Source organism: Metabacillus crassostreae (genome assembly GCF_016908395.1).
In the GTDB taxonomy this organism is placed as follows: domain Bacteria; phylum Bacillota; class Bacilli; order Bacillales; family Bacillaceae; genus Metabacillus; species Metabacillus crassostreae.
Map to the genome: position 1 here is coordinate 1 of NZ_JAFBDU010000012.1, position 57,671 is coordinate 57,671.

Consider the following 57,671-nt stretch of genomic DNA (forward strand, 5'->3'; position numbering starts at 1 on the left):
AATCTAAAAAAGATGACCCCTGTTCAATACAGAGATCATCTTCTGAATGCAGCCTAGTCTTTTTTAAAATGTCCTTTACAAAGGGTACACTTTAATATCCACTCGGTCTTTTAGTAATTGTTATTATTCAGCAAAAGCGATAATTCCTTCATTTTCATCAAGAACGAGCTCTAAAGCTGCTGAATAAGGATCAATATTTAATTGTGTTTCAAGATAGAAGCGAAGTGCTTCGATCATATTAGCTGTTATTAATACTTGCTTACGATCATTCACATATGCTTCAGCAGAAAAGCCATAATCATCGTCATACATAAGCTCAACTTCCACTTCTTGAGGTTTAATCTCTCGTTTGTGTGCGATGTGTAAGCATAAAGCATTTATAATTTCCTGCTCAGTTATTTTTATTTTCCCCATGCTGTATCTTCCTCAGATTTACGCTTGTTTTTATAATAAGTAAAGATTTTACGAATAATAAAAATAACAGCAAAAATAGCTAAAACATTAACAAAAAGACCGATAATAGAACCTAGAATTCCTAAGTTACTAAGAAGTCCACCAAGTAATAGACCAGCTAGTCCTCCTAAAAATAAACCCTTCATAAGACTACCTGTTTTTGGCTTTGTTGTTGCACTGTTTTGATTAGTTTTAGATGAATCTTGTTTTTTAAATAATGACGGACTGTTTGTATTATTATTTGTATTAGAGTTAAATGATTTTTTACCAGATTTATAGCCTTTCGCACTAACAGTAGTTATTTGATCTCCAAGTAGAAATCCTCCAACTGGTGTGAATAGTAATGTTGTTACGAGCATTGCTGAAAATAATTTCTTTAACATGATGTGAGTTCCTCCTAAATAAATGCGATAATGTTTACTGAACAATAGTAATACGAAAATACTATGAAAAAGTTTCATTTATCTTGCTTAATAGTAAGTTATTTATTTTATTTAGACAAGAACATTATTTAATATTTCATTTACGATTTGTTTACTAACAAGAATGAGATCCGATGATGTGAACAAACAATCAGGAATAAGCCATAAAAATAGATCATTTTGATTCAGTTGAAGACGGTAACTGATTCAAAATGATCCATTATCTATTTTTACCCGTTACTAACCCATTTGATTTCACCTGATTGATCTTCATAATCTACATCAACATTGAAATTGTGTTTTTCATAAAAATGGACAAGTCTTTCTACATGGTCCCAATCTCTTTTAGCTATATCTCCTGTAATTTTTGGTATGTTTTGCTGAGTAGCTAATTCCTTTAAATAATCCATACAAATTGATCCATAGCCCTTGTTAGCAGGACCTTTTATATCCCCAATATGAATGGTTTTTTTATCAGTAAAAGTAGCGTGAATGGAAAAGTCCCAATTTCCTCTATATGGACTTTCACAATCACATAACATGATTTTACAGGATTGGTTGTCTTCAGGTGTATAGACAATGACTAATTTATCATCTTTTGTTTGGTCAACGCCTAGAACCTTGCTTTTCTTAGCGATTTCTTTTAAGTTATCTTGCAATCGAAATACCTGAAATTCTAAATCCTCTAATTCTTCCTTTAGTTCTTCAGGGTCGTTTGTGCGTTTATCATCTTCAAGTAATTTACTAATCATGTATTCCTTCTCCTTCCCTAATTATTACATATAAAGTTAGTTTAAATTATTTTATTCAATTTCTTTTATGTTTGTTAAAGCATGATAAATTTTTGATAAAAAAGATTGTCACAAACAGTATAGAATTATAAAGAATTTTACTAAGAAAATCAATATTATAATTCACGAAATGTGGATTAAATATAATTAGTAATAATGATTGGTACACAAATAACAAGTTTATCTATTATTAATAATGGGAATTAGACTACTAACTAAGAGGTAGGAGGAAGATTATATATGAGACAAGCTACATTAGACAAGAATAAGAAAAACAATAGCAAACTATTAAAAGGTATGATCGTTGGAGGTGCTATTGGTGGTTGTATTTCTTTACTTGATAAAAATACTAGAAAAAATGTATCAGAGAACGCAACGAACTTGAAAGACACTTCTAAAAATGTGATCACACATGTTAAAGAAAATCCTGGTGAGGTGAAGGACCAGCTTCTTGATCAGACAAAACAGGTAACAGACACGTTAAAGAACACAATTCAGGAAGCAAAGGAATTAGTGAACAAGATAAATTCTGAGGTTGTTGAGGACGCAAAAGAATTGACAGATGAAGCTACTTCATTTGCTGAGGAAGCGAAAGAAGATCTTCAGGGGATTAAATCTGATTTAAAAACGACAGGAACTCATTTAACTGAATCGAATGATCTTAAGCCAAAAACTCAAGCTGAGTTAAATGCTAATCTAAATCACTATTAATAAATTTAGGTTGTTTCGTTTACTTTGTTTGCTTTTAGTCATATGAAGAAAACATCACTTTATAAAGTCTAGTGGCATCGCATCTATTCTTCTTAGAATAGTACTTTTCTAAGATAAGAAACATTGTTACTAACAGGAAATTAAGGTAATTAGCAACAATCATTCAATAAAGAGCCTAAATGTAAAAGGAGAGGTAATAATGGAACATAAAAGCACTGAAGAAAAATCATCAAAAATAAGTCAAGTAGAGCAAGCGGTAGATAATCTTGGAGAAGATAAGTTAGATGAAATTTTAACAAATTTTGACTCATTTAAAGACTTTTTAGGTGATAAAGTCGTTATGGGAAAGAAAATGGGATTAACAGAAGAACAACTAGCAATCGCTGCACAAAAAGTAGGGAATTTCTTATCAAAGCATGAACAAGCAAGGAATAGAGAAGAAAAATTATTACAAGAATTGTGGTTAGTGGGTTCTGAAGAAGAACAACATATGTTATCACATATGTTAGTAAAATTAGTGAGGGATTAAAAATAATTAAGATCAAAGAGTTGGGGATCTCATGGTTAATGGTGAGTTCCCTACTTTTTTGTTTCAAAGCATTCATTTAGATGTATTACGATTGAAGCTTTATGCTATGGATTTATTAAACATTTTAGCAAAGATGTTAATTTTCTTTACTTATAGTGGAGGTAGTGGCGGGAAATGAAGAAAATTAGAGCTTTATTAAATCGAAAATGGATATGGTTGTATCATTTTTGTTATTATAGTCACGACTGTGAGTATATACCATACATATAAAACTTTACCAAGAGGTATCTCATATGAAAGTCCAACATATAAAGTTGATGATGTTGAATTTATATATGACCTTACGTATAAAGATAAAAATAATGACCAAGTGATCGAACATTCAATTTTTAGTAAAATTAATGAAACGATAAGAGGAGCAAATGATTTTATCGTGATTGACATGTTTCTATTAAATAACTATGTTGATGGAGGTCAGGATTTTCCAAATCTAAGTGAAAATCTTATAGAGGAGCTTGTTAACCATAAGAGAAAAAATCCAGATATAGAGATTGTGATTATAACAGATAAAATTAATACAAGTTATAGCTCACATACTGTAGAGCAACATGAATGGCTTGAAGAAAATAATATTAGTGTTATCTATACAGATTTAAATAAACTAAGAGATCCCAATCCGATTTATTCAGGAATATGGAGAAGTTTTTTTCAGTGGTTTGGACAAGAAGGAGAAGGATGGCTTTCTAATCCATTAGCAGAGGAAGCTCCTAATGTTACTTTAAGATCTTATTTGAAATTATTGAATATAAAAGCAAATCATAGAAAAGTAATTGCTACAGAAGATTCAGCTATTATTACTTCAGCGAATGCACATAATGCAAGCGGCTTTCATTCTAACATAGCTTTTAAGGTTAAGGGACCAATAGTTAATGAGATTATTCAATCGGAACAGGCAATTGCTAATTTTTCAGGTAATGATAAAAAATTTCCACAACAGGCATATGAAGATAAGGAGGAAGGACGTTTATCTGTACAACTGTTAACTGAAGGGAAAATTCAAAAACACCTTATTAAAGAAATTAATGGTACAAAAGAAAAAGATACCATTTGGATGGCGATGTTTTATTTGGCAGACACAGAAGTGCTAGAGGCATTAAAATCTGCAGCTTCACGTGGAGTGAATATTAATCTTATTCTCGACCCGAATCAAAATGCATTTGGTTCAGAAAAGATGGGACTACCTAATTTGCCTGTGGCAGCAGAGCTAACTGAATTATCAAATGGGAAAATAAATATTCGTTGGTATAATACAGGTAAAGAACAATTTCACTCTAAATTTATTTTTATGGAAAAAGGTAACGAAAACATTATAATCGGTGGCTCTGCAAATTTCACTGAACGAAATTTAGATAATTACAACTTAGAAACTAGTTTGAAAATTACATCAACAACTAATAATGAAGAAGTAATAGAAGAAGTAAAAAGATATTTTAATAAACTATGGCATAACTCTAACGGAACATATACATTAGATTATGAAGAATATCAAGAAAAGCTACCACTATTTAAATATGTGTTATACCTAACTCAGAAACTATTTGCTTTCACAACATATTAACTAAGGTGAGGCTGAGATATAATTCAAGAAATTATCAATAAAGACGAATGAATCTAAATCATTCTAAAATATTCAATATAATACTACTGTTTCTATTAATCAATTAAGCTGGAAAAACAAGTTCGATCCATTGTGCTGCATACACACATTTCGCGGGGGAGATAGCTTCGCCTGCTTAAGTCTCAGCTTTCCTTTATTACCGTAGAAGTCGAGTGCCTTTTTCGTCATTCCACTAGTTCTTAAAAAATAGTATGCAATATCAAAAAATCTATTGAAAACAGCAAAATTAAGACCCGAACTATTAGGAGAAAGAATAATTGAAGGATCACCTAATAATTCGGGTATATCAGTAAGCTTAAATAATTATGCCACAGCCTCAATTCTAAATTACTCAGCTACATTATATATTCATGTCTTAATAAATCACTACTGCTCTATTTTTGGCTTCTTTATTAATTCAGCTTCAATAATATATCTTTGTGGCGCCGGTCCGATATAAGTAAAAGGATAACAAGTTATAAGAGTTAAGGTGCTTCTAGGACGCGGAACAATGACTGTATTGTCATCTTTATCAACAATTCGAATCTTCTTGATCTTATAAATGAAATAAATATCACTTCGTTCAATAAGAAGTTTGTCGCCAATTTCTAACTTTTCAAGATTACGAAAAAAAGTATCACGATGACCTGCTAAAACAGAATTATTTTCCTCCCCTGGTAAAGGAGTTGATATAACATGACCAATTCCCTTTTTTAATACCTCTTTACTATCTCCCTCAAATATAGCGATTGTTTGGTCAAGTTTAGGAATTGTTAATGAACCAAGTTTTTCTCCTTCTTGAAAAACTTGAGCAGTTACAGCAACTGATGGAGCTTGTTTTGTATTTTCTATCTTATTGTTAACGATTTTTATATTGTTATTTTCTTCAGATTTTAAACCATATAAAATCCAATAAAGCTGATAAGAGAAAAAGGCAATTCCGATAACAATTAGAAGAATAGACAGACGTTTACTCATTTACTGTTCCTTTATTGATCGTTTAGGATAGAAGAATCCAATTAATCCAACAGCTATAATTAAAAGTCCGAACAACATATTTAACCATAAAGAGGATGCAGTGTCTGGTAAACGGTTATGGTGTAATGCAATTAATTCTCCAGCTATATCCCCAAGTTCAGCAAATTCAATACCAGATTCAATAAGGAACTCAGAGCTTAACATTTCTTCAGAAAATTGCATGTCTAATAATAACTCACCACTTGTGTCGTAGAAATTGATAACAAGCTGATTTCCATACAATTCATCCATATTAATTAATTCTTTAAAAGTAACAGCTGTTTCTACACCGTTATTATCTTTTAAATAAAATTGTGGTTTAAGCTGTAAAGTGCTCATCATATCTTGAAGTATTGTAACTAACTCATCTTCTTGTGCTTGTGTTAATTCTTCCTGTGCATCCATTGTTAAATATGGATCAAGTCTAGCTACAATTTCCTCCATTTGTTGCTCTAGTGTTTCTTGATTAAGCTCCATAAAATGTGTAAATAATGTTTCAACTTCTGCATCTGTTAACCCTATGAGTGCTAGAAAATCTTCAATTTCTGATATTTCACTATCATGATCACTGTAAAAACTAATTGCAAGATCAAGGTCTTCAATAAATACGTAATCTTCGACAGTTTCACCAAATTCAGATAATAAAACATCTAGCTCGGGTCGGGTTATTTCATAGTCAGTTAAAAGTTGTTCTAAATTCTCAGGCGTAATTGGTGTTCCTAACAGTAATTTTAAATCTTCTGTTGTTTCAATTTCTTCTAATGTCAAATCGTATGTTTCTTTTAAGTAAGTAGTTAATTCTTCCTTTGTCCATCCTAGATCTTCTAAGAGTGTAATAACTTCTGATTCTGGCGGAGCTGCATGTACTGTTTGGAAGCCAAATAGTAATAATAAACCTGTTACAAGTAATAATTTCTTCATGGTAAGAACCTCCGATTTAAATTATGTACTCTTGGTATTATTTGATAGGGATAAGTAAATTATTCTTGATATTGAGGTATGAATATTTATGTAGCAGTTAAATATAGGTAAAAGACGTATAGGGTGGAGAGGTTTTTTTATGAGTGATTATAGCGTGGATATAAAGGAATCTATTCAAAGAAAGTTTATGAATTCAGCAGATTTAGTGTTTCAAAAACTTGAATCTAACACTTCATTCTGTGAATTTTGTTATTTAAGCAGCATTTGCGATAAACAAAAAATTCATCAAGATATATTTACACCTTTTTTTGAAGAAGAAGATATAAAAGAGTATAGAAGCTATATCAAATCATTAGCAGGGATAAAGGTTTTAAAGGAAAAGGACGATCCAACGGAGTTATTAATAAGAGGTTCAATGCTACTATTTTTCCAATCTGAAATCTTAACTCTAGAAGTAAAGCAATTTGTAAATAAAACAATACCAGATACTACAATTGAAACAACAATTCAGGGACCGCAAACAGGTTTAAGCGAGGATTTAGAAACAAATATAAATATCTTGAGAAATCGTTATCACCAAGTAACATTAGCTTTTGAGGATGCGATCATTGGAGAGAAATCGCAAACAGGGATAAAAATCATTTATGATTCTAATGAGGTTGATCAAAGCGTATTAAAAGAAGTCAAAAAAAAGCTAGACTCTTCAAAGGTTGATGTCATTCAGTCTGCTGGTCAATTATCCAGATTAATGAGTGCTAGAAAAACCACATTATTTCCAACAATCGTGATTACCGAACGCCCTGATCGAATTGCTTATAATTTATCTAAAGGGAAAATCATTATCATGCTTGAAGGAACGAGGTTTGCGCTTGTTATTCCCTCCGTATTTTTTGACTTTATGAGCTCGATGGATGATATTTACCAGCCTTATTGGATTACGAAATTTCTGCTTGTTTTACGTTATTTCGGTTTAGGTGTTGCCATATTATTACCTGCAATTTATGTAGGAATGACTGCTTATAATCCTGAGCTGTTTCGGGTACAACTTGCATTATCAATTGCTGGTAGCAGAGCCGGTGTTCCCTTTCCAGCTTATATTGAAGTGTTATTTATGCTAATTATGATGGAATTATTAACAGAAGCGAGTTTACGATTACCAAAAGCGATTGGACCAACTGCTACTACAGTAGGTGGACTTATTTTAGGACAAGCTGCTACTGAAGCAGGACTTGTTAGTAATATTATGATTATCATTGTATCGGCGGTAGCCATTTCGAATTTTGTTATACCAATTAATGAAATGAGCTTTGCGATGCGTGTTATTAAATATTTGTTATTATTTTTAGCTACTATTCTTGGATTAGTAGGTGTACTTATTGGGTTACTAGCAATTATTTATTACCTAGTTAACTTGAATAGCTTTGGAAAACCGTATTTACAAATATTTCTTCGCGAAGAAATGAAAGAATCAAAAATAGGAAGTTGATTATGTCAAAAAGATATATATATATGATGCTTATCTTAAATATGCTAACAAATATCGTAGCGTATGTTCCTAAAATGTTGCTTGAACAGAGAACAAGTGGATCAATTTTAGCAATTCTTTTAGCGGTACCAGTTGGAATGATAATTATCTACCTTTATACAAAATACTTAAGTGAATTTCCGTATATGGGTTTACCCGAAATATTAGAAAAATACACATCAAAATGGTTTCGAATTACTTACTTAGCTGCACAAGGAATTTTATGGTTTATAGCTGGACTAATTACTTTGCTAGCGTTTACTAGTATTTCAAAACAATTTATTAACCCTGATATGAATGAGCTATTAATTATATCGTCTTTTTTAGCTCTTATTATATTTGGTGCTGTGATGGATTCGAAAAAAGTCCTCTTTGCAACAGAAATTATCTTATTAGTAAATTTACCATTAATAGCTTTTGTGATTTATAAGTCTTATACAAATGAATATATGATGTGGGAATCAATCCAAATAGCAGTATCCTATTTCTCAGAGATACCAAATATACAAACATTATCTACTGCATTATTTGTGTACAGTGGTTATGCAAATTTAGTGATTTTTAATCGGTATTTTAAAGATGTTAAATTAAAATACTTATGGTTAGTAGGACTTCTTGGACTTATAACATTAGCTACAACTTATTTCATTCCAATCGGCTTGCATGGCTTCGATGGAGTAGCATCCTTTACCTATCCATGGATCGCAACGACAGATGCAATAAGAATAGAATTGTGGATAATTGAACGGGTAAGTATTTTATTTTTAGGATTATATATAAATGTATCTATTGCAAGTGTTATTCTACACTGGCATGTTGCTCTTGAACAAATCAAATCAGTTGTTCCGAAGTTTGAAATAAAGAAAAAAAATATAATGCCTTTGCTTATTGCGAGTATATTTTCAATTATTGCTATCTTTTTTCAGCTATTTGTAGAAGAGATATTTGTTAGTAACCTTGCGAAACTATGGCTCCTTCTTCTTTTACCCGCACAAATAATAGGCTTACTTTTGTTAAAGTGGATTTTAAAAAGAAAGGAGAGTCAAAGCTAAAATGATAAAAAGATTGCTTTTAATGACCATTATCCTGTTTTTGTTTCTCACTGCTGGCTGTGGTTATAAAGATATTGATAAACGTTTTTTTGTCGTATCAATTGGTGTGGATAAATCTAAAGAGGAAAATAAGTATGATGTTACATTAAAGCTTGCAGTTCCTTCTAATGAATCGAAATCAGGAAGTGATGAAGCAAAAATTATTACAGAATCGGCCCAATCAATTTCAGAAGCAGTACGATTAATGAAGTCAAAGGTTGATAAAGAGTTTGATTTTAGTCATGCAAAAGTAATTATTTTTGGTGAAGAGCTTGCAAAGGGAGAAGACCTTGAGCATATATTTGATTGGTTCGAAAGACGTCGTGATATAAAGGATATAGCATGGGCCGCAATTGGAAGTCCAACAGCTTTAGCGATTTTAGAAGCGAAACCAGTGGGGGAACGAATTCCATCAAATTCACTTTTTCTAACTTTTAGTCGTGCCGGAACGGAAACGCCTTATTTACATACTGTTTATTTATTTGATTTTACAAGAAAACAGGTAGAACGTGGTGTTAGTCCTATTTTACCAATAATAAAAACAGAAGAAAATGAACTAGCTATTAATACAATCAGTATATTTTCAAATATGAAGGAAGCTTTGGTGTTAGAAAAGGAACAGACGAAATTTCTTAATATGTTATTGGTGCATGCATCGAAATTTGATATTAGAGTAGATAATGAAGATAAAAGACCATATTTTATTTTCTCAACAGATAATGTGAAAGCAAACTACGATCTAATTGTGAATGAAAAATCTCCAAGTAAAATTTCCTATAGAATAAAAGTTACTGGAGTTGTTGAGGAAGCATTTGATAATTTAGAGGAGACAAAAATAACAGAATATGAAAACCTACTAGAAAAACAATTAGAAAGTAAAATTCATAGTTTATTTAAGTTACTACAAAAGGAAAAAGTTGATCCAATTGGATTTGGGTTAAAATATCGTGCTCTGAATAAAGGTAAAGAGTCAGAAAAGATAGAAGCATGGAATAGCATTTATTCAAATTTAGAATTTGAAATTAATGTAACCGCTGAAATGGATCATGTTGGAGTGATACATGATCAAGAAGAACTACCAGAATAATCTTTTTGTACAACTAACAAATTTCCAACTGCTATCATAAAAAGAAAGTAGAATGTAGTTGGAGGAAAATAATGAATATGAGAATAGGACAGATAAAACCACATCATGCACATCGTTATTTTACAAGAACAACAATAGACAATGGGCATTATCATTTTGTTGAAGGTTTTACTAGAACAGTAAATGGGAATGCGCTTGATCAACATTTTCATTTGTTTAGAGGTATTACCTCTTATGAAAATAACCATTATCATCGATATTATGGTAAAACAGGTCCTGCTATTCCTATGGAAAATGGTGATCATTACCACATTATTGAAGATCGAACTTATTATAATTATGATCAACCATTAGATGTGGAGTTTGGTGGGGTTCTATATTCTGAGGAAGAACGACCTAAACATGATCATAATTTTAAAGGTAATACATTTGAAACAGTTGGGTATGACCCATTTCTATTTCAAAATTAGAAGTAGAGGGAGGAAGTGAATTCCATCCCTCAAAGTACTTTTATTTGTAGATTTTTGATCCAGCCTCAACAAATTCTAAGGCTTTTTCCTGCATTCCCTTTTCAATTAAATCTTCCTCTGTAACACCATCTTCTTTTGCTGTTTTTCTGATATCATGTGATATTCTCATAGAACAAAATTTAGGGCCACACATTGAACAAAAATGTGCGGTTTTTGCTCCTTCTGCAGGTAATGTTTCATCATGGTATTCTCTTGCTCTTTCAGGATCGAGTGACAAGTTAAATTGATCGTGCCATCTGAATTCAAAGCGAGCCTTTGATAGAGCATCATCACGATTTTGCGCACCTGGATGACCTTTTGCAAGATCTGCAGCATGTGCCGCAATTTTATAAGCGATAACTCCTTCACGCACATCCTCTTTATTAGGTAATCCAAGATGCTCTTTAGGTGTAACATAGCAAAGCATAGCTGTTCCGAACCAACCAATCATTGCAGCTCCAATAGCAGAGGTGATGTGATCATATCCTGGAGCAATATCTGTTGTTAACGGTCCTAATGTGTAAAATGGTGCTTCCTTACAAATTTCTTGCTGTTTATCAACATTTTCTTTTATTAAATGCATTGGTACATGTCCAGGACCTTCAATCATTACTTGAACATCATATTTCCATGCAATCTCAGTTAATTCTCCTAATGTTTCTAATTCTGCAAACTGTGCTTCATCATTGGCGTCTGCAATAGATCCGGGACGTAACCCGTCACCAAGAGAGATTGTAATATCATATTTTGCTAGGATTTCACAAATTTCATGAAAGTGAGTGTATAGAAAGCTTTCTTGATGATGTGCTAAGCACCATTGAGCCATAATAGATCCACCCCGAGATACAATCCCTGTCATCCGATTAACTGTTAGTGGAATGTATCTTAGAAGAACACCAGCATGAATGGTGAAATAATCGACACCTTGCTCAGCTTGTTCTATTAATGTATCTCGGTATATTTCCCAAGTTAAATTTTCGGCTATTCCATTAACTTTTTCTAATGCTTGATAAATGGGTACAGTTCCAACAGGTACAGGGGAATTACGAATAATCCATTCTCTTGTTGTATGAATATCTTTTCCTGTTGATAAATCCATTATATTGTCAGCGCCCCATCTAGTTGCCCAAGTCATTTTCTCTACTTCTTCTTCAATGGAAGATGAAACAGCAGAATTTCCAATATTGGCGTTTATTTTCACATGAAAGTTTTTTCCGATTATCATAGGTTCACTTTCTGGATGATTAATATTTGCAGGTATTATTGCACGACCAGCAGCTACTTCTTTACGAACAAATTCTGGATCCATTTGTTCCCTAATAGCGATAAATTCCATCTCAGGAGTAATAACTCCTTTTCGTGCATAGTGAAGCTGTGTTACTCTGTTTCCTTCTTTTGCAATTAAAGGCTTTATATGATGTGAGGGAAAAACTTCTAAGTTAGATTGATTTCTTTCTGTTTTGTACCCATTATCTTCAGGTTTAATGGATCGACCTTCATATTGTTCAACATCATTACGACTTACTATCCATTTTTCTCTGACTCTAGGTAAACCCTTCCTTATATCAATCTCTGCTGTAACATCTGTATAAGGACCGCTTGTGTCATAAACGCGTACATTAGGGTTTACTTCCTCACTATATGTATTTTTTGTAACTTCTTGTGAGATTTCTCTTACAGGCACTTGAATGTCAGGGTTGCTACCTTGAAGATAAACTTTTTTACTTCCTGGAAATGGTTGTTTAATTTTAATGTTCATCCTTACTCCTCCTTATTAATAAGTACTAAAAATCTTTTTGATTCAGCGAAATATCAGGGGAAGGCAAAATAAAAACGGGTTCTGATTTTCAGAACCCGTTTAAAGGATGTAGGTAAAAATTGTAAATAAGGAACAGTAGAGGACGTCCTTACTACAACTGTTACTACTTCCCTACGCTGGTATCATCCAGATCAGGTTCAAAGGGTCAAAGAACTTCTAACGCGTTCTTCTCTCAGTCCAGGCTAATGGACTCCCCTAGTAGAAATTGGTAATTTCTATTTAATTCAGTTTTATCATAACACATATCATTTACAAGTCAACGGAATATTTTAATGATTCAAACTTAATCTATTTAGTTTAATAAAAGATCTTATAAAGAGGTTAGGAGTTAAAAGATGGGGATCTAGTAGGTTTTATAATTGGGTTTTATTCGCAATCAAAGCCTGGTGAAGCCTATATTCATGTTGTAGGAGTTCACCCTAATTGTAGGAACAGAAATGTAGGGGAAAAGCTATATGAAGTTTTTCTCAATTCAGTTAAAAATAGAAAAATACAAAAGGTCACGTGTATAGCATCACCTATAAATAAGCTTCAATCTCATTTCATAAAAAAATAGGGTTTATGATTATAGAAGGAGATTAAAATGATAAAGATGGAGTATCATTTCACTCCAATTATGAGGGTGAAGGAAAGGATCGAGTGTTATTTGAGAAGATATTATTTAAAAGAGGACGGTAGGTAGATTTTTCGAAAGAATAGCATTATCTTATCTATTTTATGTTTTTACTTCCGTTCGATAATTAATTACTTAAATATGAACGAAAGTAAAACATGTTATTTTTTTGTTTGTTGAAGATGCAATTTTTCGAATCTTTCTTTCCATTCAAGTGATAATTCCTCAAGTGAAAGTATTTTTTCAATTTGTTTCATATCCTTTTTATTATGGAAATAGGTATGATGGATACTTGCAACAGATATTTTTTTGTGGTGCTTTTCAATGATATTGATTTTTGAGTTACTTTCTATTTTACCTTCTTGAAGAACTCTGAAAAAATAACCAGTGTATCCGTGTTCGACAATTTTATTAAGAAGCGTATTGATATTTGTATATTTATTGATAGTTGAGCAAGGAAAACGCCCCTGTGATACCTGTAAAATTGTATCTCCGATTTCTATAATATCTCCAATATGTATGTCAGTTTCTTTCATACCAGTTAATGTTAGATTTTCACCAAATGCAGCCTGAGTAAGTGGGGTTTGGTACATGTTTTTCCAAAATGCATAATGCTCATATGGATAAACACAAATAACACGTTCAGATCCACCATGGAATTCATGATTTTGTACGTCATCACCAATAATCCCATTATTTGTTACCTCGAGATAATCCACTTGATTTTTACTTATTCCAGATCGAAATTCCTTTCCTTTAAAAGTAAGAGTTGTAGGTTTACCTTTACTAAGCCATACCAATTGAAAGGCCATATAATCACTTCCTTTTTTTCTTAAAAAACTAAAAGAGAGACATCCTCAAAAATTTACGAATCTCTATTATTATAAACAGGATTTCGTATTTTATTGAGTTGGTCTCTTAAGTTTGTTCATATTTTTATTTTTCAATTAGTTTATTTTATTTTTCTTCAGGTAATGAATGTTGATTTTCAAACATTTTCATGTTTAATAATTCATCTAAATGTTGGCTGGCAATCAATGTTCGATGCGAGTCGATGCCGTCTTCTTTTGCTATTATAAATAATCTGTTGCGGTATTCTTCGATAACTGTATCTATTGATTTCATATATATTGAACACCTCGCATGTAAGCATTACTAGTAAAATAACCCTAGTAACTCTATTATCGTATATTTTTCCCTATTGTAAAGGGTTTAAGAGGTTTTTTATTATATTTTTATGAAAAAAATGTAAATTAATAATGGGTTTATATTTTTTTGGAGAATATGTATATTTATTAAAGGAGAAAAGTTCATAGAAGTTGGTGGTTAATGTTATTGATAAATTTAATTTTTAGCAAATAAAACTTTAATAAAGCAAAATTAGTAACCGCTACAGAACCGTTTTGGCTATCTGTAGCGGTTAGAGTGATTAATTTCTTCCACGTCCTATATTGAACTGCGCATTAAGCTGACCTCTTAACATTTTTTTTCGAACATCTGCATCACTTTCTCTTTGTTTCTCCTTCAACTTCATTTCTTTAAGAATTTCAGTTGTTTGCACACCGTCCTCTCGTTTATCTGCAATATCCATTAGCGTTTCAATATCAATAAAAGAATATTTTCGAGTTCCTCGTTCATTTCGGTATGGAGCAATCAATTTTCTTTCTTCATAATATCGAATTTGTCTTAAAGTCAATCCTGTTAATTCACTAACTGTTCCAATTGAGATGACCTTCTTATCCTTGTAAGAGCGGTCTTGATGATTCATTTAATTCCACCCCTTTTACGTGAACTCTTTATACAAGTATATCTTGTATTTTTAAAAATGACATATTTATTGTCAGAAAATCTCACGTATAAAGTTTAAATTAAATATACAGTGTTAGTATTTGTAACAAAAGAAAGGTGTTTTATAACTAGGTGTTATAAAATGAAGTTGTAAATATTCAGGAAGGATCTTCATAAACTGATTTAAGTCAAAGTAGAATAAAGGCATATATGGGGGGATGAAAAGGGATTTATAGAGCTTGTGCATTTGACTGATATGGATGAATTTGTGCGGTTAATTGTTTCATAAGATGATCTAAATACCTTTTAGAAAATAATAAAGTCACTTCTTCAAAACGGTCTTCCTCCGTATTATAGATTGCGAGAATTTCTATTTTTTGTTGAGTGAGCTTAACCATATTTAACTGAAATGCCTTTGGTTCAGTCAAATTAAGGAAATAAACAGTCATATTTGATGTTGTCTCTTTCATAGCTATTACTTTTATCAATTTCTTTTCAACTCCTATTAAAGTTGAAATTAGTTTTGACAATATTACAATAGCTTAATCAAATTTAAATAAATTTAATAACATGAAAGAGAATCTTAACATTCTGTTAATCGTTCTATAACAATTATGAAGTAAATTGTAGATAACAAAAAAAATAATTGGAGTTGAACGCCATGAGTAAAATGTTGCAAAATGCACTTGAAGAACAAAGAAAATATTATTCTCAGAAGTTATTGGCTATAGGAGTTTATAATAAGCAAGTGATGACTAAAATGACACTCACAGAATTAAAGAATGAATACAATTATTTTTATCACAATGTACCAAAGCTCGAACGTAAAAGTTCAGCTAATTAGAAAGTGGAGAGAAACGTTTTTTAAAAGCTTTTGACTGTACTTATGAAAAGCTTAGTGAGCTGTTCCGTTAAATGAGGTGAATTATTTTTAATTGGTTTTGTTAAACAATTCTCAATCCTTTCTAAAGTAATGCTTATGTAGGTATCTAATAGGTAAGAAGAAAATTGTTTTACTCCAGCTTGCTTCTGTTTTAATAATAACTCTATTTGTTCCTCTATAAGATTATCCTCAATATAATGAAAAAAAAGCATCCTGTCTCCAAAAGGCGGGATGTTTCTATGTTGAAGTATCCATTGGCAACAAATAATTGGTTTTAAGGTTGCTAAATATCCTTTTGTTGTTGGATTCTTCTTTAGGAGCTTGTTATTTTGCTTTGCGATATTAAGATAATGATATAAAGCCGTGTCAGGTGAAAATGCTTTAGATGAAAGATCAATTAGTTGATTTAAAAAAACTCCATCTATACAGTATGTAATGGGTGATTGAAGCCATTCAAAAAGAGAGGGATTTGATTTATTTAGCAATTTTAGCGCCTTTTTTAAGTCCCACCCATTTAATTCAATTTTATTTTCTTCACAGATGTATTCAATCACATCTTTTCCTTCATAAAGTTGTAGATACCAATTTTCTTGATGCATATAAACAAACCTTACATCATAATCACTATTAGGAGATGAAATCCCCCATGCTCTACTACCAGCTTCACATGCATATAAAATCCTTATATTATGATTTTTTACGAGCTGCTGTAATTTTAGGCGAATTCTTGATTCCACTCGATTTTCCTCCGAATATATTAAGTATTTTTAATTATTCCACTTTTTCTTACTTATATCCTTTAAATATTGATAAAAGAATAGTAAAATTAACAATGTGTGGAAAATTTCTTTTTAAAAGACGTAGTTAAGAGGGCGATGGTATGAGATCTTATAATGAGGAAGAGTTACAGAGTGCATTGGATTTGTTTCGTGTTTTTGCTAGAGCATTTAAAAGCATTTCAGAGCATTCGATACGTGATAGCAAGGAACATGGCTTTAATCCAACAGAATTCGCGGTATTAGAATTATTATTCACAAGGGGACCGCAAAAACTACAGCAAATTGGATCAAGATTGCTATTAGTAAGTGGAAATGTCACATATGTTATTGATAAGCTTGAAAAAAATGGCTTCATTTATCGTGAACAGGATCCTAAAGATAAACGATCCATTTACGCAAAATTAACAGAAAAAGGCCAAGAATATCTAGATCAGGTATATCCAATTCATGCAATACGAATTGCTCGTGCATTTTCTGGATTATCCTCTAAAGAGCAGGAAGAATTGAAAGCGCTTTTAAAGAAGGCGGGCATACATTCACAACACCTATTATTCAGGTAATAAACAGCTAAAACGCATAAACATAGATTTCGTATTTTATGAGCTTCAGAGGTTGAAAAAAACCTTGTTTACCTCGATACTCAACTAGGTAACACCTTTCATCACTGGACTTTGAACAATATATGTTAAGCGTTTTCAATTGTCAGAAGGGCTTGTAAATATACGTTGTCTACTAACTGAGACTCATATTTTATGAGTCTATTTGTGTTTCTATGAATATTAGTTATCTTTTTTTATAAAGATTAAATCTTGATTTGAACTTTTATTATTGCCTTTCTTAATTAATGAGCAATTTAATTGAATTCAAAAACCCTTGTAGATATGCTAGTTATGCATAGTTTATCAAACTTGGAATGAATGAAGAAAAACATGTTAAAACTTGTAAATGGTATATATAAACTTTATTATCTGAGTATCACTAACTGAGTAAGTTAAAAAAACAAATAACCTACACTTTATAATTAAAATTGTTTATGTACTTATCATCAATTTGTTCTTCAGTTATTAGACATACATATTTGAGAGGGGTAACTAAATGAAAATAAGTAATTTTTCAATAAGGAGACCGGTATTTACAATTGTCACGATGTTACTTGTGTTTATATTAGGAGCTGTTTCAGTATTAAATATCCCATTAAAATTAATTCCGGAAATTAACCCTCCAATTGGAGTGGTTGTTACAAACTATCAAGGAGCAGGCCCAAATGAAGTTGTAGAGAAAGTTTCTAAACCTCTAGAAGAAGCTCTGTCAACTGTTCAAGGAATTGACACGATTACCTCGACTTCTCAGGAAAATGCTAGTTTAGTGTTAATGCAATTTTCGTGGACAACAAAAATAGATGATGTTCAAGACGAAATTAGAACCAAAATGGAGGATGCTCCTTTACCTGATGATGCTGGAGATCCTCGTTTTTTGAAATTTGATCCTTCTCAGTTCCCGATCATTCAACTTTCTTTTACATCTGCTGAAAGTGCTGAACAACTTCAGACACTAGCAGAAGAGTTAGAACAAGAGTTAACGAAAACAGAGGGAGTTGCAAGCGTAAATCTTTCTGGATTAACGACTGATGAGATCAGTGTCACTCTCGATCAAGAGAAGCTAAGAGACTACAAAATTAGCCAATCTGAGATAGTTGATGTAATAAGAGCAAATTCCGTAACTACTCCTGGAGATACTGTTGTTACAGAAGGAAAGCAATTAACAACAAGAGTCATGAGTACAATTGATTCTCTTGATGTGCTAAAAAATATTGTGGTGAAAAAAGATCCTGCAGATGGAGAAAATATTTCCTTACAAGAAGTTGCAGAGGTGAAAATTACACCTCAAAAGTCTAATACCATTACTCGTGCAAACCAAGAAGCTTCCTTACTAGTAAGTGTATTACAGCAGTCTGATGCAAATACAGCTGCTGTATCAGATGCCTTTCAGAAAAAGCTATCTGAAATGCTCGAAGAAGATAGATATGATTCAATAAGTGCAGATATCATCTTTGATCAAGGTGAATATGTTGATCAAGCAATAGGTAATATGGTTAATACGTTAATTGTTGGTGGGCTACTCGCAATGCTTATTCTTTTTGTTTTCTTGAGAAGTGTAAAAAGTCCATTGATTATTGGTGTAGCAATTCCTTATTCAGTTATTGTGACTTTTGTATTGATGTATTTCTCTAACTTCACATTAAATATCATGACATTAGGTGGTCTAGCACTCGGAATTGGAATGCTTGTAGATAATGCAATTGTAGTTATTGAAAATATATATCGACATCTATCAATGGGGAAAAATCCGAAGGAAGCTGCATATGAAGGGGCAAAGGAAATGGGTCCTGCGATTATTGCTTCAACCTTAACAACGGTAGCTGTGTTTATTCCAGTAGTATTTATATCAGGTATTATTGGAGATCTCTTTAAAGAATTTGCTTTAACCATTGCATTTAGTTTATTTGCCTCATTATTTGTAGCATTAACTATTGTCCCAATGCTAGCAAGTCAGCTGTTGAGAAAACCACGTGAAAATAAAGAGGAGATTCGTCGTGAATCTTCATTTATGAAATCTTTAGATCAATCAATAAGCTGGGCTTTACGAAATAGAGCGTTAGTTTTGATTTTAACACTTCTATTATTTGTGGGAAGTATCTACGGTTTATCCCGAGTTGGATCAGTATTTTTACCAAATACAGATGAAGGTTTCTTCACTATTGATGTTGAGTTGGAAAATGGAACAGCACTTTCTGAAACAAGTAAGGTTGTTGAAGCACTTGAAAATGAACTGGAGAATGAGGAGAACATTGATCTATATGTAAGCTTAATAGGATCCACACAAGAGGAATCTTTTCGTGGAACAGGTAGTACGAATATAGCAGAGATTTATGTCAAACTAAAAGAGCTTGATAACAGGGATGTTTCTACTTTTGACTTTATTGATGATATTAAAAAGTCTCTCGAGCAGGAAGCTAATTCTATTAACAAAACATCAGAATTATCATTTAACACTCAATCTTCTACAGGCTCAACCCCCAACACATTAACATTTAATGTGAAGGACACGAATAAAGACAGATTAAAAGAATCTATAAGTAAAATAGATAAAGCCTTATTAGAATTGGATGATGTAGAGGAATTAAGTAATGATCTTCAAGAAACGATTGAAGAAATCCAAATTATCATTGATCGGGAGGAAGCACTTAATAATGGTTTGAGTCCCGCTCAAATAGGAATGGTTGTTAATGATGTAACACGTGGTACTGATGCTATTCAAATCACAAATGCAGATAATAATGAAATTTATAGTGTTAATGTTCGCTATGATGATTCTGTAAGAGAAAACATAGATTCACTTAGAAAACTGCTTATAAAAAAACCTGATAATAGCTTTGTTGAATTAGGCGAAGTAGCAGCTATTGAAGTTGGAGAAGGACCAGTATCCATTCAGCGTATTGATAAACAAGTTGCTGTTCAGTATGATCTAAGATTTAATAACTCAACAAATTTGGGTGAAATCTCCAATTTAGTTGATGAAAAAATTGAAGAATTAGATCTTTCAGATGATACAGAAATAACATTTGGAGGAGACAGAGATCTACTTGAATCTTCGTTAGATGATATGCTGTTAGCATTTGTGTTAGCGATAGTCTTTATATATATTGTTATGGCTGCTCAATTTGAGTCATTTAAATATCCATTAGTTATTATGTTTACAGTTCCACTGATGATAATTGGTGTAGGAATTGCGCTAGTATTAACTAATTCACCAATTAGCTTAACAGTAGTTATAGGTATTATCGTTTTAGCAGGGATAGTTGTAAACAATGCAATTGTTATAGTGGATTATATAAATCAAAAGAAAGCACAAGGCTTTAAAACCCATGATGCTTTAACTGAGGCAGTTAAGGTAAGGTTTAGACCGATATTAATGACAGCTTTAACAACAATTTTAGGGCTAGTGCCGTTAGCATTAGGCTTGGGTGAGGGAACAGAAATTAACAGGCCAATGGGAATAACCGTTATTGGCGGGTTAATCTCAAGTACTTTTCTAACACTATTTGTCATTCCGATCGTCTACAGCTTATTTGATAAAGAGACGAGAAGAATGAACAAGAAATATGTAACACCAGATGGACAGCTTATTCCAGCATATTTATTGGATGACAGACTAATAAAAGACGAGGAAGACGTACGTATAGAGAAAGAAGAGAAAGAACAATTACCTGCACCACCAGAATCAACCTCTAAGTACGAAAAACAAGACATGGTTACTATGCTTGAACAGATTATTGATATTGTAAAAGATAAAAAATAACAAAATGAGAGGCTAGGACATAAGGGCGATCGTTCAATTAAACTATTGCTATGTCCCAGCCTTTTCTACTTTTTTATTGTGTTAAACCGTTAATAATTGTTCTGAGTGTTTCATCCTGTGGTCTTGTGAAGTAGTTATTAAAGGGGCATCCAATGGTATCGAGTCTCTTTAAAACATATTCAATTGTGTAATCTTCAACAGAAAGGTATTTATTAATTTCTTCCCATAATAATGGAGCTGCGATGTAGGCACCTTCTTTTTTTCCGCGAAGTGAATATGGAGCAATAATTGTTTTACCTTCTGCATGTTGAATATAATCAACATATAGTCTATTACCGCGATTTTTCTTCATTCTTTCAGTTGTAAAATCCTCAGGAAAGCTTGTTACAAGATATTCAGCTATAAAAGCAGTAAATATTCTTGTTTCATCATATGACAGTGAATTTTTAGAAAGAGGTATATGAATTTGCAAGCCTTTATTTCCTGAAAGCTTAGGAAATGTAAGCAAATCAAATTGATCAAAGACTTTCTTCATTTCTACAGCGGCTTTAACAGCTAAGTGAAAATATTCTCGTGATGGTGGATCAAGATCAAATACGATTTCTGTAGGATGTTCTGTATCAATGGTTTGAAATGGAATATGAAATTCAAATGCTAACTGGTTTCCAAGCCAAAGTAAGGTTGATAAGTTATTACAAATAATATAATTTATATCATCATGAATTTCTGTTTGGATAAATTCTGGTGCATAATCCGGGCAATTTTTTTGATAAAAGGCTTCTCCAAACATTCCATGAGGAAACCTGATAACTGTTAATAATTTATCTTCTAAAAATGGAAGCATAAACTTAGAAACTTGATATAAATAGCTTAGAAAGTTCTCCTTCTTAACATCCATTGTTTCCCATAGAGGTTTATCGGGATGAGTAATTGATAGCTCCTTGTGTAAAGGTGCAGTTGATAGAAGTAACATATCCCATGAGCATTCCTCAATCTGCTTTTCGAAACGAAAGGTAAAAAAAGAAGGCTCGCGTAATTGATTTTTATATAAAGAAAGAAATTGTAATTCAACAACTATGGCAGGAGACATTTCAATAAAAGCTGCAGTTTCTGTTTTTTTGTTTTCCTTTAAAATAGTAATAAGTGCATCACGTTCAGCGCTAGAAATTCCATGTGAAAAAACACCAACTGAAATGATGTTGTCACGGTTGAAAACTCCTACATGGAAGTATCCATTTTCCTTATCATAGCCTGTTATAAAGAAAATTGCTTTTTTATAATTTTTAATTTTTAACCATTGTTTTGAGCGAACACCACTTTCCCATTTACCATTAAGGTGCTTGGCGATAATCCCTTCACCATCTTCAAGGCGTATTTCTTCCCACAACGCTGTATAGTTCGTTGTATATGGAACATACTGTAAAAGATTCTGATTTGAAGGATCGATTTTAGTAGGAAGCTCGAGTTCCATAAAAAGATTATGAAGCCATTTTTTCCTTTCACCAAACGGTTTTCCAACAAATAAAGTATTGTTTGTTTCTATTATGTCGAAAGCAAGAAATCTACAAGGATTTGAATTTGATGAATGTGCAATTTTTTCTGAGTTTTTTAGTCTTCCTCTAATTTGTAATTTTTCAAAGTCTGAGTAATGTTTTGAAGTAAGATATGTAATCTCTCCATCCATTGATAAAGGTAAATAGGGTTTGAGCTTTTCAAATTGCTCTTTTACTTCTGAAATAATTTCAGGAAAGCTATCGTTTAATGATTTCTCATTTCGACTAGTTAATTGGATTGAATCCAGGGTAATAGTAAGAATAGCTCGAAAACCATCATATTTGGTTTCGTAAACCCAATCTGTGCCTTTAGGAATTTCAGTATTTAAGGTCGGTAGCATTGGTTTCAAATTGATCATCCTTATATATGTCATTGTTTTTAATATGAACAGATTTGCACTAATTCATGAAAGGAGTTTGTAAAGAATGAATAAAGCTGTTTTTTTAGATCGTGATGGTGTCATTAACGAAGTGTTAAGTAATAGAGTGAAATTTGTCAATAAACCTGAACAAATGTACTTGTTAGAAGGAGTAGGAGAGGGGATAAAACTGTTAAATGATGCTGGATATCTAGTTTTTGTTGTAACAAACCAGGGTGGAATTGGCTTAGGTTATATGAAGGAGGAAATGCTTCTAAAGGTACATGAAAAAATGAAAAATGATATTGAAGAATATGGAGGGAAAATTGACGATATCATTTATTGTCCACATAAGCCACATGCAGGATGTGCTTGTCGTAAGCCTGAACCTGAAATGCTTCAGCAATTAGCTAGAAAGCACGAGGTAAACTTAAAGGAAAGTTTTATGATTGGCGATCGAGATGTTGACATAACGGCTGGGAAACAAGCAGGAACAAAAACGATACTAATTGGGGATGTGGAAGGCTTAGCAGATTTTCAATTTGAATCACTATATGAAGCGGCTACTTGGATAATAAAAAATGTAACCTGATATAAAAACGGTTACATTTTTTTGTTGCGTCTAATTACAGAAGGTGATATTCTAAATATGTAGATTTGTTGAAAACGATTACAATATTATTAAAATGACAAAAGATTTCCTTAACAGAAATCTTTACTATTTTAGTTTTTGTGCAAACGTTTTCGCAAATTCAAAAAATACTTAGGGGGGAAATTGGTGTTGAAAAAACAAAATAGGAAAGTGCTCTCTATGCTGGTAATATTTTCATTAGTGCTACAGCTTTTATCAGGATTAATTCCTTATGCAAGCGTTAGCGCAGAAGTGACGAGTCCCGTAGTAAATGATGACGGTACTGTAACATTTACTTATGAAGGTGAAGCTGAATCAGTTAAAATAGCTGGAAGCTTTACTGAGTGGGGAACGAGTCCTCTTGATATGGTTGAAGAGTCAGAGAGTATTTGGAAGCTAACTACTCCGTTAGAAGATGGTACTTATCAGTATAAGTTTATTGTAGATAACAAAGAAGAGTGGGTGTTAGATCCTAATAATCCAAACCAAGCTGATGGAAATTCAGTGTTTACAAAAGGTGAGGTAGAGCCACCACCAGCTCCAACTGTTGAAAGTCCTGTAATTGGAAGCGACGGCAGTGTGACTTTTACTTATGAAGGAGCAGCTGATTCAGTTAAAGTAGCTGGAAGCTTTACTGATTGGCAAAACGGAGCTCTTGAGATGACCGAGAAGTCTGAAGGAATCTGGGAGCTAACTCAGAAACTTCCAAATGGAGACTATCAATATAAATTAATTGTGGATGGAGAATGGATTACAGATCCTGCTAACAAAAATCCTCAACTAGATGGTAACTCGACGTTTACAGTTGAAGTTCTTCAAAGTCCTGTTATTAATCAAGACGGAAGTGTAACGTTTAATTACAAGCAATCACAAGATAATGAAACAGCAGTTTATTTAATCGGAGGATTAAATGACTGGAGCTTGGAAACAGCTTATGAAATGGTATTAAACGATAAGGGTGTTTTCTCTGTAACAGTAGAAAACGTAGCACCAGGCGAATATCAATACAAATTTTTACGAAACGAACGTAATTGGAATGGTCAAGAGATTACAGATCCTTTAAACACTGAGACTAAGGATGGTAACTCATTGTTAATAATCGAATCGCCAGAGCCAATAAATGTTCAATCAGCATTAATGGACTCTTTATCTGAGATTTTAGTAACAACAAACAAAGCTTTTGGTGACCAAGAGTTAGTTGTAACAGATGTTGAAGCAAATGAAGTTATTGAAACAACAACTACAAAAATCTCTGATACAAAAGCGAAAATTACACTAGCAGACAATGTGAATGTAGATGTAAGAAAGCTTTATGAAGTATCAGTAGGGAATTCTGAAGGTAAAGTTGTAACAATGCGCAATGTATTAAATGATGATCAATTCTTCTATGATGGAGACTTAGGCTATAACTATTCTTCTAGCAAAACATCATTTAAACTTTGGGCACCAACAGCTACAAAAGTAAGTCTAGCAATCTATGATAATGCAGGAACTTATGAAGGTGCTTTTGTACCTGACCATACAGATGGCATAGAAACTGAAATGAACCGTACAAATAACGGTGTTTGGTCTTTAGAAGTGAATGAAGATCTTAAAAACAAATATTATATGTATAAAGTAGAATTTGCGAATGGTGATGTAAATTATGCAGTTGATCCATATGCTGTATCAACTTCAGCAAATGGACAAAGAACAGCAATTGTAGACTTAGATAGTACAGATCCAAGTGGATTTGATCCAACGGACAAGCCTGCAATCGTTTCACCAGCCGATGCAATTATCTATGAGCTCCATGTTCGTGATTTCTCAATTAATGAAGATTCAGGAATGGACAATAAAGGTAAATATTTAGCGTTTACAGAAGAGGGAACAACTAGTCCAAGTGGTGTAAAGACTGGTGTTGATTCTTTAAAAGAACTAGGAGTTAACTATGTACACTTACTCCCAACATATGACTTTGGTTCTGTAAATGAATTAAAAGTGGATGATCCAAACTCTGATGAAGTGAAATTCAACTGGGGCTATGACCCAATTCACTTTAATGTTCCAGAAGGCTCTTATTCTAGTGATCCTACTGATCCAACAAGTAGAATTAAAGAATACAAGCAGATGGTTCAATCTTTACATGATAATGGAATTCGCGTTATAGCTGACGTTGTTTACAATCATACGTACATGAATGAATCAACACAGCTTGAAGGAAAATCACCATTTGATGCAATAGTACCTGGATACTACTACCGTACTGATGATACTGGTAAAATTACAAACGGATCTGGTACTGGTAATGAAGTAGCTTCAGAGCGTCCAATGGTACGTAAATACATTAAAGATTCTGTTCACTATTGGGCAACAGAATTTGGTATCGATGGATTCCGTTTTGATCTAATGGGATTAATTGATCAAAAAACAATGCAAGAGCTTACAAGAGAGTTAAAAAATGAAGTAGATCCTAACGTGTTAATTTATGGTGAGCCATGGACAGGTGGATCATCAAGTCTTCCTGCATCAATGCAACACTTTAAAGGAACTCAAAAAGATCAAGGATACGCAGTATTCAATGATAATATTCGTGGTGCGATTAAAGGCGGAAGTGACGATAATAGTACGGGATTTGCTACAGGCTCAACTGGTAAAGAAGGCGATATCGTAGCAGGTGTTAAAGGTGCTATCGATCAATTTGCCAATGACCCGCAAGAAACAATCACATATGTAACGGCTCATGATAACTTAAACCTTTGGGATAAGTTAATGGCAGTAGCTGGAGAGGATGCAAGTGAAAATCCTCATGCTGTTATCACTGAAGAAGATCCACTAGATAATGAGTTGGTAAAACGTAGCTTATTAGCTAATGGTATAGTTCTAACTTCTCAAGGTATTCCTTTCCTACACGCTGGTGAAGAGATGCTAAGAAGTAAATATGGTAATCATAATAGCTATAAGAGCCCTGACAATATCAATATGATTCGTTGGGAATTAAAAGATCAGTATGAGTCTGTTTTCAATTATTACAAAGGCTTAATTGATTTAAGAAAAAACCATTCTGCATTTAAAATGGATACAAAAGCAGAAGTTAATGAACATTTTGAAGTATTAAAGCAGGATGAAAACATTGTTGCTTATCAATTAAAAGACAATGCAAACAATGATACATGGAAAAACATAGTAGTGATCTACAATGCAAATAAAGAAGCGAAGGAAGTAAGCTTACCTGCTAACGGTAACTGGAACGTAGTAGTAGATCATACGACTGCTGGTACAGAAACTATTAGAACGGTAAATTCAGATAAAGTATCAGTTGAAGGGCTTTCAATGATGGTTCTTTACGATCAATCTGAAGCATCTTATACTCCAGAAGTAACTAGTATTACAGTTAATCCTGATACATTAGCAATCAACCCTGGTGAAACGAAAACAGTAACAGCTTATGTAAAAGATCAAAAAGATCGTGTAATACTTGGTGAAGAAGTAACTTGGTCTTCTTCAGATGTAAGTGTTGCAACTGTTTCTCAAGGTAAAGTAAAAGGTTTAGCTGAAGGATCGGCTACAATTACAGTTAAAGCAGGCGACATTGAAAAGACGATCGAAGTAACTGTTGAAGAGCTTGTTGCTAATGAAATTACGATTTCAGGAAACGACTCTGTGTTTGCAACATATTCAACACAACTATCAGCTTTAGTAAAAGATCAATTTGCTCAAGATATGCTTGGTGCAAAAGTAACTTGGTCTACAAGTGATAACACAATTGCAACAGTTAATAGTCAAGGTCAAGTAACTGGTGTGAAACCAGGAAATGTCGTGATTACGGCGAAATCTGGTGAAGCAGAAGCTGCTTTAGACATTATAGTGAAAGAAAATGTAAAACGTTATGTACGTATTAAATATGTGAGACCTGATGGTGACTTCACTGGTGATTTTGGTGAGTGGAACTTATGGGTTTGGAACACAGGCGTTAAGAATGATCAAATTAACTTTGAATCATTTGAAGGTGACACAGCAATTGCGAATGTTGAAATTGCTCCTGAAACAGAATCAATTGGATTTCTAGTACGTAAAGGTGAAGATTGGGCAACAGCCAAGGTAGCACCTGATAGTGATGACCATAATGTGACAATTGATCGTGACGCGATTGTTACAAAAGTAACAGTTGTAACTGGTGTAGCTGGGCACACTCAAGTACCACATGTTGGTGGACCAGTATTAGCAGATGGAGAAGTAACTTTCTTCTATCGTGATGAAGATCTATTCAAGAACGATGCTATGGATACAATCGATTCAGTGAAAGTGAAAGTAGACGACGTTGAGTATGATATGGAGTATAGTTCTGAAAATGAATACTTCTCTTATAAGTTATCAGACTTAGCAGAAGGTACACATGAATATACTTTCTTAGTAACTAAAGACGGGGAAACGACTGAGGTTACAGATCCTTATAATACAAAAGATGGTAAGTCTACAATTACGTATAATCGTCCAGATGTAACTATTGAAGCGAGTGTATCACCGGAAGAGTTTACGTACGGTGAAAATGCATTATTATCAGCAAGTGCAACAACTGAAGAAGAAGTAAATATTGAAGAGTTATCTGTAAATCTTGAGCCTCTTGGTGGTAAAAGCAAGGTGGTTATCGACCAAACTGTTGGTAAAGTTGCAATTGGTGCAAGCGACACAGTAGTTGCTGGAGAAAAAGAACTTGTGATCACAGCACTTGATGAGTTTGGTAACAAACATACTAAAACAATTAAAGTAACTGTTAAGCCACAGCAATCAGTAGGTGATGAACTAGCATTTGATTGGGATGAAGCACGGATTTACTTTATGCTAACAGACCGTTTCAAAGATGGAGATCCTTCTAATAATGGTGGCGAAGATGGTAAGTTAGATGAATATGATCCAAACCATAAAGAAGCTTATCATGGTGGTGACTTACAAGGTATTATCGATAAGTTAGATTACATTGATGATCTTGGAATTAACACAATTTGGATTACCCCTGTTGTTGATAATATTGACTTTAATAAAGGACTTGATTTTACAACAAGCGGAGATTTAGAAGCGAAGCAATATGCGTATCATGGCTATTGGGCAGAAGATTTCGAGAAGCTTGATGCACACTTAGGAGACATTGAGACGTTCCAGGAATTGATCGAAAAAGCACATGATAAAGGTATTAAAATTATGCTAGACGTTGTTGTCAACCATGCTGGTTATGGTATGAAGGGTGAGGTAGACACAGATGAAGGTCAAAGTGATTGGTTAAAAGATGAAGAAAACCTTCCATCTAAAGAATCAATAGCTAAGCTTAAAGATATGTTACGTATGGGTGATGAAGAGCTACCTGGTCACGAAGTGAAAGGTGAGCTAGATAATCTTCCAGACTTCAAAACAGAAGATCCAGCAGTTCGACAACAAATAGTTGAGTGGCAAACTGCATGGTTAGAAAGAGCAAGAACTGATCGTGGAGATACGATTGATTTCTTCCGTATCGATACTGTTAAGCACGTTGAAGAAGCAACATGGCAAGCATTGAAAAACGGTTTGGTTGAAATTGATCCTAATTTCAAAATGATAGGCGAATATTGGGGTGCAAGTGTTGACAATGATGGAGGCTACTTAGGAACAGGTCAAATGGATTCTTTATTAGACTTTGATTTCAAAGAAAAAGCAAAATCATTTGTTGAAGGAAGCATTGATAGTGTTGATGAATATTTACAAGATCGTAATGGACGCATTAATAACAATGCAACATTAGGTCAATTCTTAAGCAGTCATGACCAAAACGGCTTCTTAACAGAATATGTAGGTGGAGACAGAGCGAAATTAAAAGTAGCTGCTGCTCTTCAAATCACTTCTAAAGGTCAACCAGTTATTTACTATGGTGAAGAATTAGGTAACTCTGGTACGGCTGATTGGAAGAAAGACGAAAATGGTAATATTCTATCATTTGGTCAAAACCGTGATTCTATGCCTTGGGAGCTTTATGAAAATAAAGACCCTGAAGCAATGGCACTTCACAATCATTACTCAACTTTACTAAACATCCGTGCAGATTACTCAAAAGTATTCTCTAAAGGTTCTCGTGAAAAAGTAGCTGGTGGAGATGAAAAAGGATATTTAGTATTTGAAAGAGAGTATGAAGGTGAGCAAGCATTAGTTGGTTTAAACACTGCAGAAACAGCAACACAAGCAACGTTTGCAGTAGACTTTGCTGCTAATACAAAATTAATTGACCTATACAACAACAAAGAATACGTTGTAAATGAAAATCAAGAAGTAACTGTTGACTTACCTGGTAGTGTTGATGGTGGTACTTTTATCCTTGCTGCTGAGAAGGTAGAGCCGAATCCAGGAGACAACCCAGGAGACAACCCAGGAGATAAACCAGGAGACAACCCAGGAGACAACCCAGGAGATAAACCAGGAGACAACCCAGGAGATAAACCAGGAGACAACCCAGGAGATAATCCAGGAGGCAATCCGGGAGACAACCCAGGAAACAATCCTGGAAAAAACAATGACAAACCAAAATCAGTTGTTGTAAAAGCAAAAATAAAAGATGGTAAAGTAACAATTGAAAATAAAGATCTTGAAAAAGTGGGCAAAGGCGATCAAGTTATCATTGAATTAAAAGATAATAAATCATCTAAAGCTACATTCACTTTAACAAAAGAAAATATCTCTTTATTAATAGAAAAAGGAATAAAGGCAGTAACTCTAGCTCCTAAAGACTTAGAAGTTGCTATAAAAGTTCCAATATCACTTATTCCAGAAGGTGCTGATTTAGTTGTTAAGCGTCTAGCGGATATGGAAGATGACAGTTTCATTAGTGGTGTGTATGACTTCTCATTACTTGTAGATGGAAAGTATATCCACAACTTTAATGAAGAGATTGAACTAGTATTTGATGTAAACCCAAAAAACGTTAAAAATCCAGAAAATGTTGAGGTAATTTACTTCAATGAAGAAACAGAGAAATGGGAGATCGTACCAGGTGCTGTATATAAAGATGGTAAAGTAACTGTTCGTACTCCACATTTCAGTATCTTTGCAGTAGTAGAAGTTACAAAGGTTGATGATGTAGAAACAATCTCAGAACCTTCTAAGGATGGCTATGAGCTTCCTTCAACAGCAACTACAAGCTATAACTGGTTAGTGATCGGTTTTATCGTGATCTCTATTGGTGGGGTATATGTATTTGTTCAACGAAGAAAAATTCAAATAGAAAAATAAAATGATTTTATTTGCTTGATAGTGGGTGCTTCCCAATATCAAGCTTTTTTTGTTTTTTCTTATTGGAAATAAAATGAGAGGAAATCTTATTAGTAAGATTTCCTCTCATATCAGATCTTAAGCTTTTTTCCTAACAGTTTTTGTTTTTTTAGCTGATGTTGCTTCTGTTCCTTTTTCTTTAGTCACATCTCCACCAACTACTTTTGGTTGTTGAACTTTTGGTATTGCTTGAGGCTTTTTTGTTTTTTCGATACTAGCTTGTAATGCACTCATTAAATCAACCACATTTTGTCTAGGAGCAGCTTCAGAAGGTGTCTTTCCTTCGTCTTGGTTTACTTTTCGCTCAATTAATTCCTGAAGAGCTAGACGGTAGTCATCTTTATATTTCTCAGGTTCAAATGTTGTTGTTAATTGATCAATTAACATTATTGCTGTTTCTAGCTCCTTTGATCCTACTTCAACTTGCTCAGGCACACTAGGTACTTCTTTAACATTTCTGACTTCATCTGGATAATGAACAGTTTCCATCACAATACAGTTTTGATAAACACGTACGATTGCAAGCTGTTGTTTTGATCGAATTGTTATCTCTGCAATACCAATTTTACCGGATTTAGTTAATGATTCACGTAATAATCCATAGGCTTTACCACCGTTTTCTCCTGGTCCAATAAAGTATGATCGATTAAAATAAATAGGATCAATATCTTCCATCTTGACGAAATCAATAATCTCAACTGTTTTATCTTCATGTTCATCTTTAATCTCTTTTAATTCTTCATCAGTTAAAACAACATATTTTCCTTTTACATACTCATAACCTTTTACAATTTCATCAGGTGATATTTCTTCATCACAATTTGGACATTTCTTTTCATACTGAATAGGTGTATGGCATTTTTTATGGAGGGTTCTTAGCTTGATATCTTTATCCTCGGTTGCTGCATAAAGCTTTATTGGTATATTTACAAGTCCAAAACTAATGGATCCTTTCCACATTGTATGCATATATATCCCTGCCTTATTAAAAAATTTCCTTCATTTATTTATTAGCATAGGGTTTATCCTACTTTTTAATAAGTAGCAATACATACCAAATCTTTTGTCAGGAATTTATCACAGAAATTAAAAGATCTCTAACTGCTGTAAAATTAAAATTGTTATACCGAGTACCCAAACATATATCGCAAAAAGCTTAAGTGATTTATTTTTGACAAAAGAGATCATGAATTTGACTGCGATATAACCAAATATGGCTGATGCAATTGTTGCTACCAACATTGATGTAAAACTAATTTGAGGAACATTTCCTGATAAAATATCTTTAAATTGAAATATAACTCCACCACAAATTGCAGGTATTGATAGAAGAAAGGAAAAATAAGCTGCTGCTTCTTTGTCCATTTTTCTAATGAGTGCACCGACAATTGTCATACCGGATCTAGAAATCGCAGGGAAAATAGCAATAGCTTGGAAACTTCCTATAAAAAAAGAATCAAAAAAAGTTATATCATCTACCTTTTTTTCTCCATTTTTAATTGAATCAGCAAACCAGAGAAATAGTCCTGTTACAAGAAACTCCCAGCCGATTGTTACGCCTGTTTTTGAGATGGTTTCGAAATAATCATTGAACAATAACCCAGCTATAACAGCAGGTATTGTGCCTACAATTAATAATAAACCAATACGACTAAAAGGGTTTTTAATAAGCTTTACTAAAATGTCTTTATAAAAAACAAACAAAGCAATAAGTGTTCCTATATGCAACATAGTATCTAAAAACAAACCTGCTTCTTCAAGACCAAAGAAATTTCTTCCTAAATATAGATGTCCAGTACTACTAATAGGTATAAATTCAGTTAAACCTTGGATAATACCTAGAATGATCGCTTGAAGCCAATCCATCCTTGTTCCCTCCTTAAAAATCATGCTTGTCTGTATACATGAATATGTGTATGATATATGCTTGTAGAACACAGCTTGGAAAATAGGTGATCAAATTGGAAGAGTTAATTTTAACATTGGTAGAAAACTTTAAAGAGCTTTCTTATTTTGGAATCATGCTTGCTTTAACAATAGAATTTGTACCAGCAGAGCTTGTTTTACCACTTGCTGGTTTTTGGGTATATGAAGGAGATATGACACTTTGGGGAACAGTACTGGCTGGAACTATAGGCGGTACACTGGGACCACTAACCTTATATGCTGTTGGGAGATATGGAGGAAGGCCTTTTCTGTTGAAGTATGGCAAGTATTTCTTCATTAATGAAGAAAAACTCATTAAATCAGATGAGTTTTTTGAAAGAAATGGTGCAATGGTTGCATTCACAGCGAGATTTCTTCCAGGTATACGGACACTTATATCTATTCCGTGTGGAATGGCTAAAATGAATGTTTGGATTTTCTCAATATATACTTTTATTGCTATGTTACCTATTACTTTTATTTATGTTTATCTAGGCTTTAAGCTTGGAGAAAGATGGGAAGATGTAGGAGCACTAGCGAATAAATATATTTTACCAATTGGCTTAACTGTTTTGTTTATTTTTATTGCGTATAAAATCATTACGAGAAAAAAGCGAAATTCAATTGATGAAGAAACATTTGAGCATATATCATCTAAAAATAACCATTCATGATAATTTAACAATAATAAGGTTAGTATGGAAGATTAATATAATTTAAGGAAAAACTGTTGACATTTACCATTGACTGAAAGTATGATGAATATAACTTAATATTCTTCTTCTCAAAGGGGAGTAGCGTTCAGGAGTTTTTTTCCTGAAAACAAAGTCGTCATTTCATGGATTGATATCCATCGGCTTTGTTGGCATGATCGGTGTTTACATGCTCAGCAAGACCTTTGCCTAAGTTGGCAAAGGTCTTTTTTTGTTTCCTATGCTAACTTAGGTGCTAGAAATTCTGGTGGAAAAGAATGTAATGAGACCTTAAGAGCATAGGAGGAAAAAATGATGGATGTGACTTTATTGTTAGAGTACGGCTGGGTGCTTCTAGTACTAATTGCATTAGAAGGAATTTTAGCTGCTGATAATGCACTTGTAATGGCTGTTATGGTTAAGCATTTACCTGAAGATCAAAGGAAAAAGGCACTATTTTATGGATTAGCAGGTGCATTTGTATTAAGGTTCGGAGCTTTATTCTTAATTTCTTTCTTAGTAAATGTATGGCAAGTGCAAGCTATTGGTGCAATTTATTTACTTTATATCTCTATAAATCATATTTTTAAAAAATATGTATTTAAGAAAAATGAGCATCTTAAAAAACCAAAAAAAGAATCTGGGTTCTGGGGAACAGTTTTTAAGGTTGAGTTAGCAGATATGGCGTTTGCAGTTGATTCAATTCTTGCAGCAGTTGCTTTGGCAGTAACGTTACCTGCAACAAACCTTCCTGCTATTGGTGGAATAGATGGAGGACAGTTTTTAGTCATTCTTGCAGGTGGTATCATAGGAATTATTATAATGAGATTTGCAGCAACTTATTTTGTGAAGATTCTTAAGAAAAAGCCTTCTCTTGAAACAGCGGCTTTTGTTATTGTTGGTTGGGTAGGTGTAAAGCTTGCGTTGTATACATTAGCACATCCAGAAATCAATATTGTTTCAAAACATTTTATTGAATCACCAACATGGAAGTTAATATTCTGGATTGTTTTAGCAGGAATAGCGATTAGTGGATGGTTCTTATCAAAGGAAGTAACAGAAGAGTCGCTTGTGAACGAAATAGATCAAGAGCCAAATCTAAGAAAAGTAGAAAGCAATTAAAGTAAGGGAAGTGGAGAAAGATGGACTCCACTTCCTTTTTCTGTTTGTATTGGATCTCTAAAGTGATATGACCTCATTGACTTTTCTCCTTAGTAGTTAGTCATTTGATTAACTTATAAGGGCTACCTAACTAACACTAGATAGGTTTGTACCTTTTTACTTAAAGTCCTCAAGGAAAGATAGTCCTTAAAACCGCAAAAAAAGGATAGAAAGAAAACAATTCAATGTCATTTTTGTAACAATTTTTAGTTCTATATACTCATATGGAGATTTTTTAAAAGAATTTTAAATCAACACCCTTACCTATATTAAGGACAGCGAAACTATATAGTGTAAATGAAAAATTAGAAAGTGGGTGCTTATTTTTCCTGTGATTTCTTTCTCGTCTACTCTCATTGTAATTCAGAAACTGTAAAATACTACGGATTGGTAAATTGCTTCGCTCTTAGGACTTTAGACATATGGTTTGTAACACTTGTCTTATTTCTAGAAATAATAGAAAGAAATTTTCATATATCTTCCTTTGCGATCCCTATATGATTTAGCTATGATAGACAAAGTAATATAGGGGAAACAGAGGTGAAACTAAGGTGCTTAGCCTTTTGTTTAGACTAGGTAAGAAGAAACATACATTAGAAGAAACAGTTTTATTAATTCAAGAAGGTGATCGTGAATTACAAAATGAGCTAATTGATCAGTACAAACCATTTGTTGCTAAGGCTGTATCATCAGTTTGTAAACGATATATAAGTGAAAATGACGATGAATTTAGTATCGGATTAATTGCTTTTAATGATGCAATTGAAAAGTATTCAACAGATAAAGGAAGTTCCTTACTAGCTTTTGCAGAACTTGTGATTAAACGTAAAGTTATAGACTATATTCGCAAAGAAGCACGTCAACCATATACCGTTCACTTAGATTTAAATGAAAATGAGGAAACTGAAACTTCTCAAAGTAAAGTAGAAGCAGATTTATCAACAGATGACTATAGGAAAAAGATAGAGCAAGAACATCGTAAGGAAGAGATAGGGTATTTTCAACACCGTTTAAAAGAATTTAAATTAACGTTTACTGAAATTGTTGAACAATCTCCTAAACATTTTGATGCAAGGCAAAATGCTTTATTAGTGGCTAGGAAATTGGTTGAAGATGAAGAATTGAGAAATTTTCTATTTCATAAGAAACAATTACCTGTTAAGCAACTAGAAGGAAAAGTTCAAGTTAGCCGAAAAACGATCGAGAGAAACAGAAAATACATCATTGCCATGGCTATCATTCTATCAGGGGATTTTGTCTATTTAAAAGATTATGTTAAAGGGGTGATAGATTCATGAAAAGAGGGGTCGTCGTAGATAGAAATGATGACTTTATAACATTGCTTACCCCAGAAGGGCAATTTTTAAAAGCAACCAATGAAAAGGGTATGTATGAGATAGGCGAAGAAATTACTTTTTTTCCTTTAGTTGATAAGCTTGAGGAAGCTGCTACTAGAGAATCAAAATTATTGAAAAATAGAGTTTTATCTGCTCTAAGTTTAAAAAGAACACGAGTAGGTGCTCTATCCTTTTTAGCAATCATGGTGTTTATTTTTAGTTTTTTACCAGATTTAAATTCAAATAAAGCATATGCCTACATGTCAATTGATATAAACCCTAGTTTTGAAGTTAAAATTGATCAGAAATTAAAAGTACTTTCTCTAGATCCAATTAATGAAGAAGCTGAAAAGCTAATGATAGAACTCTCTAATTGGGAAGGGAAATCTTTTGTAGAAGTGGTTAACACAATTGTAGATCAGTCGAAATCAAAGGGCTATGTGTATCCAGGTAAAGAAATACTTATTGCAACTGTTGTTAATCAAGAAGATAAGAAGATAGAAGAAAGACTAACAGACAATCTAGATCAAATTCGTCATTCTATGGAAGATGAAGAAATGGTCGTTAAAACGATTGAGACTGATTCAGAAACTAGAGAAAAAGCTAAAAAACAAGGAATATCAACTGGAAAGTATCTAGAATTAACAAATAATAAAGATGTTGATCATGAAAAAAATGATGTTGTTAAGCCAGAGGGTAAACAAGGGGAAGAAACAAGTACTCAAAAAGAGATTGAAAATGCCCCGGTACCAGTTCAACCAAATGTTAATAATAATTCTGAATGGAAGAACGAAACAAAAGAAAGACTTAAAGAATCACAAAATAAAATAAAAGAAAATATAAAATCTGAAAAGCGGAATGAGGTAAAAGAAGAACAAAAAGACAAAAATAAAGAATTTAGAAAAAATGAAAAAACAGAGAGAAAAGCGGATAGTGAGAGACGAAGAGAAGAAAAAAGAGAAAATAATAAAGATATGAGAAATTACGGGAAAAATCATCATAAACAAGATGAAGATGATGACGACGATGATGACAACGACAAACATGAAAAAGAAGATGATTAAAAAAAAGTCTGATCAAAACTGATCAGACTCTTCTTTTATTCTGTTTTACCGCCATTTAGTTGTGATTGTGCTTGAGCTACTAAGCGTTTAGTGATTTCTCCACCAACCGAACCATTTGCACGTGATACTGTATCTGAACCTAAATTAACACCAAATTCCTGTGCGATTTCATATTTAACTTGATCCAGTGCTTGTTCAATCCCTGGCACAAGTAATTTATTGCTGCTTCTACTCATAGTAAGACACTCCTTTAAAAATGATTAAAGCTGATTTTATCCTACAGCCTTACACATAAGTTATCATTAAGAGAGACATTCTATACTGGAAATGTTTAGAGAACTGCATTCATTAGTATTTATAAGTTCTCGGATAAATGGGTCTGCGCAAGTGTCTGCATATGGGATGATAACACAGATAGCACGGCAATACCTAAGACGATTTTAATTGTTTCCCACTGATTTATTGATAATTCTGGCAAGGGCTTCGGTAGAGCATTAATTTTCTTAGTTATAAAATGCTTTAATGTATGACCATTACCAATAGTTAAAGATGGTAAAACATCAAGTGATGATAATATTTTAGCGTATAACTCATAGAATGCAATAGGACTTATTAAGTCATCACTTCTATCAGATAATGTATTAAAAACAGAGGTTAACACCTTACGAATCTTTTCAAATTCAAAGGATTGTTTTAAATCTTTTACGATAAGTAACATTGCAGCTTGGTCTATAGAGTACTTCTTTCCAAGTTCAGGTGAACCTATTAGTTCCTTTACATCACGCTTAATCCAGTTTTGTATAGATGTTGATTTTAAAGCTGTCAACTCACATAAATTTGCTAAAGAAACGATCTCATTTGTTGATAAGCCTAATTCCATATTAGATCGTTTTTTATTATGTTTTATAATAAAGTTTGGTATATCATACTGAGTTTTTGGAGCTGTATTTATAGCTTTTTCTACTATAGAATAAGGAGAATGATTTGAATCTCCTTTTAGTGAGTATAATAATTTTGACATTTGTAATCGCGTTAATTGGATTGTCATTTTTGACACCCCTTTTGTTCTTATGTAATTTTCTTATAACAAGCATTTTTCTACTGTACTTATTTAAAATTTTATTATCTATATTATTGTTTGTTGCAAAGCAGTTATTAGTTAATACTGTTTCCATAAAGTTACCTTAAGGTATAAAATAATTTAATATTTATTTATTGTAGTTAATTATAGATCTATCAGGACTTCTTTTTATAAAGCTCATGACAGTTTCTTGCTTTTCTGAACACATAATTTAGTCATTTCGAACATTGATTCTGAAAATTTTGTGTCAATTAAAAACAATTTATAAGAAAAGAGTTATAAAAAGCTTCTCTCAAAATTTATATTTCTTGATCTTTTCTTAAAATGTTTCTATAATTTATATTATAATACAAGTTCAAGAGAACTTGAAATATGGAGGTACATATGGCCAAAAGAATATTTTTATTTCTTCTATCAAACATTTTAGTTATTACGACAATAGGTATTGTGCTCTCAATCCTAAATGTTTCACCATATCAAACAGTAAATGGTAATCTCGATTTAGTAAATTTATTGATATTTAGTGCTGTAGTAGGTTTCACTGGATCTTTTGTTTCGTTAGCTATTTCACGTTGGATGGCGAAAATGATGATGAAAGTCAAAGTGTTAGATCCTTCTAAATCTCTTTCAGCAATGGAGAGGGATTTGGTTGAAAGAGTTCACCGACTATCACGAGCAGCTGGTTTAACAAAAATGCCTCAAGTTGGGATTTATCAATCATCTGAAGTTAATGCCTTTGCAACAGGTCCTTCAAAGCGTCGCTCACTAGTTGCTGTTTCAACAGGTTTATTACAAGAGATGGATGATGATGCAATTGAAGGTGTTCTTGCCCATGAGGTAGCTCATATTGCAAATGGAGATATGGTAACAATGACATTGTTACAGGGTATCGTAAATACATTTGTTGTTTTCTTTGCTCGTATTGCAGCTTGGGCAGTGTCAAGATTTGTACGAGAAGATTTAGCTCCTATTGTTCATTTTGTTGCAGTAATTATCTTTCAAATCGTTTTCTCTATCTTGGGAAGTTTAGTTGTATTTGCATTCTCAAGATATCGAGAATTTCATGCCGATAGAGGTGGAGCTGATTTAGCAGGTAAAGATAAAATGATTCATGCTCTACGGTCTTTAAAGCAGTATTCACAACGAGTAAGAGATGATGATACAGCTCTATCTACTATGAAAATTAATAGTAAAAAAGGAATGTCACTATTCTCTACACACCCAGATTTAGATGATCGAATTAGTCGTTTAGAAGCAAAATAAAAAGTAAGGGATGACTCGAGTCATCCCTTACTTTTTATTTGTTATGCTATTAGTTCTACCTTAATTCTAAAAAAATAAGCTATGAAAAAGTTTAAAAATAATTTTTCAGCACATCTGCTTTTTGGAGATAATATGTGAGACTTTAAAAAGCAAAGCCAAATATTAAAGGAAAAAAATAATGTTACTATTTGATTTATTTGTTAAAATGAATGGATGTTTTTAAGATTTTTGAGTCATAGTAACCTCACAGATAGTTTACAAAAGTGTTATAGATTCATTAGACTTATAAACGATAAATGTTAGTGATGGACCTACGTAAACAGACAGAAAGTGCTGTTAGATTGGAATGAATGAACAAATGACTAATTGGAAACTAAGATTACAAGCATTAACACCTGTGCAATTAATCGTTTCATACTATTTTTTAGCAGTAACAGTTTCAGTTAGCTTACTTAGCCTACCTGTTGCTCATAAGCCTGGAGTTGATTTTACATTTATAGATCGACTTTTTACTGCAGTAAGTGCCGTAAGTGTTACAGGTCTGACGGTTATGTCAACTGCAGATACATTTAGTGTAACAGGCATCTTTATTTTAGCGTTCGTTCTGCAATTTGGTGGTATAGGAATTATGACACTAGGAACATTTGTATGGTTAATAATGGGGAAAAAGATTGGTTTGAAGGAAAGACAATTAATTATGACCGATCAAAATCAAACAAACTTATCTGGAATTGTTAATTTGATTCGTCAAATTATTGTATTAATTTTAATCATTGAACTAATTGGTGGAATAATATTAGGAACATATTTTTTAAAATATTATAATACATGGCAAGAAGCCTATCTACAGGGTTTTTTCACCTCGATAAGTGCTACAACTAATGGAGGATTTGATATAACTGGTCAATCTCTTATTCCTTTTGCCAATGATTATTTTATTCAGTTTATCGTGATGATTTTAATCATTCTAGGAGCTATAGGATTTCCTGTTTTAATTGAAGTAAAGGATTTTCTATTTAAAAAAGAAAAAAGATATCGATTTAGTTTATTTACTAAAATAACCTCGATCACTTTTTTTGCTCTTATCATTTTTGGAACAATTGCCATTGCGAGCCTTGAATATTCTTATTTCTTTAAAGATAAAGAATGGCATGAAATTTTATTTTTTTCATTATTCCAATCTACTGCTACTAGAAGTGGTGGATTAGCAACAATGGATATAAGCTTATATACGGAGACAACGCTTTTAATCATGTGTGCATTGATGTTTATAGGTGCATCACCAAGTTCTGTAGGAGGAGGCATTCGAACAACTACTTTTGCTTTAAATTTACTATTTCTTTATCACTTTGCAAGAGGTCATAAATCAATAAAAATCTTTAGACGTGAGTTACTTGAGGAAGATTTAAGGAAATCTGTTGTTGTGACAATGTTTGCTGTATTAATTTGTTTCTCGGCTATCGTTATATTAACCATTACAGAATCATTTTCATTTATATCAATATTATTTGAGGTTTGTTCAGCTTTTGGTACAACAGGATTATCAATGGGCATTACTTCAGAGTTAACATCAGTAGGCAAAGTTGTCATTATGATTTTAATGTTCATTGGACGTATTGGTATATTAACTTTTCTATATTTATTAGGAACAAAGGAAAGAAAAGATAATTTTCATTATCCTAAGGAACGTGTCATTATCGGGTAAAATAAAATGGGTTAGGCTAAAACGGCTTAGCTCATTTTTATTTTGGTTCAGAACTGATCTAAGTACCTTTTTTTGGTACAATATGTGATGAGGAGGGTTGATCATGAAAAGATTATCTGGATTGGTGTTAATTTTTATAGTATTTGTGTTAGTTGGTTGTTCAGAAAAACCGACTGCGAGTGATCGTTTTTCTGAGTACATTTCATTATGGAACAATCAAAAGTTTTCAGAAATGTATGATATGTTAACCGTTAGTAGCAAAGAAAATATATCTAAAGAAGAGTACATAAATAGATATAAAGATATATATGAAGGTGTTTCAGTTAGTAATTTAGAGGTGGAATATAATAGACCTAATAATGATGAAAAAAATGATGAGGAAATAGAAGTTGTATATCCGTATTCCCTTTCAATGGAAACAATTGCAGGTAATGTATCCTTTGAACAAGAAGTGACTATAAAGAAGGAGAAAACTGAGGACGAAGAAAATTGGTTTATTTCTTGGCAACCCGCAATGATTTTTCCTGAGCTTGAAGGAGATGAAAAGGTCAAAGTTAGCAGTATAGCTCCTACCCGGGGGCAAATCTTCGATAAAGATAATAATCCTTTAGCTGTAAATGGAATTGCACATAATATCGGGATTGTGCCGGCTAATCTTCCTGAAAAGCGTGAGGAAGTATTATCAGAGGTGTCTTCTTTACTTGGTGTTAGTGTTTCAGATATCGAAGCTGAGTTAAATCAATCATGGGTGAAGCCGGATTTATTTGTACCAATTAAAAGTATAGACCCTGAAAACTCAGAGCTTCTTCAAAAGCTTATTAAACTTCCCTCTATCCAAAAGAAAGATGTTGAGGCACGTTCTTATCCTCTAGGAGAGGCTGCTGCTCATCTTACAGGCTATATTGGTAGTATCACTGCAGAAGAGCTAGAGGAGTTTAAGGATAAAGGGTATAGTGATCAATCAAAAATAGGGAAAGCTGGTCTTGAGCAAATATATGAAGAAAAATTGAAAGGACAAACAGGCTATAAGATTTTTGTTGATGGAACAGAAAAAATCATTGCAGAAAAACCGGCTGTTGAAGGTGAAACGATAAAGGTAACGATTGATGAAAAAATTCAAACTGATTTATATAATCAATTAAAAGGTGATTCTGGTACTGCAGTTGCTTTGCATCCAAAAACAGGTGAAACATTAGCACTTGTAAGCAGTCCATCCTATAATCCTAACGAATTTATATACGGATTATCGAGTGAACAGTACAACAATCTTTCTAATAATCCAAATAAGCCCTTAATGGCTCGATTTAATAAAACCTATTCGCCTGGATCTGTCATAAAACCGATAACGGCATCAATTGGATTGAATAATGGAATAATAAAACCAAGTGATAATAAAATAATTAACGGGAAAACATGGCAAAAAGATAGCAGTTGGGGAAATTATTATATATCGAGAGTATCTGAAAAAGTTAGTAATGTGAATTTACAAACTGCGTTAATTTATTCTGATAATATTTATTTTGCACAGCTAGCCTTAGAGATTGGACCAGAAAAACTAAATAATGGTCTTAGGAGCTTTGGATTTGAGGAAGAACTAGAATATGCATACCCTGTTAGCAAATCCACAATTTCTAGCAGTGGATTGAATAATGAGACTTTGCTGGCAGATACGGGCTATGGGCAAGGGGAGCTACAAATGAGTCCTTTACACTTAGCTACTACCTATACAGCATTTGTTAATGGTGGCAATATTATTAATCCTTCTTTAGAAATCGTTGAAGGTGAAAAAGAGAGTGTATGGAAGGAAAATGCGGTAATTGTAGAGCATGCACAAACAATTCTTAATGATCTTAAACAAGTTGTTAATGATCCGAATGGGACAGCGTATAAACCTAATGTTGAGAATCAAAATCTTGCAGGGAAAACGGGCACTGCTGAACTAAAAACCTCTAAGAATGATGAACAAGGCAAAGAAAATGGATGGTTTGTAGCAATAGATTATGATAATCCCGAGCTCTTGATTGCTATGATGATTGAAGATGTAAAAACAAGAGGCGGGAGCCATTATGTAGTGCCAAAAGTAAAGCAAGTTTTTAAAGAAAATCTTACTCAATAAAGAAAGAAGACTAGCGCACTTTGCGCTAGTCTTTTTCTAATACTATTTCCTGGGTTATAAGCAGTAGATAAAATTATTGTTTAACGTGTAAGATCAATGGTTTTAAACATGACCAATTTATTCATTTTATTAAGTTTATTTTTTATAGATTGTTTCTTCAATATCGTTTCTTCCTTTTTTTCACCCTTTTTGTTTTTTTCTTTACTTTCCCACTCATAATTAAAATGCGAAAAAGAGAAAGTAAGAAAGAAGTGAGGTGAAAATATGGAAAAGAAATCAGAATTTCCTGTAGCTCATTTAACTGATACACAATTAAATGTCTTAATGCAAATGGAATCAAAGCTTCGTGAAGAGACCGGTGAGGAAATTGTTTTAATAGCATATGAACAGAAGGAAGACTAAGCTTTCCTTTTTATACCTATGATAGTAAGTAGTATTTTAGGTAAACGTATATATGTACAATCTTACAATACAACATTAGAGGTGAAAAGTGTGAAAAGAAAAGCTGCTAGAAATCAAGCTCTAAAAAATAATTTTACGCCTACTGAAAGTTTACCTGATGCAGAATTTGCTGAAATAAATGATGATCAAGATCCAATGAAGGGTGCAAATCGTAATTCTAAACAAGGGAAGCAGGGGAAGTAATGACAAAGAAGACGATGAAAAGTAGAAATATGCAAAACCATAAAAAGCCAACTGATATAGACTTACTTCAAGAGGAATTTGGTCAAGAGCTCGGTGATACAAATGCTGCAAAGATTTATGAAACAATTGCAGAAAAAAAAGAAAAGGAACAAAAAAAAGATAAATAGTAAAACGAAAGTGAGAGTATGCATATATACTCTCACTTTCGTTTTAAATAATAGTATAAAGGGTTAACTTACTTTAGAATTAATATCCTTTGTTAAACCATAATAAACGATTGTCTTTGTTTGTATTGAATCATAATGAACAAGAATAAATGAATTTTCTTCAATGATTTTCCCTGTTTTAAGATAATGATTAATATTAAACGGTAGGGATTCAATAACAGTATGTTTAAATAGGTCTTTCTCAGAAAATTTCTTACTTGCAAATTCCTCACCTAATAGTAGAGGATTATCTAGAATTGAACGATAAATCTCACTTCTGTCTTGTTTAGACAAAGCACCTGTCCACCATGGTTTACGAGGTTTATACTTTTGATTTCTTAAGTAATCATACTTCATAAAGCCACTTACTATCTCTATATCTTCACTTTTTGAGTTATTTAAGAAGTCATAAAGGTGTTTATAGAGATCTTCTAATTGATGACCAATTCTTGTCCAACCTTTTTCGTCCCAAAATGTCCCAAATTGTTGGAAAAATTCAAATGGAGAATCAAATACGTTTGAAACTAAATATTCAATTGTTTCATCCATTCTGTGATCATTCCAGTACTTCTCTAGAACGTCTTCTACCTGTTTGATTTTGATCATATCTTCAAATGATAAAACATTGTTACGTAAAATTTCATATGGTGAATGATCCATATAAACATAACCATGATCCTCTGCTCGAAGGCGAAGGCCTGTTCCTCTGAGCATTTTTAAGAAGCCAAGCTGAAGTTCCTCTGGACGTAATTCAAATACATCATTAAATGTTTTCTTAAATGAGTGATAATCTTCTTCTGGTAAACCTGCGATTAAATCAAGATGCTGTTCAATTTTTTGTCCATCTTTAACCATTGTTACAGTTCTTGTTAGCTTATTAAAATTCTGTTTTCGCATGACAAGTTCGTTTGTAGCGTCATTTGTAGATTGTACGCCAATTTCAAAACGGAATAACCCTTTTGGTGCATTGTCATTCAAGAACTGAATAACTTCAGGTCTCATAATATCTGCAGTAATTTCAAATTGAAATACAGTTCCTGGTTTGTGCTCATCAATTAAAAACTGGAACATTTCCATAGCATAGCTACGACTTATATTAAAAGTACGATCGACAAATTTTATTATTTTTGCTCCGTTATTCATTAAAAAACGGATATCATCCTTAACTTTTTCCCTATCGAAATATCGAACACCTACTTCAATAGAAGATAAACAAAATTGACAACTAAATGGACATCCACGACTTGTTTCAATATATGTTACACGTTTAGAAAGATGGGATAAATCTTCCTCAAATCGGAATGGTGAAGGAAGTTCTTTTAAATCGATTTTATTTCGCTGAGGCTTAATATGGACCGTTCCATTTTCTCGATAGGCAATTCCACTAACAGCTGAAAAATTTTGTTCACCATTTAATTCATCTAATAATTGTTTGAAAGATTGTTCACCTTCACCAATAATGATAAAGTCTACTTCAGATATCGATTCCATCCACTCTCTAGTATCATACGTAACCTCAGGACCACCTAAAACAATGATTAAGGAAGGATTAATCTTTTTCATCATCTTAATTATTTTAATCGTTTCTTCGATATTCCAAATATAACAACTGAAACCGAGTATATCTGGTTTTTTTGTATGCAAATCTGTCACAATATTCATTGCGGGATCTTTTATTGTATATTCAGCTAGCTCTACCTCATAATCTGGGGCAGCATAGGCTTTTAAATATCGAATTGAAAGGCTAGTGTGAATGTATTTTGCATTTAATGTTGATAGAACAGTTTTCATATTGTTAAACACCACTTTTAACATATTTTTAAGCTATAATCAATTTCTTATTGTATCATAGTTCAGTTCAAAAACGAACTTACGTTAAGTGGAGGTTTTTCCATTAAATAGCTGGTGAAAGCCTTATCCTTTTTTATCTCTCTAGTGAAGATCGTCTTAAAACATATGGGAAATGTGAAAAATTTAAATCAATTAACGGTTTGGTAATTTCTATAACTACTTTCGTTGAGAGTATTAATGTTATTAAAAAAGATAAAATGGTAAATAGTATTACGCTTTGATAATGCTCCATCCATTTTACGATCTCACTATATCTCATAAATTGAATAATGAATCCATGTAAAAGGTAAACATAAAGTGTTCTTGTTCCCCATTTAGTGAAAAAAGCACGTTTTCTTGGAACAAGAGATAAAAAACATATAGTGGTAACAAGTGATGCGCTATAGAAAATAACTCTAGATAAAGCACTTGATAAGGATGTCGTTTCAAAATGAGAATAAGATTTTGATCCGAATAACCATTCATAGTTAAAATTGACATGATAATAGAGATTAAAAGTTAATGTTAATATGATCAATGCGAAAATTCTTATTTGTGGTTTCGTAATTGCTTTGAAATGCTCAAGTTTTAGATAAAAGCCTATTAAGAAAAGTGGTAAGAAAACAAAGGTTCTAGATAAGCTTAAAAAATTGTTTATAGCATCTTCATAGCCAACAATTATTCCTAATGTAAATGCTGAAAGAATAACATATATAGGTCGAAATTTAGTGAAAAAATATAAAGTTATATTCCAAAAAAATAAGCTAATTAAAAACCATAGAGACCAATTAGGCTCTAATGGGTTCATTGTCATCGTTGCGTTCTTTTCAATAAGAACATAGTAAAAGGAGTAAATCACTTGGAAAATAAGATACGGTAAGATAAGCTTTTTTGAAATCGTGATCAGATATCCTTTTCTTTTAAAGCCTTTAGCAAAATATCCAGAAATCAATATGAATGCTGGCATATGAAATGTATAGATAAATTTATACAGATTCATGATGTGAACATTGTTGCTGATAAAGGGTTGGATAACATGACCGAATACAACTAAAAAGATTAATAAAAATTTAGCATTATCAAAGTAATTCAAACGACTTTCCATAATATCACCTATCTCTAGAAGTTATCATTCTTAAAATCAATATTTTCTTCCCGTAAAGGTATCCTTCTAAACTACATTTCGTTATTTGTTATGCAATTTTAGGGGGCTGTTATTAAACTGTAAATCTATTGTAAAGAAACGATCTCTAACGAAGTGTCTAACTAGTGAACAGTCTATTAAGGACTTTTGACAATAAATGAGATAATTCGTATGGATTTATAGTAAATATGTAGGTTAACAAATTAATTTATAGCGAAAATATAAGGGAAAAAGAGACTATTTTCTATCAATTTGTAGATAAGTGAAGGACAATGAATGAACATGTAGAATAAGAAATATATAAGAATATAGAAAGATGTTGTAATTAGGGGTGAAAAAGCTTGAGGCAAGCAATTGAGGAAAACGAAGTTGTTACATTGAGGAAACAAATGTCAATGCTAATGCAGGAAAATGACATTCTAAAATCCAAGCTTTTGCAACATGAAACGATAATCGAAAATGCTTTGGATGCAGTGGTTATTTTCGATCAAGATATGAACTTCATTAATGGAAATGCTGCTGCATATCAGTTGTTTCAATTAACTAAAAAAGAGCTTTGTACAAGAAGCTTATTTGATTTTCTCACTTTAGTTCCGAAAGATGAAGTTAACCAATTGTTTACTTGCAATAAAGGTGAGGAGTTAAAGTCAAAAGAAATTGTTGTGTACTTAGATAATGGTCAAGTTAAATTTCTAGAGATAAGCCTACGTAAACAAGCGATAGATAAATATGATCTTGCAATAATAAAAGATATCTCTTTTAAAAAGAATCTTGAAAGAGAACGTACGATAAATGAACAGCTTTTTAAGGATTTATTTCACAGAGCAGTAGATGGAATTGTCATCTTTGATGAAGAAGGTAAATTCATTGATGCCAATGGATCGTTTTGTACAAGCTTTGAAATAAATATAGCGCATTTAAATACTTATATTTTAAGGGATTTTATTGATAGTAAAGAACTCATTAAGCTTGATAAACTTTGGAGTATGTTAAAGGAAAGTGGAAAGGCGAAGGGTGAACTTCCCGTTTTGTTAAAAAACGGACACAAGAAAATATTCGAATTTACAACAACATCGAATATTCTAAATGGATATTATATGGCTATAATGAGAGATATAACAGAAAAAAGATCGATGGAAATGAAGCTATACAAAAGTGAAGAACGATTTAGAGAAATTTTTGAGAATGCTATAGATGCCATAATGATATGGAATAAAAAGGGTGAGATTTTAAAGGTAAATCAAGCTGCTAGTAGAACCTTCGAATTGAGCGAGGTTGAGCTTGTAACGACGAATATCTTAGATTTTGTTGATGAAGACTCAGAAAGCTTTAAAAAAGTAAAGGAACAATATTTGCAAACAGGTGCTATAAGAGAAGAGCTCCTATTCCATATGCCAAACGGTGAAAATAAAGAATTAGAATTTACTTCAAAAATGAATATTATGGATGGTCATCATTTAACAATTTTCCGAAATGTTAGTGAACGAAAGAAAATGGAAAAGATTTTGCGGGAAAGTGAGCAGAAATTCAGAAAAATATTTGATGGTGCAATGGAAGGGATTGTTTTATTTAACCATTCATTTGATATAATAGAAGCAAATTCTAATGCTAGAAAAATCCTTAACTTAGCTGTTGAAGACATGATCTCAGTTAACCTCTGTAGCTTATTCTTTACAAATCTACCTGAAGGTGAACTAGCCAATGATTATTCGATTTATTGGGAAGAAAAAACTCAAGAAATTACGTACAGACATGTAAACGGAGAAGAAAAGACTCTGGAATTTTCATTAAAATACAATATCAATGAAAATATGAATTTAGCTGTTTTTCGTGATGTTACAGAAAAAAGAGAATTAGAGGAGCAGCTTAGAAAATCAGATACATTAAATGTTGTTGGAGAGCTAGCTGCTGGAATTGCGCATGAGATTAGGAATCCAATGACAGCCTTAAAAGGTTTTATCCAACTTTTAGAAGGCAGTGTTCAAGAAGATTTTTCTATGTACTTTAATGTAATCACATCTGAATTAAGCCGTATAGAATCAATCATTACTGAATTCTTAATATTAGCTAGACCACAAGCGATAAAGTATTTACAAAAAAACATTTGTACAATTATGAAAGAAACAATTGATTTGCTAAATGCTCAAGCTATTCTTGTGAATGTACAAATTAAACTTTCGATAGAAGGAGATATCCCATCTATTTATTGTGAACCAAATCAGCTTAAACAAGTATTTATAAATGTGTTAAAAAATGCAATAGAAGTAATGCCTAATGGTGGGCAAATTGATGTTTCTATTAAACAAAGAGATGAGCAACATTTAGTCGTTTCGATTAAAGATAGAGGAACTGGAATCTCTGAAGATAAAATTAAACGTTTGGGTCAACCATTTTATACAACAAAAGAACGTGGAACTGGTCTTGGATTAATGGTAAGCTATAAAATTATTGAAGAGCATAGAGGCAATGTTCAAGTTGAAAGTGAAGAAGGAAAAGGAACAACCTTTCATATGACATTACCTATTAATCAAAAATAGTAAAATGATAGACAACTGAGAAGAGGGCAAGTGATGGACTATTTTATTTATTATAATTCTCCCATTGGTAGACTAACAATTGTGTCTAATCCTAAAAATATTACTCATTTATTCCTCGAAGTTGAACATTTCGATGCCTATCGTACAGATCATGATGTTAGAGAACATAATGAATATGATGTTTTAATCAAAGCTAAAAATCAGCTTCATGAATATTTTCATGAAGGAAGAAAAGATTTTGAGCTTGCTTTTGAAATAAATGGAACTGATTTTCAACGAAAAGTGTGGAAAGAATTACAGAATATCCCTTATGGAGAGTCATGTAGTTATCAAGATATAGCAACCAAAATTGGTCAAGCCCGTGCTGTTCGAGCAATTGGACAAGCAAATAAAGCAAATAAGCTTCCGATTTTTATTCCATGTCATCGTGTAATTGGTAAGAATAAGAAATTAACTGGTTATGCTGGAAATAAAAATGATATAAAAGCGGAGTTATTGACTTTAGAAAGCATAACATTTAAAAAATAATCGATTGCGATTGAAATCCAAAGGGAAAACTAGCTTAAATATGTCAAAGCTTCATTTTTCTAATTGTCATTTTCTGTTTTAAATGACAATTAGAACTTGTCACTTTTTTTACCTTGCAACATATTATTAGAATAAGATAAAAAAGTTGCATAAGGGAAAGAAAGGAGCAAGTTATATGTTTTATCAAAAGCGTCCAAAACAAATATACTTTTTTGCTTCATTATTAACAAAGCTTCAAATTATTTCTGAAGAAGAAAAGAACAGTTTACTCAGTAAAAAACAGTGAGGGTATAAAAAAGACGGCAAACTCATAAATAAGTTTGCCGCCTTTTTTACTTTGGTTTTCATATTGTGAAATCTAATTTTATGAGTGAAATAGTCTTTTAATCTCTTCCTTATAATCACCTGATATAATTCCCTTTTCAGTGATAATACCTGCAATTAATTCACTAGGGGTAACATCAAAAGCAGGATTAAAGACTTTTACTCCTTCTGGAGCAATCCTTATCCCATTCAATGTAGTAATTTCTTCAGAATGACGTTCTTCAATTGGAATTAATTTTCCATCTTCGATTGATGTGTCAAATGTTGATAAAGGTGCAGCAACATAAAAAGGAATATTAAATGTTTTTGCTAAAAGTGCTAAATTAAAAGTGCCAATTTTATTTGCTGTATCACCATTCGCAGCAATTCGGTCTGCACCAACAATTATTGAGGTAATATTTTTAGATTTTATCGTATGTGCCGCCATGCTATCAGTGATTAGCGTAACATCAACATCAGCTTGCATTAACTCCCATGTTGTTAAACGAGCACCTTGTAAAACCGGACGGGTTTCACAAGCATAAACACTAAGAGCTATGTTTTTTTCCTTTGCCAAGTAGAAAGGTGCTAATGCAGTGCCGTATTTTGCCGTAGCTATTGAACCAGCATTACATATTGTCATAACCTTATCGCCACTGTTAAAAACAGTTAATGCATGTTCACCAATTAATCTACAAACCTCTTCATCTTCAATTTGTATTTGAATGGCTTCATGAACAATCTTTGTTTTCGCTTCGTTAATCGACTTGATGTTTGTTAGGCAGCTTGTTAAACGATCTAGTGCCCATACTAAGTTGACAGCAGTTGGCCTCGAGCTTGCTAGATAGTCACTGCTTTTACTTAAATTACTGAGAAATTGTTCAATTGATTCTGATTTGTCCTGAAGAGCTGCTAATGCAAGGCCAAATGATGCGGTAATTCCAATTGCGGGTGCTCCTCTCACTTTAAGAGATTGAATGGCTTCCCAAACATCTTCAATTGTACGTAATTCAAGATACTCAGTAACTTGTGGAATTTTTTGTTGATCTAATAAAGAAATATGATCTTCCTTCCAGATCACGGATTGTGGAATAGAATAGTTCGTTTTAGTCATGATGAATAGTACTCCTTTAATTTTTGATCAGTGTAATAGTTTCGATTTAAGGCTATTTTCGTAAATTGTGTTGCTTTTACAATCCTGATGGAAATGACTCTGTATAAAGTCTAGTGGCATCTTTTTTTCTATAAAACGCATCTTTTATGCGATAATACACCGGATCTAACTGATAAAGGTATCATTTAGCAACAATCTTTCAGAAAAGAGCCTTATTTAAAAAGCGTTTAATGTAAAACAGCACTTAGATTTACCTTTTTTCTAGCTTTACAAAGAGCTAAGTGCTGTTTGTATTGTATATTCCTTAAAGGTTTCAGGATTTGTCACTGATTTTCTATTTTTTATCAGCTCACTACCTAATTTTAACGCAAGCTGTTTTGTTGAAATTCGTTTATTAGCTGGCTCAATTTTATCTAAATCAGCAACATGTGCTAAGCCAATTGTACGACGAATGATTTCACAGCCAGCAAATCCAACTGCTTCTTCAAATATTTCAGATAAAACATGCTCTAAGTATCCATCAACCTGACTAAACACTTCAATAGCATCATTTTCCCATGCTTTCGTAAACTCTTCTACAAAAACTGTCCATGTTGTTTCAATATGAGTAAAGAGGACATTCTGTTTTTCAGGTTCACGTGAAATTGCATTTAAAAGAAGATTAGCAAACACTTGCCCAACATCAAAGCCAATTGGACCAAAGTAGGCAAATTCAGGATCAATTACTTTCGTCTCTTTCTCGTCTGCAAAAATGCTGCCTGTATGTAAATCTCCATGTACCAGTGCCTCAGCTTTTGTAAGGAAAATTTGTTTTAATTTTGCTACCTCAAGCTTTAGTACTTGGTCATTCCAAATACGTTCAACATCCTTGAGTAATTCTTGTTCAAAATCATTTGTTTCATGGTTGAAAAAGGGATCTGTAAACACAAGGTCTTCTGTAATTTTACATAAATCAGGATTGATAAATTGTTTTACTAGTTCTTTTTTATAGTGCTGATTAAGTCCATAATCTGAAGTATAGAACAATGTTTTTGCTAAAAATTCGCCTATATGATTTGAGAGAAGTGGTAAATCTTCATCATTCATTAGAGCAGCTCTAGCTATCTGTAAATGGGAAAGATCTTCCATAATTGTGATCGCAAGCGATTCATCAGAATAATAGACTTTAGGTACATACTGTGGAACAAATTCGGCTTGCTTAATAAGTGCATTTGTTTCAATACGTGATCGATCTAAAGTTAATGGCCAGCTTTCTCCAACAACCTTTGCATATGGAAGAGCTTGTTTAATAATGATACTTTCACCATTCTCAGTATTTGTTACTTTGAACACTAAATTTAGGTTTCCATCACCAATTTCGTAGCATGTTAATTGACTATCCTTTTCAAATAACTCCAGACGTTTTGCTAATATAATAGCATCGCTTTCAGTTAATGGCTTATAGTTAGATGATTGTTTATTTGCACACATAGATAAACCCTCCAATAATTAGTTTGTGGAGGCTTTTCTTAAGAAAGCCTAGTATTACCATAGCTAAAAATAAGAAAAGCCTCTTTCGACAATGAAAGAGGCTTGAAGTCATAACTTCGCACCTCTCATCTGTCAGAAAGTATGTCTTTCTGATGGAATTAGCACCGTGCCCTTTGTTAGGAAAATCCAATTAGACCTATTTTGTAAGGTCTTACGGTCGGTTGCTGCGGCGTCATCGGGCCAATTCCCTCTGCCAACTCTTGATAAGAGATTAGTATATAAATTGTCATTTTTTCTTATTTCAGAACATTTGTGATTATTAGAAAACAATAATGTATGATTAGGATAATACCAATATTGAAAAGCATTTGTCAATAGTATACGGGAAAATTTAATAGTATTCAGGTAAACGATCATCAAAAATAGGGATTTGACTACGTACTTGTTTGACCTTATCAACATCAATTTCCGCAGTAATTACACCAGCATCTTCACTTGCTTCAGCTAAAATAGTTCCCCATGGATCAATAATTAATGAATGTCCAGCGAAAACATTATTTGGGTCAGAGCCAGCTCTATTACAAGCTACAACATAGCATTGGTTTTCTATTGCTCTACTGAGTAGTAGAGCTTTCCAATGATTAAGTCTTGGAAGTGGCCACTCTGCAACAACAAACAGAACCTCAGCACCCAAAGAGGTATGAGCTCTGATCCATTCAGGGAAACGGATATCATAGCAAATGAATCCAGCACTTTTCATTCCTTCCAGTTCAAAGAGCCCTTTTTCTGTACCACCTATAAGATGATGATGTTCATCCATTAATTTGAATAAGTGAAGTTTACTGTATTCAGTAATACATTCTCCTTTGTTATTAATAACGTACATTGTATTGCTTACTCCATTTTGATGTTTGTTTGCGACAGATCCACCTACAATATGTACGTTGTATTTTTTGGCAAGACGACTAAGAAATGTTATTGTTTCTTTTCCGTTCATATCAGCAATTTCATCTAATCTAGTTAAATCATAGCCAGTTGTCCAAAGCTCTGGTAACACAATAATCGTAGATTTTTCACTTATAATCGCAGATTTAATTTTTTCCTCTACCTGCTTGTAGTTGAATATTGGATCACCATATTTTATATCAAGCTGTATACATGTAATAATAGGATTCATTTTTTTCACACCTTTTATTATTGAAATTTTTTCTTTACAAGTTGATACTAACAATATATGATTTGTGACTAGAATTTCAAGAATTTTTTGAGAAGGGTAGAAAATGAAAATGAAAGTATTTGAACAATCACATTTATTAAATACATTACCAAAGCAATTTTTTGCAAGTCTTGTTGAGAAAGTATCTAAAATAGTTGACCAAGGTCATGATGTTATAAATTTAGGGCAAGGAAATCCTGACCAACCAACACCCGTGCATATCGTTAAAGCAATGCAAGAGGCTGTAGCCAATCCGTTGTATCACAAATATTCGCCATTTCGCGGACAAGCATTTTTGAAAGAAGCGGTAGCAACGTTTTACAAAAGAGAGTATGGGGTAGAAATTGATCCAGCTAAAGAAGTGTGTATTCTATTTGGTGGTAAAGCGGGACTTGTCGAAGTACCACAGTGTTTACTAAATCCAGGAGATGTTGTCCTTGTTCCTGATCCAGGTTATCCTGATTATTGGTCTGGCGTTGAACTGGCACGTGCAAAAATGGAAACAATGCCTTTATTGAGTGAAAATGACTTTTTGCCAGATTTTAGCAAGTTATCAAATGAAGTAAAACTACAGGCGAAAATGATGCTATTAAATTATCCAAACAATCCAACTGGTGCTACAGCTACCGAAGAGTTTTTCGAAGAAACTGTAGCTTTTGCACAAGACAATGATATTTGTATCGTTCACGATTTTGCATATGGTGCGATTGGCTTTGACGGAAAGCGTCCAGTTAGCTTTTTGCAAACAAAAGGAGCAAAAGAAAATGGGATAGAAATTTATACCTTTTCTAAGTCTTATAATATGGCTGGTTGGAGAATTGGCTTTGCTGTAGGTAATCCCTCTGTTATAGAAGCATTAAATTTATTACAAGACCACATGTATGTGAGTGTGTTCAGTGCAGTTCAAGAAGCAGCAGCACATGCTTTATTAAGTCCACAAACATGTGTTGAAGATCTGAATGATCTTTATGAATCTAGAAGAAATGTTTTAATAAATGCGTTTCGTGAAATAGGCTGGAATGTAACTGCACCTTCAGGATCATTTTTTGCATGGCTTCCTGTGCCAGCTCAATTTTCATCTTCTGAAGAATTTTCTGATTATTTATTAGAAAAAGCTCATGTTGTAGTTGCTCCAGGAATTGGATTTGGAGAATATGGAGAAGGTTATGTAAGAGTAGGATTATTAACATCTGAAGAAAGATTAATTGAAGCAGCGAGCCGAATAAAAGAGTTAAACTTGTTTTAATATTTTTAAAGGCACAACAATTATTGATAAACTGAACTGATCTGAGTTTTTTATTCTTTTTCTAATTGACAGTTTGAAAATGATCTGTCATAATCCAAATTAATTTCAATCATTTCAAAATAAATTTGAACGTTTCGTTCTTATCAAGAGCAGGTGGAGGGACTAGCCCTTTGAAGCCCGGCAACCGACTTTTCCTTTTAGTAAAGCACGGTGCTAATTCTTGCAGCATTAAGCTGATAGATAAGGAGATATGCTTACTATAACTGTAGTGAAAGCCTCTTCGATCTATGAGTATCGAAGAGGCTTTTTTTGCTATGATGTCTGCAGGATTGGATTAAAAATGATAAGATAATAAATAAGTTAAAAGATTCAGATTAAAAGAATTAATAGGTGATTAGAAGGTAGGGTTTATAGTGAGTGAAGTTATTGCTACATATCTTGTACATGATGCTAAAGGAGATCTTGCAAAAAAAGCTGAAGGAATTGCATTAGGGTTAACAGTTGGTTCTTGGACTGACCTTCCTTTACTCGAGCAAGAACAATTAAAGGCTCATAAAGGTCAAGTATTAGAAGTCAGTCAGCTAGAAAACTGTGAAAAAACAAATTCATTCTTAGGTAAAAATGTTACTAGGGGCAAAATTAAAATAGCTTATCCAAGCTTGAACTATAGTCATGATATACCAGCGATTTTAACAACAGTTTTTGGGAAATTATCACTAGATGGTGAAGTGAAGTTAATTGATCTGGAATTTTCTGAGTCACTAAAATCTGCTTTTCCTGGACCAGCATTTGGAATAAAAGGGATTCGTGAGAAGTTAGGTGTTTACGATAGACCTTTATTAATGAGTATTTTTAAAGGTGTAATTGGGAGAGATTTATTTTATCTTAAAGAACAGCTAAAACAACAGGTTTTAGGTGGTGTAGATCTAGTAAAGGATGATGAAATTCTTTTTGAGAACCCCTTAACACCATTTGAAAATCGCATTATTGCAGGTAAAGAGATATTACAACAGGTTTATAATGAAACAGGTCATAAAGCCTTATATGCAGTAAATCTTTCAGGCAAAACATATGATTTGAAAGATAAAGCAAAACGAGCATCTGATCTTGGAGCAGATGTCCTGTTATTTAATGTTTTTGCGTATGGTCTAGATGTATTACAAAGCTTAGCAGAAGATTCTGATATAACAGTACCGATCATGGCACACCCTGCTGTTAGTGGTGCTTCAACTGCTTCAAGCTTATATGGATTTTCAAGTTCATTATTACTTGGTAAATTGCTACGAATGACAGGTGCTGATTTCTCCCTATTTCCATCACCGTATGGTAGTGTTGCGTTAAATAGAGAGGATGCTTTAGGAATTGCTGAAAACTGCTTAGTAGAAGATCAATTTAAACAATCGTTCCCCGTTCCTTCTGCTGGGATTCATCCTGGACTTGTTCCACTGCTTATTAGAGACTTTGGGATTGATTCGGTTATAAATGCTGGTGGTGGAGTTCATGGTCACCCAAATGGTGCGATAGGTGGGGGCCGTGCTTTTAGAGCAGCTATTAATGCAACACTTTCTGGAATTAGCTTAAAGCAAGCAGCTGAAAGTAGTCATGATTTAAAAATTGCTATTGATCTTTGGGGTAGTAGTGAGGTGAACAAATGAAGAATAAAGTAATCATTTGTGACTTCGATGGGACGATAACAGAAACTGATAATATTATTGCGATCATGAAAAAGTTTGCACCACCAGAATGGGACGCTTTGAAACAAGGGGTACTCTCTCAAGACATTTCAATACGTGAAGGTGTAGGCAAGATGTTTCATTTGCTACCTTCATCAATAAAAGAAGAAATTATTGAATATATTATTGACCATGCAGAAATAAGAGCTGGTTTTAAGGATTTTGTGAAATATACAAATGAAAATAATATTCCACTTTTTATCGTTAGTGGAGGAATTGATTTTTTTGTTTATCCATTACTTCAAGGTTTAATTGATAAAGATGTAATTTTTTGCAATAAAGCTAACTTTAACGGAGAACAAATTGAAATTGAGTGGCCATATAGTTGTGATGATAACTGTGATAATGAGTGTGGTTGCTGTAAACCATCATTGATCAGAAAGCTGACTGATCAAGAGCAAAGTAAAATAGTTATTGGAGATTCTATTACTGATCTCCAAGCAGCAAAGCTCGGTGATTTTGTCATTGCAAGAGATTTGTTATTAGAGAAATGTAAAGAGCTAAATCTACCTCATAAGCCGTTTACTACCTTTTATGATGTAATAGATATTCTAGAGCAGTTAAAGGAGGGTGAGGTATGAACTTGTT

The 57,671-nt window shown here is 32.9% G+C and carries 50 protein-coding genes, 1 pseudogene and 4 riboswitches (1 of these 55 running past the window's edge); of the genes and pseudogenes, 30 read left to right on the plus strand and 21 right to left on the minus strand.

Annotated elements, in window-relative coordinates:
- Positions 1 to 123: 123 nt before the first annotated feature.
- From JOC75_RS21630 to JOC75_RS21640, 3 genes are all read right to left on the minus strand, one after another.
- Positions 124 to 414 carry a YxcD family protein gene (locus JOC75_RS21630; RefSeq protein WP_146947356.1) on the minus strand — a complete coding sequence of 97 codons (291 nt, stop codon included), beginning with the start codon at positions 412 to 414 and terminating at the stop codon, positions 124 to 126.
- Complete coding sequence (locus tag JOC75_RS21635) at positions 402 to 836, minus strand: hypothetical protein (protein ID WP_204956058.1); 435 nt, start codon at positions 834 to 836, stop codon at positions 402 to 404. The genes JOC75_RS21630 and JOC75_RS21635 overlap by 13 nt, the downstream gene beginning before the upstream one ends.
- Before the next feature lie 269 nt (positions 837 to 1,105).
- A complete protein-coding gene (locus tag JOC75_RS21640; protein WP_204956059.1) occupies positions 1,106 to 1,627 on the minus strand; it encodes a hypothetical protein in 522 nt (173 codons plus the stop codon).
- Between the two features lie 279 nt (positions 1,628 to 1,906).
- Here JOC75_RS21640 and JOC75_RS21645 point away from each other — a divergent pair, with 279 nt between their 5' ends.
- The 4 genes from JOC75_RS21645 (at position 1,907) to JOC75_RS24390 (ending at position 4,524) form a co-directional block, all read left to right on the plus strand.
- Positions 1,907 to 2,377 (plus strand): YtxH domain-containing protein, encoded by a 471-nt coding sequence (locus JOC75_RS21645; protein ID WP_204956060.1) that lies wholly within the window; start codon positions 1,907 to 1,909, stop codon positions 2,375 to 2,377.
- Positions 2,378 to 2,576: 199 nt separating this feature from the next.
- Complete coding sequence (locus JOC75_RS21650) at positions 2,577 to 2,906, plus strand: DUF3243 domain-containing protein (protein WP_204956061.1); 330 nt, start codon at positions 2,577 to 2,579, stop codon at positions 2,904 to 2,906.
- A 31-nt stretch (positions 2,907 to 2,937) separates the two neighbouring features.
- Positions 2,938 to 3,084, plus strand: a complete 147-nt coding sequence (locus tag JOC75_RS21655; protein WP_204956062.1) for a hypothetical protein — start codon at positions 2,938 to 2,940, stop codon at positions 3,082 to 3,084.
- A 69-nt stretch (positions 3,085 to 3,153) separates the two neighbouring features.
- On the plus strand, positions 3,154 to 4,524 hold the full coding sequence (locus tag JOC75_RS24390; protein ID WP_338036620.1) for a phospholipase D family protein: 1,371 nt from the start codon (positions 3,154 to 3,156) through the stop codon (positions 4,522 to 4,524).
- Positions 4,525 to 4,950: 426 nt separating this feature from the next.
- On the opposite strand, the gene JOC75_RS21665 is transcribed toward JOC75_RS24390, so the two are convergent.
- Together JOC75_RS21665 and JOC75_RS21670 are read right to left on the minus strand one after the other, a co-directional pair.
- A complete protein-coding gene (locus tag JOC75_RS21665; protein WP_204956063.1) occupies positions 4,951 to 5,541 on the minus strand; it encodes a class D sortase in 591 nt (196 codons plus the stop codon).
- Complete coding sequence (locus JOC75_RS21670; protein WP_204956064.1) at positions 5,542 to 6,501, minus strand: processed acidic surface protein; 960 nt, start codon at positions 6,499 to 6,501, stop codon at positions 5,542 to 5,544. It abuts the gene before it with no gap.
- Between the two features lie 139 nt (positions 6,502 to 6,640).
- Between JOC75_RS21670 and JOC75_RS21675 the strand changes: the two genes are divergently transcribed.
- The 4 genes from JOC75_RS21675 to JOC75_RS21690 all read left to right on the plus strand — a co-directional run bounded on the left by JOC75_RS21675 (position 6,641) and on the right by JOC75_RS21690 (position 10,674).
- Positions 6,641 to 7,987, plus strand: coding sequence for a spore germination protein (locus JOC75_RS21675; protein WP_204956065.1), 1,347 nt, complete (start codon positions 6,641 to 6,643; stop codon positions 7,985 to 7,987).
- A gap of 2 nt (positions 7,988 to 7,989) precedes the next feature.
- The gene (locus tag JOC75_RS21680) at positions 7,990 to 9,078 is read left to right on the plus strand and encodes a GerAB/ArcD/ProY family transporter (RefSeq protein ID WP_204956066.1); all 1,089 of its coding nucleotides are present in this window, start codon (positions 7,990 to 7,992) and stop codon (positions 9,076 to 9,078) included.
- Position 9,079: 1 nt separating this feature from the next.
- Positions 9,080 to 10,204, plus strand: a complete 1,125-nt coding sequence (locus tag JOC75_RS21685; protein ID WP_204956067.1) for a Ger(x)C family spore germination protein — start codon at positions 9,080 to 9,082, stop codon at positions 10,202 to 10,204.
- 71 nt (positions 10,205 to 10,275) lie between these two features.
- Complete coding sequence (locus JOC75_RS21690) at positions 10,276 to 10,674, plus strand: YmaF family protein (RefSeq protein WP_204956068.1); 399 nt, start codon at positions 10,276 to 10,278, stop codon at positions 10,672 to 10,674.
- A gap of 40 nt (positions 10,675 to 10,714) precedes the next feature.
- Here the strand turns inward: JOC75_RS21690 and thiC are convergent, their stop codons facing one another.
- Positions 10,715 to 12,472, minus strand: coding sequence for a phosphomethylpyrimidine synthase ThiC (gene thiC, locus JOC75_RS21695; RefSeq protein ID WP_204956069.1), 1,758 nt, complete (start codon positions 12,470 to 12,472; stop codon positions 10,715 to 10,717).
- Between the two features lie 151 nt (positions 12,473 to 12,623).
- Positions 12,624 to 12,739, minus strand: a riboswitch (TPP riboswitch).
- Positions 12,740 to 12,875: 136 nt separating this feature from the next.
- Between thiC and JOC75_RS24520 the strand changes: the two are divergent.
- A pseudogene (locus JOC75_RS24520) lies at positions 12,876 to 13,088 on the plus strand (GNAT family N-acetyltransferase); the annotation flags it as partial.
- A 218-nt stretch (positions 13,089 to 13,306) separates the two neighbouring features.
- Here the strand turns inward: JOC75_RS24520 and JOC75_RS21705 are convergent.
- The 4 genes from JOC75_RS21705 to JOC75_RS21720 all read right to left on the minus strand — a co-directional run bounded on the left by JOC75_RS21705 (position 13,307) and on the right by JOC75_RS21720 (position 15,421).
- Positions 13,307 to 13,957 carry an MOSC domain-containing protein gene (locus JOC75_RS21705; protein ID WP_204956070.1) on the minus strand — a complete coding sequence of 217 codons (651 nt, stop codon included), beginning with the start codon at positions 13,955 to 13,957 and terminating at the stop codon, positions 13,307 to 13,309.
- A gap of 145 nt (positions 13,958 to 14,102) precedes the next feature.
- Entirely contained in the window at positions 14,103 to 14,270 is a 168-nt protein-coding gene (locus tag JOC75_RS21710) for an aspartyl-phosphate phosphatase Spo0E family protein (RefSeq protein ID WP_204956071.1), read from the minus strand.
- A gap of 304 nt (positions 14,271 to 14,574) precedes the next feature.
- A complete protein-coding gene (locus JOC75_RS21715) occupies positions 14,575 to 14,913 on the minus strand; it encodes a MerR family transcriptional regulator (RefSeq protein WP_204956072.1) in 339 nt (112 codons plus the stop codon).
- A gap of 250 nt (positions 14,914 to 15,163) precedes the next feature.
- Positions 15,164 to 15,421 carry a hypothetical protein gene (locus JOC75_RS21720; protein WP_204956073.1) on the minus strand — a complete coding sequence of 86 codons (258 nt, stop codon included), beginning with the start codon at positions 15,419 to 15,421 and terminating at the stop codon, positions 15,164 to 15,166.
- Positions 15,422 to 15,594: 173 nt separating this feature from the next.
- Here JOC75_RS21720 and JOC75_RS21725 point away from each other — a divergent pair, with 173 nt between their 5' ends.
- Entirely contained in the window at positions 15,595 to 15,777 is a 183-nt protein-coding gene (locus tag JOC75_RS21725; RefSeq protein WP_204956074.1) for a Fur-regulated basic protein FbpA, read from the plus strand.
- Positions 15,778 to 15,797: 20 nt separating this feature from the next.
- On the opposite strand, the gene JOC75_RS21730 is transcribed toward JOC75_RS21725, so the two are convergent.
- Positions 15,798 to 16,553, minus strand: coding sequence for a DNA polymerase beta superfamily protein (locus JOC75_RS21730; protein ID WP_204956075.1), 756 nt, complete (start codon positions 16,551 to 16,553; stop codon positions 15,798 to 15,800).
- 143 nt (positions 16,554 to 16,696) lie between these two features.
- On the opposite strand from JOC75_RS21730, the gene JOC75_RS21735 reads away from it, so the two are divergent.
- Entirely contained in the window at positions 16,697 to 17,155 is a 459-nt protein-coding gene (locus JOC75_RS21735; protein WP_204956076.1) for a MarR family winged helix-turn-helix transcriptional regulator, read from the plus strand.
- Positions 17,156 to 17,690: 535 nt separating this feature from the next.
- Positions 17,691 to 20,954, plus strand: a complete 3,264-nt coding sequence (locus JOC75_RS21740; protein WP_204956077.1) for an efflux RND transporter permease subunit — start codon at positions 17,691 to 17,693, stop codon at positions 20,952 to 20,954.
- A gap of 73 nt (positions 20,955 to 21,027) precedes the next feature.
- Here the strand turns inward: JOC75_RS21740 and JOC75_RS21745 are convergent, their stop codons facing one another.
- Positions 21,028 to 22,866, minus strand: a complete 1,839-nt coding sequence (locus tag JOC75_RS21745; protein ID WP_239589618.1) for a DNA ligase D — start codon at positions 22,864 to 22,866, stop codon at positions 21,028 to 21,030.
- Between the two features lie 67 nt (positions 22,867 to 22,933).
- On the opposite strand from JOC75_RS21745, the gene JOC75_RS21750 reads away from it, so the two are divergent.
- Complete coding sequence (locus JOC75_RS21750; protein WP_204956079.1) at positions 22,934 to 23,458, plus strand: D-glycero-alpha-D-manno-heptose-1,7-bisphosphate 7-phosphatase; 525 nt, start codon at positions 22,934 to 22,936, stop codon at positions 23,456 to 23,458.
- 186 nt (positions 23,459 to 23,644) lie between these two features.
- Positions 23,645 to 30,727 (plus strand): type I pullulanase, encoded by a 7,083-nt coding sequence (gene pulA / locus JOC75_RS21755; RefSeq protein ID WP_204956080.1) that lies wholly within the window; start codon positions 23,645 to 23,647, stop codon positions 30,725 to 30,727.
- Between the two features lie 117 nt (positions 30,728 to 30,844).
- Here pulA and ku read toward each other — a convergent pair whose 3' ends face one another.
- Positions 30,845 to 31,735 (minus strand): non-homologous end joining protein Ku, encoded by an 891-nt coding sequence (gene ku, locus JOC75_RS21760; protein WP_204956081.1) that lies wholly within the window; start codon positions 31,733 to 31,735, stop codon positions 30,845 to 30,847.
- Positions 31,736 to 31,852: 117 nt separating this feature from the next.
- Positions 31,853 to 32,632: an undecaprenyl-diphosphate phosphatase gene (locus JOC75_RS21765; protein ID WP_204956082.1), complete on the minus strand. Its 780-nt coding sequence runs from the start codon at positions 32,630 to 32,632 to the stop codon at positions 31,853 to 31,855.
- 89 nt (positions 32,633 to 32,721) lie between these two features.
- Between JOC75_RS21765 and JOC75_RS21770 the strand changes: the two genes are divergently transcribed.
- The 4 genes from JOC75_RS21770 to JOC75_RS21785 all read left to right on the plus strand — a co-directional run bounded on the left by JOC75_RS21770 (position 32,722) and on the right by JOC75_RS21785 (position 36,946).
- Entirely contained in the window at positions 32,722 to 33,366 is a 645-nt protein-coding gene (locus JOC75_RS21770; protein ID WP_338036621.1) for a DedA family protein, read from the plus strand.
- Between the two features lie 103 nt (positions 33,367 to 33,469).
- Positions 33,470 to 33,642, plus strand: a riboswitch (yybP-ykoY riboswitch).
- A gap of 57 nt (positions 33,643 to 33,699) precedes the next feature.
- Positions 33,700 to 34,506, plus strand: coding sequence for a TerC family protein (locus JOC75_RS21775; RefSeq protein ID WP_146947306.1), 807 nt, complete (start codon positions 33,700 to 33,702; stop codon positions 34,504 to 34,506).
- Between the two features lie 590 nt (positions 34,507 to 35,096).
- On the plus strand, positions 35,097 to 35,843 hold the full coding sequence (gene sigI, locus JOC75_RS21780; RefSeq protein ID WP_204956083.1) for an RNA polymerase sigma factor SigI: 747 nt from the start codon (positions 35,097 to 35,099) through the stop codon (positions 35,841 to 35,843).
- Positions 35,840 to 36,946 (plus strand): anti-sigma factor domain-containing protein, encoded by a 1,107-nt coding sequence (locus tag JOC75_RS21785; RefSeq protein WP_204956084.1) that lies wholly within the window; start codon positions 35,840 to 35,842, stop codon positions 36,944 to 36,946. Before sigI ends, JOC75_RS21785 begins: the two co-directional genes overlap by 4 nt.
- Before the next feature lie 35 nt (positions 36,947 to 36,981).
- Here the strand turns inward: JOC75_RS21785 and JOC75_RS21790 are convergent, their stop codons facing one another.
- Positions 36,982 to 37,182: an alpha/beta-type small acid-soluble spore protein gene (locus JOC75_RS21790; RefSeq protein ID WP_204956085.1), complete on the minus strand. Its 201-nt coding sequence runs from the start codon at positions 37,180 to 37,182 to the stop codon at positions 36,982 to 36,984.
- A 119-nt stretch (positions 37,183 to 37,301) separates the two neighbouring features.
- On the minus strand, positions 37,302 to 37,994 hold the full coding sequence (locus JOC75_RS21795; RefSeq protein WP_204956086.1) for a DUF1836 domain-containing protein: 693 nt from the start codon (positions 37,992 to 37,994) through the stop codon (positions 37,302 to 37,304).
- 417 nt (positions 37,995 to 38,411) lie between these two features.
- Between JOC75_RS21795 and htpX the strand changes: the two genes are divergently transcribed.
- The 6 genes from htpX (at position 38,412) to JOC75_RS21825 (ending at position 43,923) form a co-directional block, all read left to right on the plus strand.
- Positions 38,412 to 39,290 (plus strand): protease HtpX, encoded by an 879-nt coding sequence (gene htpX, locus JOC75_RS21800; RefSeq protein WP_204956087.1) that lies wholly within the window; start codon positions 38,412 to 38,414, stop codon positions 39,288 to 39,290.
- Positions 39,291 to 39,648: 358 nt separating this feature from the next.
- On the plus strand, positions 39,649 to 40,995 hold the full coding sequence (locus JOC75_RS21805; protein WP_204956088.1) for a TrkH family potassium uptake protein: 1,347 nt from the start codon (positions 39,649 to 39,651) through the stop codon (positions 40,993 to 40,995).
- Between the two features lie 100 nt (positions 40,996 to 41,095).
- A complete protein-coding gene (locus JOC75_RS21810) occupies positions 41,096 to 43,111 on the plus strand; it encodes a penicillin-binding transpeptidase domain-containing protein (protein WP_204956112.1) in 2,016 nt (671 codons plus the stop codon).
- Between the two features lie 264 nt (positions 43,112 to 43,375).
- Positions 43,376 to 43,513 (plus strand): hypothetical protein, encoded by a 138-nt coding sequence (locus JOC75_RS21815; protein ID WP_204956089.1) that lies wholly within the window; start codon positions 43,376 to 43,378, stop codon positions 43,511 to 43,513.
- Between the two features lie 90 nt (positions 43,514 to 43,603).
- Positions 43,604 to 43,756, plus strand: a complete 153-nt coding sequence (locus JOC75_RS21820; RefSeq protein ID WP_204956090.1) for a hypothetical protein — start codon at positions 43,604 to 43,606, stop codon at positions 43,754 to 43,756.
- On the plus strand, positions 43,756 to 43,923 hold the full coding sequence (locus tag JOC75_RS21825) for a hypothetical protein (protein WP_168714473.1): 168 nt from the start codon (positions 43,756 to 43,758) through the stop codon (positions 43,921 to 43,923). The genes JOC75_RS21820 and JOC75_RS21825 overlap by 1 nt, the downstream gene beginning before the upstream one ends.
- 63 nt (positions 43,924 to 43,986) lie before the next feature.
- Here JOC75_RS21825 and JOC75_RS21830 read toward each other — a convergent pair whose 3' ends face one another.
- Both JOC75_RS21830 and JOC75_RS21835 read right to left on the minus strand, forming a co-directional pair.
- Positions 43,987 to 45,753 (minus strand): B12-binding domain-containing radical SAM protein, encoded by a 1,767-nt coding sequence (locus JOC75_RS21830; RefSeq protein ID WP_204956091.1) that lies wholly within the window; start codon positions 45,751 to 45,753, stop codon positions 43,987 to 43,989.
- A 133-nt stretch (positions 45,754 to 45,886) separates the two neighbouring features.
- Positions 45,887 to 46,900 (minus strand): acyltransferase family protein, encoded by a 1,014-nt coding sequence (locus tag JOC75_RS21835; RefSeq protein WP_204956113.1) that lies wholly within the window; start codon positions 46,898 to 46,900, stop codon positions 45,887 to 45,889.
- A gap of 377 nt (positions 46,901 to 47,277) precedes the next feature.
- On the opposite strand from JOC75_RS21835, the gene JOC75_RS21840 reads away from it, so the two are divergent.
- Together JOC75_RS21840 and JOC75_RS21845 are read left to right on the plus strand one after the other, a co-directional pair.
- Complete coding sequence (locus JOC75_RS21840; RefSeq protein WP_420828047.1) at positions 47,278 to 49,473, plus strand: PAS domain S-box protein; 2,196 nt, start codon at positions 47,278 to 47,280, stop codon at positions 49,471 to 49,473.
- A gap of 33 nt (positions 49,474 to 49,506) precedes the next feature.
- Complete coding sequence (locus tag JOC75_RS21845) at positions 49,507 to 50,001, plus strand: methylated-DNA--[protein]-cysteine S-methyltransferase (protein WP_204956092.1); 495 nt, start codon at positions 49,507 to 49,509, stop codon at positions 49,999 to 50,001.
- 364 nt (positions 50,002 to 50,365) lie between these two features.
- Here JOC75_RS21845 and mtnA read toward each other — a convergent pair whose 3' ends face one another.
- The 3 genes from mtnA to JOC75_RS21860 form a co-directional block, all read right to left on the minus strand.
- Positions 50,366 to 51,418, minus strand: a complete 1,053-nt coding sequence (mtnA, locus tag JOC75_RS21850; RefSeq protein WP_204956093.1) for an S-methyl-5-thioribose-1-phosphate isomerase — start codon at positions 51,416 to 51,418, stop codon at positions 50,366 to 50,368.
- A 267-nt stretch (positions 51,419 to 51,685) separates the two neighbouring features.
- Complete coding sequence (gene mtnK, locus JOC75_RS21855) at positions 51,686 to 52,888, minus strand: S-methyl-5-thioribose kinase (protein ID WP_204956094.1); 1,203 nt, start codon at positions 52,886 to 52,888, stop codon at positions 51,686 to 51,688.
- Between the two features lie 122 nt (positions 52,889 to 53,010).
- Positions 53,011 to 53,158, minus strand: a riboswitch (SAM riboswitch).
- 121 nt (positions 53,159 to 53,279) lie between these two features.
- The gene (locus JOC75_RS21860) at positions 53,280 to 54,065 is read right to left on the minus strand and encodes a carbon-nitrogen family hydrolase (protein WP_204956095.1); all 786 of its coding nucleotides are present in this window, start codon (positions 54,063 to 54,065) and stop codon (positions 53,280 to 53,282) included.
- Between the two features lie 109 nt (positions 54,066 to 54,174).
- On the opposite strand from JOC75_RS21860, the gene JOC75_RS21865 reads away from it, so the two are divergent.
- From JOC75_RS21865 to JOC75_RS21880, 4 genes are all read left to right on the plus strand, one after another.
- A complete protein-coding gene (locus JOC75_RS21865; protein WP_204956115.1) occupies positions 54,175 to 55,350 on the plus strand; it encodes a pyridoxal phosphate-dependent aminotransferase in 1,176 nt (391 codons plus the stop codon).
- Between the two features lie 137 nt (positions 55,351 to 55,487).
- Positions 55,488 to 55,597: riboswitch (SAM riboswitch) on the plus strand.
- Between the two features lie 166 nt (positions 55,598 to 55,763).
- Entirely contained in the window at positions 55,764 to 57,005 is a 1,242-nt protein-coding gene (gene mtnW, locus JOC75_RS21870; RefSeq protein WP_204956096.1) for a 2,3-diketo-5-methylthiopentyl-1-phosphate enolase, read from the plus strand.
- Positions 57,002 to 57,664 carry a 2-hydroxy-3-keto-5-methylthiopentenyl-1-phosphate phosphatase gene (mtnX, locus tag JOC75_RS21875; protein ID WP_204956097.1) on the plus strand — a complete coding sequence of 221 codons (663 nt, stop codon included), beginning with the start codon at positions 57,002 to 57,004 and terminating at the stop codon, positions 57,662 to 57,664. The genes mtnW and mtnX overlap by 4 nt, the downstream gene beginning before the upstream one ends.
- Positions 57,661 to 57,671, plus strand: partial view of a methylthioribulose 1-phosphate dehydratase gene (locus tag JOC75_RS21880; protein ID WP_204956098.1) — the 5' portion only. 616 nt of this gene lie beyond the right edge of the window; only the first 11 of its 627 coding nucleotides appear in the window; its start codon is at positions 57,661 to 57,663; the stop codon falls past the right edge of the window. The genes mtnX and JOC75_RS21880 overlap by 4 nt, the downstream gene beginning before the upstream one ends.

Coding starts and splice junctions, on each gene's coding strand:
- JOC75_RS21815 (WP_204956089.1), top strand. CDS start 43,376: ATGGAAAAGAAATCAGAATTTCCTGTAGCTCATTTAACTGATACACAA.
- JOC75_RS21795 (WP_204956086.1), bottom strand. CDS start 37,994: ATGACAATCCAATTAACGCGATTACAAATGTCAAAATTATTATACTCA.
- JOC75_RS21735 (WP_204956076.1), top strand. CDS start 16,697: ATGAGATCTTATAATGAGGAAGAGTTACAGAGTGCATTGGATTTGTTT.
- JOC75_RS21860 (WP_204956095.1), bottom strand. CDS start 54,065: ATGAATCCTATTATTACATGTATACAGCTTGATATAAAATATGGTGAT.
- JOC75_RS21675 (WP_204956065.1), top strand. CDS start 6,641: ATGAGTGATTATAGCGTGGATATAAAGGAATCTATTCAAAGAAAGTTT.
- JOC75_RS21725 (WP_204956074.1), top strand. CDS start 15,595: ATGAGTAAAATGTTGCAAAATGCACTTGAAGAACAAAGAAAATATTAT.
- JOC75_RS21715 (WP_204956072.1), bottom strand. CDS start 14,913: ATGAATCATCAAGACCGCTCTTACAAGGATAAGAAGGTCATCTCAATT.
- JOC75_RS21750 (WP_204956079.1), top strand. CDS start 22,934: ATGAATAAAGCTGTTTTTTTAGATCGTGATGGTGTCATTAACGAAGTG.
- mtnK (WP_204956094.1), bottom strand. CDS start 52,888: ATGTGTGCAAATAAACAATCATCTAACTATAAGCCATTAACTGAAAGC.
- JOC75_RS21650 (WP_204956061.1), top strand. CDS start 2,577: ATGGAACATAAAAGCACTGAAGAAAAATCATCAAAAATAAGTCAAGTA.
- JOC75_RS21845 (WP_204956092.1), top strand. CDS start 49,507: ATGGACTATTTTATTTATTATAATTCTCCCATTGGTAGACTAACAATT.
- JOC75_RS21705 (WP_204956070.1), bottom strand. CDS start 13,957: ATGGCCTTTCAATTGGTATGGCTTAGTAAAGGTAAACCTACAACTCTT.
- JOC75_RS21630 (WP_146947356.1), bottom strand. CDS start 414: ATGGGGAAAATAAAAATAACTGAGCAGGAAATTATAAATGCTTTATGC.
- JOC75_RS21670 (WP_204956064.1), bottom strand. CDS start 6,501: ATGAAGAAATTATTACTTGTAACAGGTTTATTATTACTATTTGGCTTC.
- JOC75_RS21825 (WP_168714473.1), top strand. CDS start 43,756: ATGACAAAGAAGACGATGAAAAGTAGAAATATGCAAAACCATAAAAAG.
- JOC75_RS21635 (WP_204956058.1), bottom strand. CDS start 836: ATGTTAAAGAAATTATTTTCAGCAATGCTCGTAACAACATTACTATTC.
- mtnX (WP_204956097.1), top strand. CDS start 57,002: ATGAAGAATAAAGTAATCATTTGTGACTTCGATGGGACGATAACAGAA.
- thiC (WP_204956069.1), bottom strand. CDS start 12,472: ATGAACATTAAAATTAAACAACCATTTCCAGGAAGTAAAAAAGTTTAT.
- JOC75_RS21640 (WP_204956059.1), bottom strand. CDS start 1,627: ATGATTAGTAAATTACTTGAAGATGATAAACGCACAAACGACCCTGAA.
- JOC75_RS21740 (WP_204956077.1), top strand. CDS start 17,691: ATGAAAATAAGTAATTTTTCAATAAGGAGACCGGTATTTACAATTGTC.
- mtnA (WP_204956093.1), bottom strand. CDS start 51,418: ATGACTAAAACGAACTATTCTATTCCACAATCCGTGATCTGGAAGGAA.
- ku (WP_204956081.1), bottom strand. CDS start 31,735: ATGCATACAATGTGGAAAGGATCCATTAGTTTTGGACTTGTAAATATA.
- JOC75_RS21830 (WP_204956091.1), bottom strand. CDS start 45,753: ATGAAAACTGTTCTATCAACATTAAATGCAAAATACATTCACACTAGC.
- JOC75_RS21765 (WP_204956082.1), bottom strand. CDS start 32,632: ATGGATTGGCTTCAAGCGATCATTCTAGGTATTATCCAAGGTTTAACT.
- JOC75_RS21775 (WP_146947306.1), top strand. CDS start 33,700: ATGGATGTGACTTTATTGTTAGAGTACGGCTGGGTGCTTCTAGTACTA.
- JOC75_RS21805 (WP_204956088.1), top strand. CDS start 39,649: ATGACTAATTGGAAACTAAGATTACAAGCATTAACACCTGTGCAATTA.
- JOC75_RS21790 (WP_204956085.1), bottom strand. CDS start 37,182: ATGAGTAGAAGCAGCAATAAATTACTTGTGCCAGGGATTGAACAAGCA.
- JOC75_RS21665 (WP_204956063.1), bottom strand. CDS start 5,541: ATGAGTAAACGTCTGTCTATTCTTCTAATTGTTATCGGAATTGCCTTT.
- htpX (WP_204956087.1), top strand. CDS start 38,412: ATGGCCAAAAGAATATTTTTATTTCTTCTATCAAACATTTTAGTTATT.
- JOC75_RS21645 (WP_204956060.1), top strand. CDS start 1,907: ATGAGACAAGCTACATTAGACAAGAATAAGAAAAACAATAGCAAACTA.
- JOC75_RS21865 (WP_204956115.1), top strand. CDS start 54,175: ATGAAAGTATTTGAACAATCACATTTATTAAATACATTACCAAAGCAA.
- JOC75_RS21785 (WP_204956084.1), top strand. CDS start 35,840: ATGAAAAGAGGGGTCGTCGTAGATAGAAATGATGACTTTATAACATTG.
- JOC75_RS21680 (WP_204956066.1), top strand. CDS start 7,990: ATGTCAAAAAGATATATATATATGATGCTTATCTTAAATATGCTAACA.
- JOC75_RS21745 (WP_239589618.1), bottom strand. CDS start 22,866: ATGATCAATTTGAAACCAATGCTACCGACCTTAAATACTGAAATTCCT.
- JOC75_RS21685 (WP_204956067.1), top strand. CDS start 9,080: ATGATAAAAAGATTGCTTTTAATGACCATTATCCTGTTTTTGTTTCTC.
- JOC75_RS21710 (WP_204956071.1), bottom strand. CDS start 14,270: ATGAAATCAATAGATACAGTTATCGAAGAATACCGCAACAGATTATTT.
- JOC75_RS21690 (WP_204956068.1), top strand. CDS start 10,276: ATGAATATGAGAATAGGACAGATAAAACCACATCATGCACATCGTTAT.
- JOC75_RS21655 (WP_204956062.1), top strand. CDS start 2,938: ATGGTTAATGGTGAGTTCCCTACTTTTTTGTTTCAAAGCATTCATTTA.